This window comes from Kitasatospora sp. NPDC041988 (genome assembly GCF_055588525.1).
The window spans coordinates 1-57671 of sequence record NZ_JBVJCO010000038.1 but is presented as its reverse complement, the minus strand read 5'-3'; the positions used below and the strand labels follow the sequence as shown (position 1 = coordinate 57671).

Annotated in this window: 35 protein-coding genes (1 of these 35 running past the window's edge); 21 read left to right on the top strand and 14 right to left on the bottom strand. The window is 74.6% G+C overall.

Annotated features, from left to right (window positions below; genetic code table 11):
• The 8 genes from ACZ6NC_RS30730 to ACZ6NC_RS30695 form a co-directional block, all read left to right on the top strand.
• A protein-coding gene (locus ACZ6NC_RS30730; RefSeq protein WP_465737117.1) for a carbon-nitrogen hydrolase family protein crosses the window boundary here: on the top strand, positions 1 to 828 show its 3' portion. 156 nt of this gene lie to the left of the window's left edge; only the last 828 of its 984 coding nucleotides appear in the window; its start codon lies off the left edge, out of view; its stop codon occupies positions 826 to 828.
• On the top strand, positions 825 to 1937 hold the full coding sequence (locus ACZ6NC_RS30725) for a cupin domain-containing protein (RefSeq protein ID WP_465737116.1): 1113 nt from the start codon (positions 825 to 827) through the stop codon (positions 1935 to 1937). The genes ACZ6NC_RS30730 and ACZ6NC_RS30725 overlap by 4 nt, the downstream gene beginning before the upstream one ends.
• A gap of 10 nt (positions 1938 to 1947) precedes the next feature.
• Positions 1948 to 2883: a fumarylacetoacetate hydrolase family protein gene (locus ACZ6NC_RS30720; protein ID WP_465737115.1), complete on the top strand. Its 936-nt coding sequence runs from the start codon at positions 1948 to 1950 to the stop codon at positions 2881 to 2883.
• On the top strand, positions 2880 to 3746 hold the full coding sequence (locus tag ACZ6NC_RS30715; RefSeq protein WP_465737114.1) for a maleate cis-trans isomerase family protein: 867 nt from the start codon (positions 2880 to 2882) through the stop codon (positions 3744 to 3746). Before ACZ6NC_RS30720 ends, ACZ6NC_RS30715 begins: the two co-directional genes overlap by 4 nt.
• Positions 3747 to 3794: 48 nt before the next feature.
• Positions 3795 to 4652, top strand: coding sequence for a PaaX family transcriptional regulator (locus ACZ6NC_RS30710; RefSeq protein WP_465737113.1), 858 nt, complete (start codon positions 3795 to 3797; stop codon positions 4650 to 4652).
• A gap of 16 nt (positions 4653 to 4668) precedes the next feature.
• A complete protein-coding gene (locus ACZ6NC_RS30705) occupies positions 4669 to 6282 on the top strand; it encodes an amidohydrolase (RefSeq protein WP_465737112.1) in 1614 nt (537 codons plus the stop codon).
• A gap of 268 nt (positions 6283 to 6550) precedes the next feature.
• Positions 6551 to 10438 (top strand): non-ribosomal peptide synthetase family protein, encoded by a 3888-nt coding sequence (locus tag ACZ6NC_RS30700; RefSeq protein WP_465737111.1) that lies wholly within the window; start codon positions 6551 to 6553, stop codon positions 10436 to 10438.
• 228 nt (positions 10439 to 10666) lie between these two features.
• A complete protein-coding gene (locus ACZ6NC_RS30695) occupies positions 10667 to 12010 on the top strand; it encodes a serine hydrolase domain-containing protein (RefSeq protein WP_465737110.1) in 1344 nt (447 codons plus the stop codon).
• A 122-nt stretch (positions 12011 to 12132) separates the two neighbouring features.
• On the opposite strand, the gene ACZ6NC_RS30690 is transcribed toward ACZ6NC_RS30695, so the two are convergent.
• A complete protein-coding gene (locus ACZ6NC_RS30690; RefSeq protein WP_465737109.1) occupies positions 12133 to 12810 on the bottom strand; it encodes a macro domain-containing protein in 678 nt (225 codons plus the stop codon).
• Positions 12811 to 13100: 290 nt separating this feature from the next.
• Here ACZ6NC_RS30690 and ACZ6NC_RS30685 point away from each other — a divergent pair, with 290 nt between their 5' ends.
• Positions 13101 to 14717 (top strand): ADP-ribosyltransferase domain-containing protein, encoded by a 1617-nt coding sequence (locus ACZ6NC_RS30685; RefSeq protein ID WP_465737107.1) that lies wholly within the window; start codon positions 13101 to 13103, stop codon positions 14715 to 14717.
• Here ACZ6NC_RS30685 and ACZ6NC_RS30680 read toward each other — a convergent pair.
• Both ACZ6NC_RS30680 and ACZ6NC_RS30675 read right to left on the bottom strand, forming a co-directional pair.
• Positions 14699 to 15943: an RNA polymerase sigma factor gene (locus tag ACZ6NC_RS30680; RefSeq protein WP_465737106.1), complete on the bottom strand. Its 1245-nt coding sequence runs from the start codon at positions 15941 to 15943 to the stop codon at positions 14699 to 14701. The genes ACZ6NC_RS30685 and ACZ6NC_RS30680 overlap by 19 nt on opposite strands.
• Positions 15940 to 16311 carry a YciI family protein gene (locus ACZ6NC_RS30675; RefSeq protein WP_465737105.1) on the bottom strand — a complete coding sequence of 124 codons (372 nt, stop codon included), beginning with the start codon at positions 16309 to 16311 and terminating at the stop codon, positions 15940 to 15942. Before ACZ6NC_RS30675 ends, ACZ6NC_RS30680 begins: the two co-directional genes overlap by 4 nt.
• 198 nt (positions 16312 to 16509) lie before the next feature.
• On the opposite strand from ACZ6NC_RS30675, the gene ACZ6NC_RS30670 reads away from it, so the two are divergent.
• Positions 16510 to 18003: an MFS transporter gene (locus ACZ6NC_RS30670; RefSeq protein WP_465737104.1), complete on the top strand. Its 1494-nt coding sequence runs from the start codon at positions 16510 to 16512 to the stop codon at positions 18001 to 18003.
• A gap of 96 nt (positions 18004 to 18099) precedes the next feature.
• Here ACZ6NC_RS30670 and ACZ6NC_RS30665 read toward each other — a convergent pair whose 3' ends face one another.
• Together ACZ6NC_RS30665 and ACZ6NC_RS30660 are read right to left on the bottom strand one after the other, a co-directional pair.
• On the bottom strand, positions 18100 to 20586 hold the full coding sequence (locus tag ACZ6NC_RS30665) for an ATP-binding protein (protein ID WP_465737103.1): 2487 nt from the start codon (positions 20584 to 20586) through the stop codon (positions 18100 to 18102).
• Between the two features lie 311 nt (positions 20587 to 20897).
• Positions 20898 to 23675, bottom strand: coding sequence for an AfsR/SARP family transcriptional regulator (locus ACZ6NC_RS30660; RefSeq protein WP_465737102.1), 2778 nt, complete (start codon positions 23673 to 23675; stop codon positions 20898 to 20900).
• Positions 23676 to 24009: 334 nt separating this feature from the next.
• Here ACZ6NC_RS30660 and ACZ6NC_RS30655 point away from each other — a divergent pair, with 334 nt between their 5' ends.
• Positions 24010 to 26922, top strand: coding sequence for an AfsR/SARP family transcriptional regulator (locus ACZ6NC_RS30655; RefSeq protein ID WP_465737101.1), 2913 nt, complete (start codon positions 24010 to 24012; stop codon positions 26920 to 26922).
• Positions 26923 to 26947: 25 nt separating this feature from the next.
• Here the strand turns inward: ACZ6NC_RS30655 and ACZ6NC_RS30650 are convergent, their stop codons facing one another.
• From ACZ6NC_RS30650 to ACZ6NC_RS30640, 3 genes are all read right to left on the bottom strand, one after another.
• A complete protein-coding gene (locus ACZ6NC_RS30650) occupies positions 26948 to 27739 on the bottom strand; it encodes a sigma-70 family RNA polymerase sigma factor (RefSeq protein ID WP_465737100.1) in 792 nt (263 codons plus the stop codon).
• A 148-nt stretch (positions 27740 to 27887) separates the two neighbouring features.
• The gene (locus ACZ6NC_RS30645) at positions 27888 to 28238 is read right to left on the bottom strand and encodes a hypothetical protein (protein ID WP_465737099.1); all 351 of its coding nucleotides are present in this window, start codon (positions 28236 to 28238) and stop codon (positions 27888 to 27890) included.
• 213 nt (positions 28239 to 28451) lie between these two features.
• The gene (locus ACZ6NC_RS30640; protein ID WP_465550596.1) at positions 28452 to 28856 is read right to left on the bottom strand and encodes a hypothetical protein; all 405 of its coding nucleotides are present in this window, start codon (positions 28854 to 28856) and stop codon (positions 28452 to 28454) included.
• Positions 28857 to 29061: 205 nt separating this feature from the next.
• On the opposite strand from ACZ6NC_RS30640, the gene ACZ6NC_RS30635 reads away from it, so the two are divergent.
• Entirely contained in the window at positions 29062 to 30270 is a 1209-nt protein-coding gene (locus ACZ6NC_RS30635) for a hypothetical protein (protein ID WP_465737098.1), read from the top strand.
• A gap of 81 nt (positions 30271 to 30351) precedes the next feature.
• On the opposite strand, the gene ACZ6NC_RS30630 is transcribed toward ACZ6NC_RS30635, so the two are convergent.
• From ACZ6NC_RS30630 to eccCa, 6 genes are all read right to left on the bottom strand, one after another.
• Entirely contained in the window at positions 30352 to 31695 is a 1344-nt protein-coding gene (locus ACZ6NC_RS30630; RefSeq protein WP_465737097.1) for a S8 family serine peptidase, read from the bottom strand.
• A 5-nt stretch (positions 31696 to 31700) separates the two neighbouring features.
• Entirely contained in the window at positions 31701 to 35075 is a 3375-nt protein-coding gene (locus ACZ6NC_RS30625) for a right-handed parallel beta-helix repeat-containing protein (protein WP_465737096.1), read from the bottom strand.
• 99 nt (positions 35076 to 35174) lie between these two features.
• Complete coding sequence (locus ACZ6NC_RS30620; protein ID WP_465737095.1) at positions 35175 to 36569, bottom strand: carbohydrate-binding protein; 1395 nt, start codon at positions 36567 to 36569, stop codon at positions 35175 to 35177.
• 127 nt (positions 36570 to 36696) lie between these two features.
• Positions 36697 to 37140: a hypothetical protein gene (locus tag ACZ6NC_RS30615; protein WP_465737094.1), complete on the bottom strand. Its 444-nt coding sequence runs from the start codon at positions 37138 to 37140 to the stop codon at positions 36697 to 36699.
• Between the two features lie 11 nt (positions 37141 to 37151).
• Positions 37152 to 39830 carry a hypothetical protein gene (locus tag ACZ6NC_RS30610; RefSeq protein ID WP_465737092.1) on the bottom strand — a complete coding sequence of 893 codons (2679 nt, stop codon included), beginning with the start codon at positions 39828 to 39830 and terminating at the stop codon, positions 37152 to 37154.
• Between the two features lie 133 nt (positions 39831 to 39963).
• Positions 39964 to 43947 carry a type VII secretion protein EccCa gene (gene eccCa, locus ACZ6NC_RS30605; RefSeq protein WP_465737091.1) on the bottom strand — a complete coding sequence of 1328 codons (3984 nt, stop codon included), beginning with the start codon at positions 43945 to 43947 and terminating at the stop codon, positions 39964 to 39966.
• Positions 43948 to 44096: 149 nt separating this feature from the next.
• On the opposite strand from eccCa, the gene eccD reads away from it, so the two are divergent.
• The 9 genes from eccD to ACZ6NC_RS30560 form a co-directional block, all read left to right on the top strand.
• A complete protein-coding gene (eccD, locus tag ACZ6NC_RS30600; protein ID WP_465737090.1) occupies positions 44097 to 45482 on the top strand; it encodes a type VII secretion integral membrane protein EccD in 1386 nt (461 codons plus the stop codon).
• Positions 45483 to 45529: 47 nt separating this feature from the next.
• Positions 45530 to 46981 carry a type VII secretion protein EccB gene (eccB, locus tag ACZ6NC_RS30595; protein ID WP_465737089.1) on the top strand — a complete coding sequence of 484 codons (1452 nt, stop codon included), beginning with the start codon at positions 45530 to 45532 and terminating at the stop codon, positions 46979 to 46981.
• Between the two features lie 55 nt (positions 46982 to 47036).
• Entirely contained in the window at positions 47037 to 47384 is a 348-nt protein-coding gene (locus tag ACZ6NC_RS30590) for a hypothetical protein (protein ID WP_465737088.1), read from the top strand.
• Positions 47385 to 47415: 31 nt separating this feature from the next.
• Positions 47416 to 47706: a WXG100 family type VII secretion target gene (locus tag ACZ6NC_RS30585; protein WP_465550576.1), complete on the top strand. Its 291-nt coding sequence runs from the start codon at positions 47416 to 47418 to the stop codon at positions 47704 to 47706.
• 11 nt (positions 47707 to 47717) lie between these two features.
• Positions 47718 to 48185 (top strand): hypothetical protein, encoded by a 468-nt coding sequence (locus tag ACZ6NC_RS30580; protein WP_465737087.1) that lies wholly within the window; start codon positions 47718 to 47720, stop codon positions 48183 to 48185.
• Between the two features lie 79 nt (positions 48186 to 48264).
• Positions 48265 to 50412, top strand: coding sequence for a hypothetical protein (locus tag ACZ6NC_RS30575; RefSeq protein ID WP_465737086.1), 2148 nt, complete (start codon positions 48265 to 48267; stop codon positions 50410 to 50412).
• A 130-nt stretch (positions 50413 to 50542) separates the two neighbouring features.
• Positions 50543 to 50980, top strand: a complete 438-nt coding sequence (locus tag ACZ6NC_RS30570; protein WP_465550570.1) for a YbaB/EbfC family nucleoid-associated protein — start codon at positions 50543 to 50545, stop codon at positions 50978 to 50980.
• Positions 50973 to 51269, top strand: coding sequence for a hypothetical protein (locus tag ACZ6NC_RS30565; RefSeq protein ID WP_465737084.1), 297 nt, complete (start codon positions 50973 to 50975; stop codon positions 51267 to 51269). The genes ACZ6NC_RS30570 and ACZ6NC_RS30565 overlap by 8 nt, the downstream gene beginning before the upstream one ends.
• Before the next feature lie 112 nt (positions 51270 to 51381).
• Positions 51382 to 57671, top strand: a 6290-nt coding sequence (locus ACZ6NC_RS30560; protein ID WP_465737083.1) for a WXG100-like domain-containing protein, incomplete at its 3' end; no start/stop codon positions are given.

Below are 57671 nucleotides of genomic sequence, written 5' to 3'. Positions count from 1 at the left end.
TACCCGTACTGGAACTGGACGATGAACCCGCTCCAGGGCTCCCCCTGGTTCGAACGCCTCTACCACGCCTCGGTCGACGTCCCCGGCCCCCAGGTGGAGGCGCTGTGCGCCGCCGCCCGGCGGGCCGGCGTGGTGCTGGTGATCGGCGTCAACGAGCGCGGCCGGCACGGCGTCGGCACGCTCTACAACACGCTGCTCACCATCGGAGCGGACGGCCGGCTGCTCGGCGTGCACCGCAAGCTCGTGCCGACCTGGGCCGAGAAGCTGACCTGGGCCCAGGGTGACGGCAGCTCACTGGTGGTGCACCGGACGCCGGTCGGCCCGCTCGGCGTGCTCGCCTGCGGCGAGAACACCAACCCGCTGGCCCGCTTCACCCTGCTCGCCCAGGGCGAACTGGTGCACGCCGCGAGCTACATCGCGCTGCCGGTCGCGCCCGAGGACTACGACATGGCGGAGGCCATCGCGCTGCGCGCGGCCGCGCACTGCTTCGAGGGCAAGGTGTTCACCGTGGTGTCCTGCTCGACGATCTCGCCCGAGATCGTCGACCTGGTGGCCGGCGAGGACCAGCAGGTGCGCAAACAGCTCGCCCGCCCGCGCGCCGCGCTCTCCGGCGTCTTCGGCCCGGACGGGCGCCCGGTCACCGAGCCGCTGGTCGACGAGGAGGGCATCGTCTACGCCGAGATCGACCTCGCCAGGTGCGTCCAGCCCAAGCAGATGCACGACATCGTCGGCCACTACAACCGGTTCGACGTCTTCCGGTTGCACGTCGACAACCGCCCGCACCGGCCGGTGACGTTCCCCGGCGCTCCCGAGGAGGAGGAATCGTGAACGACTACGACGACACCCGGCTCGGCCGGGCCAGGGTCGGGGACAGCCCCGAACTCGCCGCCTACTACGAGGAGCTGGCCAAGCAGGAGGCGGGCGCGCTCTGGACGGTGGCCAACGAGATCGAGCCCTGGTACCCGCAGCCCAGGTCCGTCCCGGTGCTCTGGCGCTACGCGGACCTCGCGCCGCTGGTCCGCAAGGCGCTGCCGCTGGTCCGGGCGGACGATGCCGGGCGGCGGGTGGTGATGCTGGTCAACCCCGGCCGGCGCGAGCTGAGCGCGGCCGTCGGCCTGCTCTACACCGGCCTGCAGATCATGGGCCCGGGCGAGGCGATGACCGCGCACCGCCACCAGGCCGCCGCACTGCGCTTCGTGCACGAGGGCATCGGCGCCTGGACGATCGTGGACGGCCAGAAACTCAAGGTCGGACCGCGCGACTTCGCGATCACGCCGAACAACACCTGGCACGAGCACGGCAACGAGGACTCGGACGAGCCGGTGATCTGGCAGGACGGGCTGGACATCCCGCTGGTCAACGCGCTCGACGCGGGCTTCTACGAGGTCCACCCCGAGCTCTACCAGCAGCCCGGCGAGGTCGTGAACTCCTCGCTGCTCAGCTACGCCGGCACCCTGCTGCCGTACGGCGTCGAGAAGTGGAGCCGCCCGTACTCCCCCCTGCTCGGCTGGCCCTGGGAGCCCAGCTACGAGGCCCTGTGCCGGCTGGCCCGGGCCGGCGAAGGGTCCCCGTACGACGGCGTGATCATGGAGTACGCCAACCCGGTCACCGGCGGTTCGGTGATGCCGACCATGAGCGCCCACCTGCAACTGCTGCGGCCGGGCCAGGCCACCCTCGCGCACCGGCACACCGGCTCGGTCGTCTACACGGCGGCCAAGGGCCGCGGCGTCTCGGTGATCGCCGGGCGGCGCTTCGAGTGGCAGCAGGGCGACATCTTCGTGGTCCCCTCCTGGGCCTGGCACGAGCACGCGAACGCCGACCCGGGCGAGGACGCCTGCCTCTTCTCGTTCAACGACTTCCCGGTGATGCGCTCGCTCGGCATGTACCGCGAGGAGGCGCACCCGGACAACGGCGGCCACCAGCCCGTCCTTTCGTAAGGAGCTTTCGATGCACCTGCTCAGCTACCGCACCGGCGGCAGCGACACCCCGCGCCTCGGCGCGCGGACCGGCGACCGGGTGGCCGACCTGGCAGCGCTCGCCACCGCCGCCGGCGCCGACCTGCCCGGCGGCCTGGCCGCGCTGATCCGGGCCGGCGAGCCCGCCCTGGCCACCGCCCGCGCGCTGCTGGCCGCCGTGCCGGCCGACGCGTGGCTGCCGCTCGCCGAGGTCACGCTCTGTGCGCCGCTGCGCCCCGGCAAGGTCGTCGGCGTCGGCCTCAACTACGTCGAGCACGTCGAGGAGTCGCACCGCTCGCTCGACACCGAACGCGAACTGCCCGACCGTCCGGTGCTGTTCGGCAAGCCGGCCACCGCCGTCACCGGCCCCGGGCAGCCGATCCTGCACAACGCCGACCTGACCAAGCAGCTCGACTGGGAGTGCGAACTGGCCGTGGTGATCGGCCGCACCGCCCGCCGGGTCACCGAGGCCGATGCGCTGCGGCACGTCTTCGGCTACAGCATCGTCAACGACGTCAGCGCGCGCGACCAGCGCCGCTCCGGGCAGTGGTTCTTCTCCAAGGGGCAGGACTCCTACTGCCCGTTCGGGCCGGTCGTGGTCACCGCCGACGAGATCCCCGACCCGCAGGACCTCGACCTCTCGCTCAAGGTCAACGGCGTGACCAAGCAGGACTCCAACACCCGCCACATGCTCTTCGGCGTCGCCCGGCTGATCGCCGACATCTCCTCGGGCATGACCCTGGAGCCCGGCGACGTGATCGCCACCGGCTCGCCGTCCGGCGTCGGCGCCGGCCTGGTGCCGCCTCAGTTCCTGCAGCCCGGCGACCTGGTGGAGGCCACCGTCGAGCGGATCGGCACGCTGGCCAACCCGGTCGTCGACGCCCGCGGTGACGCCATCGCCCGCTACGAGGAGGGGCCGCGGGCATGAGGACGTACCGGATCGGCCAGATCGTCCCGAGCTCCAACGTCACCATGGAGACCGAGGTCCCGGCCCTGCTGCGGGCCCGGGAGACGGTCGCCCCCGAACGCTTCACCTTCCACTCCAGCCGGATGCGGATGACCAAGGTCACCCCCGAGCAACTGCGCGCGATGGACGCCGACTCGGACCGCTGTGCGCTCGAACTCTCCGACGCCCGCGTCGACGTGCTCGGCTACGCCTGCCTGGTGGCCGTCATGAGCACCGGGCCCGGCTACCACCGGGAGTCCGAGCAGCGGCTGCACCGGCGCACCGTCGAGAACGGCGCGCCGGCGCCGGTGGTGACCAGCGCCGGCGCCCTGGTGGCCGGGCTGCACGTGCTCGGGGCGAAGAAGGTCGCGCTGGTCGCGCCCTACCTCCGCCCGCTCGCCCGGACGGTGGTGGACTACCTGGCGCACGAGGGCATCACGGTGCTCGACCACGCGGCCCTGGAGATCCCCGACAACCTCGCGGTCGCCGCCCACGACCCGGCCCGGCTGCCCGGGATCGCCGCGCGCCTCGCGCACGCCGAGGCGGACGCCGTGGTGCTCTCCGCCTGTGTGCAGATGCCCTCGCTGACGGCCGTCGAGGAGGCCGAGCAGCAACTCGGCAAGCCGGTGGTCTCGGCGGCGATCTGCACCGTCCACCAGCTGCTGCGCGCGCTCGGGCTGCCCGCCTTCGCACCGGGGGCGGGGGCGCTGCTCTCCGGCGCCTACGCCGAGAGCGCGGCACCGGCCCGAGGGGGTTCCGCGCCGGTGTCCCGGCCACCGGCATCCGTCCCTCGGCCGCCCGCCGCGCCGCCGTCCGGACCACTCGGCTGCGCTCCGACAGTATGATCACGCCGGACGATCGGCGGGAGAGGCCGACACGGGAGGAGGGCCGCCATGCCGGAGAACACGTCACGCCCCAGCTCCCTGATCCACACGATCTACGGCGAGTTCGTCCGCCGGCTCGGCGGCTGGATCTCGATAGCCGACCTGATCGCCCTGATGGCGGAGCTGGACGTCGACGCTCCGGCCGTCCGGTCGGCGATCTCGCGGCTGAAGAAGGCCGGCACGCTGCTGCAGGAGCGGCGCGAGGGCACCGGCTACCGGCTGAGCCCGGCGATGGGCCCGGTCTTCGACGAGGGCGACCGCCGGATCTTCCACAGCCTGGGGCCCGCCGAACTCGCCGACGGCTGGGTGGTCGCGGTCTTCTCGGTGCCCGAGTCCGAGCGGGCCAGCCGCCACCAGCTGCGGTCCCGGCTGAGCTGGCTCGGCTTCGGCAACGCCGCCCCCGGGGTGTGGCTGGCGCCCGCCCGGGTGCTGCCGGACGCCCGGCGGCTGCTGGAGCGGCTCGGGCTGAGCGCGTACGTCCACCTCTTCCTCTCCGAGTACGCCGGGTTCGCCGAACTGCGCTCGGCGGTCGGCTCCTGGTGGGACTTCCCGGCGATCGAGGCGCAGTACGCCGAGTTCACCGAGGCCTGGGGCCAGGTGGCCGCCGACCTTCGCCCGCACCCGCGGATCGAGGCGGTCGAGGCGTTCCGCGCGTACGTCCCGATGCTCACCCAGTGGCGCCGGCTGCCGTACCTCGACCCGGGGCTGCCGGAGCCGCTGCTGCCGGCGGAGTGGAACGCCGTCGCGGCCCGCGCCCTCTTCACCGAACTGCACGGCCTGCTCGCCGGCCCCGGCCTGCGGCACGTCGAGAAGCTCACCGGGCTGTCGCAGCCCGAACCGCACCCGCACCCCAGTCGACCGCTGTAACGCCGGAGGAACCGCCGTGACCGACCACGCCCCCGCCGACCTGCTGATCCGGTCCGGCGCCGTGCACACGCTCGTCCCCGGCGAGGCGCCGCATCGGGCCTTGGCCGTGACCGGCGAACGGATCACAGCGCTGTCCCCCGCGGCCGACGGCCTGGACCACCTGATCGGCCCGGGGACGGACGTGCTGGACCTGCCCGGCACGACCGTGCTGCCCGCCTTCGACGACACCCACACCCATCTGATCCTCGCCGCGCACAGCGTCCATGACGTCCCGGTGCACCGGGCCCGCGACCTCGACGAGTTCCTCGGCCTGATCCGTGAGCGAGCGGCGGGCACGCCCCCCGGCCAGTGGATCCGCACCGCGATCAACTGGCAGGAGGTCAACCTCGCCGAACAGCGCCTGCCGCGCACCGAGGAGCTGGACGCGGCCACCGACGAGCACCCGGTGCTGGTGCGTCGCGGCGCCTACAACATGGTGCTCAACACGCCGGCGCTGCGGCTGGCCGGCATCACCGCCGACACCGAGGCCCCGCCCGGCGGCGTGATCGAGCGGGACGAGCAGGGCCGGCTGACCGGCCGACTGGTCGACAAGGCGGTCGCGCTGGCCGAACGGGTGCTGCCGCGCCCCGCACTCGCCGACCGGATCGAGGGGCTGCGGGCCGCGTCCGCCGACTACGCCGCGACCGGGATCGGCACGGTCCGCGACTGTCTCGTCCCGGTGGAGGACCTCGAAGTGCTGCGGGCGGCCCGGCAGGCCGGTGCCCTGAGCGTGCGGGTGCGGGCGCTGGTCTCCGGCTTCGGCGCCCGCACGCCCGGGCAGGTGGACGAGCTGCTCGACACGATGGAGCCCTGGCGTGCCGAGGGCGACGCGTGGCTGAGCGTCTGGGGCGTCAAGTTCGGCATCGACGGCGGCATCGAGGCGGGTGCGCTGGACGAGCCGTACGAAGGCCGCCCGTGCTACCACGGCACACTGCTCTGGGAGCCGCAGGAGCTGGCCGCGGCGGTCGAGCGGGTGGTCGCGCGCGGCTGGCGGGTCGGCGTCCACGCCTGGGGTGACCGCGGGCTGCGCACGCTGCTGGACGTGTTCGAGCAGGTGATCAAGGATCACCCCGGCCTGGCCCCGGGCACCCTGGTGGTCGAGCACGGCGGGCTGGCCCGCCCCGACCAGCGCGCGCGTGCGATCGCGCTCGGCATCCCGGTCACGGTCCAGCACCCGCTGCTGCACGATGCGGCGACCGCCCAGATCCGGGCCTGGGGCGGCGAGCGGGTGCGTGGCATCTTCCCGCTGCGCGAGTGGCTGGACGAGGGCGCACTGCTCGCGGCCGGCTCCGACTTCCCGGTCGGGCCCTACGGTGCGATGGTCTCGGTCTGGGGCATGACCACCCGGCAGACCGTGGCCGGCGCGCAGGGTGTCGAGCACGCGATCACCCGGGCCGAGGCGGTCGCGCTGCACACGGTCGACGCGGCCCGGCTGCTGGGAGAGAGCGGGACGCGCGGCAGCCTGCGGCCCGGGGCCCTGGCCGACCTGACTCTCTGGCCCGCCGACCCGTTCGACTGCCCGCCGGACGAGCTGGCGGGGCTGCGGCCGGTCCGCACGGTGCTCGGGGGCCGGACGGTGCACCGGGTCTGACCGGTGCCCGGCCGGCCTGCCCCGTGGAGTGCCCGGGACGGGTGGCCCTGCCGCGCGGTGCGGCACCCCTGCCGTCCGGTGCCGCACCCGGGACTTCCGGCCGGCCCCCGGACCGGCCCCCGGGATCAGGCCCGACCGCGGCCGGGCCACGGCCGGGCGGGAAAGACGGCCCGTGCCCCAGGCGCCCGGGACGACGGGTGGCGCAGCGTGGACGTCACGCCCGCTCAGCCGGGCGACGTCACCCGCAGCCAGCCCTGGGGATTCCACCATGTCTGCACAGCCCGTGCTGTCCACCGTCCACGACACCCGCCGCGCCGTCTGCCTGCCCGACCTGCTCCGGCAGCAGGTGGCCGCCCGGCCGGACGCCCCGGCCGTGACCGGCGGCGGCGAACACCTCAGCTACCGGCGGCTCGGGGAGGCCGCCGACCGGCTGGGCGCCCACCTGCACCGCCTCGGCGCGGCGCCCGACGACTGCGTCGGGCTGTACGTCGAGCCCTCACCGGAGCTGCTGGTCGGAGCCTGGGGGATCCTCTGCGCGGGGGCCGCCTACCTGCCGCTCTCCCCGGAGTACCCCGAGGACCGGCTCCGCTACATGATCGAGGACAGCGGGACCGGGGTGATCGTCACCCAGGAGCACCTCCGGGCCCGCCTCACCGAGCTGGCCCCGCGGGGCACGCTCATCGTCACGCCGGGCGACGCCCGCGAGGCCCCGGACGCGCGGGGCGCCGGGGACGCGCGCCCGTTCCCGCACCAGAGCCAGGGCCCGGGCGGGCCGCCGCCCGGCCCACGGCCGGAGTCGCTGGCGTACGTCATCTACACCTCGGGCAGCACCGGCCGGCCCAAGGGCGTGATGATCGAGCACCGGAGCATCGTGTCCCAGCTGCGCTGGCTGATCGCCGCCGGGCATCTGGGCGCCGACGCCACCGTGCTGCAGAAGACGCCGATGAGCTTCGACGCCGCGCAGTGGGAGATCCTGGCGCCGGCCGCCGGCGCGCTGGTCGTCATGGGCGCGCCGGGGGTCTACCGCGACCCGGAGGCCCTGATCGCCACCGTCCGGGAGCACGGCGTGACCACGCTGCAGTGCGTACCGACCCTGCTCCAGGCGCTGCTGGACACCGAGCTGCTGGGCAGCTGCACCACGCTGCGGCGGGTGTACTCCGGCGGCGAGGTGCTGTCGCGCCGGCTCGCGCGGGCCCTCACCGAGGAGCTGCCCTGGGCGTCGCTGGTCAACCTGTACGGGCCGACCGAGTGCACGATCAACGCGACCGCCCACCGGGTGGACGCCGCCACCGTCGGCGAGGACACCGGGTCGGTGCCGATCGGCGTGCCGGTCGACCGCACCCGGTGCTTCGTCCTCGACGAGGAGCTGGCGCCGGTGGAACCCGGCGCGACCGGTGAGCTCTACATCGGCGGCGTCCAGCTCGCGCGCGGCTACCTGAACCGGCCCGACCTGACGGCGGAGCGGTTCGTCGCGTCCCCGCACCTGCCGGGCGAGCGCCTGTACCGCACCGGGGACCTCGCGCAGTGGAACCCGGACGGCACCCTCCAGTGCTCCGGCCGGGTGGACAACCAGGTCAAGCTGCGCGGCTACCGGGTCGAGCTGGACGAGATCGCGCTCGCCGTCGAGGAGCACACCTGGGTGCGGCGGGCCGCGGCCGTCGTCACCGACGACCCTCGCACGGGCCACCGGAACCTGGTGGCGTGCGTCGAGCTGAACCCCAAGGAGGCGGCCCTGATGGACCAGGGCAACCACGGCAGCCACCACCAGTCCAAGGCGAGCAAGCTCCAGGTGAAGGCCCAGCTGTCGAACCCGGGCGTGCGGGACGTCGAGGAGCTGGCCGGCCGGCCGGTGGTCGAGCTGCCCGGCCGGCGGGAGACCGGCCGGCAGCGGCGGGACACGTTCGCCCGCAAGACCTACCGCTCCTACGAGGGCGGCACGGTCACCCGCGACGACCTGCTGGAGCTGCTCGCCCCGAGGGCGGCCGGCGGCACGCCCGCGGCCGGCCGCCCGGCCCGGGTGCCGGCGGAGCCGGGCCTCGCCGGACTGGGCGCGATCCTGCGGTGGTTCGGCCAGTTCCACAGCGAGGAACGGCTGCTGCCGAAGTACGCGTACGCCTCGCCCGGCGCGCTCTACGCCACCCAGCTGTACCTGGAGACCGGCGGCGCCTGCGGGCTGGACGCCGGCGTCTACTACTACCACCCCGTCGAGCACACCCTGGTGCGGATCGGCGACGGCGCCGGGGGGCCGGGCCTCCTCGTCCACTTCCTCGGCAAGCGGCGCGCGATCGCACCGGTGTACCGCAACAACATCCAGGAGGTGCTGGAGTTCGAGGCCGGCCACATGGTCGGCGTCTTCGAGGAGGTGCTGCCCGCACACGGGCTGGCCATCAGGCCGGCCGGCCACGACCCGTCCGTCCGGGACAGGCTGGACGTGGCCGAGGAGGACGGCTACCTGGGCACGTTCGAGATCCACCCCGGCGGCGGCCTCCCGCGGACCGACCGCACCGAGCTCTACGTCCAGGCCCACGCCGGGGGCGTCGACGGCCTGGCCGCGGGCCAGTACCGGTACGCGGGTGGCGAGTTGGTCCGGATATCGGACGAGCTGGTGCAGGCCAGGCACGTGATCGCGATCAACCAGCAGGTGTACGAGCGGGCCGGCTTCGGCATCACCGCGATCAGCCGGGCCGACGAACCGTGGCTGGAGTACATCGGCCTCGGCACGACCCTGCACCGCCTGCAGCGCAACGGCGTCGCCCTCGGCCTCGGGTTCATGTCCTCCGGCTACAGCTCGAAGACCGGGCACCCGCTGCCGGCCGCCCGGCGGATCGACGACATCCTGGCCGCCTGCGGGATCCCGTCCGGCCCCTCGTACTTCTTCCTCGGCGGGAAGGTGAGCGAGGAACAGATCCGCAGCGAGGGCATGCGCGAGGACGCCGTCCACATGAAGGGTCCGGCCGAGATCATCAAGGACGAGCTGGCCACCTTCCTGCCCGACTACATGCTCCCCAACCGGGTGCTGGTCCTGGACGAACTGCCGCTGACCGCCAACGGAAAGGTCGATGTGTCGACCCTCACCGCCAGTCAGCAGGTCAGGAACGCGGAGACCGGCGGCCCGTTCGTCCCGCCGTCGACGCCGACCGAGCGCCGGCTCGCCGAGGCCTGGGGCCGGGCGCTGGCGTACGAGAACGTCTCCGTGACGGACGAGTTCTTCAGTGCCGGCGGGAACTCGCTGATCGCCGTGGCGCTGGTCAACCGGCTCAACCGGGAGTTCGGCACCCGCCTGCCGCTGCAGGTGCTCTTCGAGAGCCCCAGGCTGGCGGACCTGGCCGGCCGGATCGACGACGACACCGGCGCCGCCTCCCGGCTGGTACCGCTGCACCGCGAGGGCACCGGTGACCCGGTGTTCTGCTGGCCGGGGCTCGGCGGCTACCCGATGAACCTGCGGCTGCTCGCCGGCACCGCGGGCCGGCCGTTCTACGGCATCCAGGCCCACGGCATCAACCCCGGTGAGACGCCGTACCCGACGGTCCAGGAGACGGCCGCCGCCGACGTGGCCGAGATCCGCCGGGTGCAGCCCGAGGGCCCCTACACCCTGTGGGGGTACTCCTTCGGCGCCCGCGTCGCCTTCGAGGCGGCCTGGCGGCTGGAACAGGCCGGCGAACGGGTGACGGACCTGCTGCTGATCTGCCCCGGCAACCCCGAGGTCCGCCGGGCCGACGGCGAGCTGTACGGGCGCGAGGCCTCGTACCGCAACCCGGGCTACGTGACCATCCTCTACTCGGTCTTCGCGGGCTCGATCGGCGGACCGGGGCTGGCGGCGTGCCTCGCCGAGGCCCGCGACGAGGACGGCTTCACCGCCTTCGTCCACCGCCTGCTGCCGGACCTGGACGAGGAGTCGATCCGCCGGATCACCCGGATCGTCGGGGAGACCTACGAATTCGAGTACAGCTTCCACGAGCTCGCGGAGCGCCGGCTGGACGCCCCGGTCACCGTCTTCAAGGCCGCCGGCGACGACTACTCCTTCATCGAAGGCCGGTCCGGCTACTCCGCCGCGCCGCCCACCGTCGTGGAGCTGGCGGGTGACCACTACGCCGTGCTGAAGGAGCCCGGCATCACCGAACTGGTCACCGCCATCCGCACCCGCCGGCTCGGCTGAGCAGCAGAGCCGGGGGGAGGAATCTACCCGCGTCAACCTCCGGCCCGGGGCCGCGGGCCGGGCACCGGAGCTCCGGGTCCGGCCCGTGGGCCGCCCGGCGGGGCGGCCCACGAGCATCCGATGCCTTGTCACCCGGACAGCTCGTCAGGCTCGTCGTGATGGGTGTTCGGCGTTGACGATCTCACCAAGAGCTCGACACGACGCAACCCTGGAACGAGGACATTCGAGATGACCCGATCGTTTCCCCACCGACGAAAGACGACGGCCTACCGCGGCTTGGCAGTGGCTGCGATAGCCGTCGCCGGGCTCCTCCCGGTGGGGGCGACACCCGCGAACGCGGCTGCGCCCGACAAGGTGGCCGCGCACGACCACGACCACCGCCACGGCCACGGCCACAGGCATGGGCACGGCCACAGACACGGACACGGGCACGAATACGGCGCCCGCGGCGACGGCCACCGTGACGATCACCGCCGGTACACCGACGTCAGCTCCGACGAGGACTGCGCGCCGGACGAGCTGAGCCCCGAACTCGCGGCCAAGCTCGACGCGGCCATCCAGCAGACGATGAGCCAGACGGGTGTTCCCGGTGTGTCCGTCGGGCTCTGGCTGCCGGGGAAGGGCCAGTACGTCCGCTCGTTCGGCGTCGCCGACAAGAAGACCGGCGCCCCCATGACCGACGACCTCTTCACGCGGATCGGCAGCGTGACCAAGACCTTCACCGCCACCGCGGTGCTCGAACTGGTCGACGACGGACTGGTCGGGCTGGACGACCCCATCTCGACCTACGTGAGCGGCGTCCCGGACGGCGACCGGATCACCATCCGCGACCTTGCCGAGATGCGCAGCGGCCTGTTCCCGTACTCCGCGGACCCGGGCTTCATCACCGCGCTGGAGTCGGACCCCACCAAACCCTTCACTCCCCACGAGCTGCTCGCGTACGGCTACAAGCACCCCAACGTCGCCGCGCCGGGCACGCAGTTCCTGTACAACAACAGCAACTACATCCTGCTCGGCCTGGTCGTCGAGAAGGTCAGCGGCATCCCGCTGGCCGACTTCATCCACGACCGGGTGACGGAGCCGAGCGGCCTTCGCCACACCGTGTTCCCCGAAGGGGCCGAGTTCCCGTCGCCGCACGCGCACGGCTACACCAACCAGACCCCCAACGGCGCGACGGTGGACGCCACGGACTGGAACCCCAGCTGGGGCTGGGCCGCCGGTGCGATGATCTCCGACCTGGAGGACCTCAAGCACTGGGCCAAGGACCTCGCGACCGGCACGCTGCTCTCACCCGAGACCCAGGCGCAGCGCACCAAGTACCTGCCCGCCGGCCTCCCCGGCGCGGGCTACGGGCTCGGCCTCTTCGACGTCCAGGGGTGGGTGGGCCACAACGGCTCGCTGCCCGGGTACGAGAGCCTCACCCTCTACCTGCCCGAGCTGGACGCGACCCTCGTGGTGGTGCTCAACACCGACATCCTCTACCAGGGCATCGAGCCGAGCACGCTCCTCGGACAGGCCATCACCAAGATCGTGACGCCGGACCACGTCTACTTCATCCCCCCGACGAGGTAGACCTCCGCCGAGGACTGCGACGCACGGCGGCACCTGTGACCGGACCGCGCCCGATCGGCGGTCCGGTCACCGTGCGTTCCGGCTCGCCCGCGCGGCGGGCACCTCGATGCCGGCGGCCCGGCTCAGCGGCGGGAGGCGGGCCGCTTGGGCGGGGCAATGCGTATCCGCCGCTCGACGGGTGCGCTCTCGATGCCGTCGAGCTGCGCGGTGATCGTGCTGCGCAGGTCGTCGTCGTCCTCGAAGCTGAAGTCGTTGAACAGCGTGTAGCCCGTCCACATCAGGTTGGCGCACACCCGTGCCGGGACCCGGCCCGTCCGGGCGCCCATGCCCACCAGCGCCACCGACGTGATGCTGCCCGGGGTCTCCCCGTTCTGCCGGTGGACGGCCTGGAACGCGGCGGCGCACGCCAGGGCCACGTTCAGTGTCTCGCTCACGTTCTGCGAGGAACTCTCCATCGTCGGCGTCGAGATCAGGAACCTCGGGTTGACCGCACCGGACGGGACGCACACCGCGCTCCCCACCGGGAGGCTCCCCGCGAACCGGCTGCGGATGGCCCGCTGCACGCGCAGTTGGATGCCGGCTCCGAGGTGGCGCTTGATGACCGCGTCGACGCCGCCGTCCATCCGGCCGAGGGAGTTGGTGGGGCTGACCCAGGCGTCGACGTCCTCGTCGAGGATCGACCCGGTACGGATCTCGATGCCGGGGGTGTCGGCGAACGCCGCCCGCCACGCCTCCACCACCGCCGTGTTGGTGTCCGTCAGCACCACTCGCAGCGGCGGCTGTACGCGGTTCACGGTCATGGTCCACTCCGTTCGAAGCACTGCCCTTCACTGATCACGACGCTATCGGGCCCCACTGACACTGCGGCCGGGCGGCACCGGCTCCGGAGGCTCCGTCGGCTCCCCGTGCCGAGGGCGCTGTCGGTGGGCTGACCTATCCTCATGGTCGATCGAGGTCGGCCGACGGGAGGCCGCGGCCACCGGCCCCGCGTCCCGATTTTCCGCGCGCCAATCCAGGGCTGCCACACGGAAATCGGCCACCTCGCCGACCATCCCCATCAGCACGGTTCGACAGTTCGGAGCCCTCCGCCATGAGCGATGCCACCAACCCCGCCACGCCCGACCCGAACGACCCGCTGGCCCTCGCGGAGCTCTTCAAGGGCGGCGGTGAGCCCTGGCTCCCGCTGCTGCAGCCGGTCATCGAGGCCCAGCCGGACGCGGCCACGTTCATCGGCCCGGGCCGCGGCCCGGAGGTCGTCCCCGTCCGCGAACTGACCTTCCAGGCGCTCAAGCCCAACGCGCCGCACAAGTGGAAGGTCGTGATCTTCGGTCAGAACCCGTACCCGCGGCCGGAGAGCGCCACCGGGATCGCGATGTTCGACAACACCTTCCACGACTGGAAGGACAGTCAGTTCGGCAGGGTCGTCAGCATCCGGTGCATCATCAAGGCGGCGGCGATGTGGAAGTACGGCATCCCCAAGAAGACCCCGATCGCCGACATACGGGCACTCCTGAAGAAGGAGGACACCGTCCAGCCGCCGGAGTGGTTCCAGGCGATGCTCACGCAGGGCGTGCTGCTACTGAACGCGGCACTCACCGCCAGCGCCGACGGGGCGATCGGGACCGACCGGCACACCGCGTTCTGGCGGCCGGTCGCCGAGGGGATCGTCGAGGAGATCCTCAGGGCCAAGCAGAACGCCGACGAGGAGGACCGTGGCGTCGTCTTCGCGTGGTGGGGGGCGCACGCGCGCAGTCTGAAGAAGGTCGTCCTCCGGCTCCAGAAGAAGTACCCCGACGTCGAGGTCCGGCACATCGACCACCCCAACCCCGCGGCACAGGGCGACATCTTCTGCGACGACGACCACTTCGCCATGGTGAACGCGGCCCTCGCCTCACTGGGCACCGACGAGATCGACTGGCTTCCGAGCACGGGGTGGAACAGGACCGGGGCGGAGACCGGCGGGACGGACAGTGACACCGCCGACCGCATGGGCGCGTTCATCGCGTCCACCATGGAGCTGCACCAGCTCTATCTCGACCGGCTCGCGAGCGTCAAGGACGAGGGGCTCGTCCTCCCCGCCATCACCGGTGTGTTCGACACGCCGCTCATGGACTTCCGCGAGGCCGTGGGCCCGGTCGCCGAGCTGCTGTCCGGGCTCGACCGGCACGTCGTGCGGTCGGACGAGTTCGGCAGGCGGCGGGCGGACGAAGCGGCCGGCGGCCTGTCCGCCGACGCGATCGCCGCCCTCTACCTCTACACCTGCGAGTCCGCGTTCTACCGGGAGATCAACGCCATCCTGCGTTCCCCGGACCGGACCAGGATCGTCCCCTACCTCCCGTATCTGCGGCTGCTGTTCTCGGCGGTGTCGCAACTGCCCGCCCGCACGGCGCCGTTGTGGCGCGGGGTGTCGCTGGACCTCCGTGCGCAGTACCCGCTCGGGCGGACCGTGACGTGGTGGGGCGTGTCCTCGTGCACGTCCGAGCTCGGCGTGGCCCGGGGGTTCCTCGGCAGCCGCGGCAAGCGGACGCTCTTCGAGGTGCAGCCCGCCCGGGCGGTGGGCATCCGCAGCTTCTCCGCGTTCACCGGCGAGGAGGAGTTCATCCTCCTGCCGGGCACACAGCTCAAGGTGACGGACGTCAGGACCGAGCGCGGCGGCCTGTGCACCGTGAAGCTGACGGAGCTGGAGGATCAGACCCTCGTGTCCTGACCACGCTCCGCCGGGCTCCCACCGGCTCGCACGGCCCGGGACTCGAGGTGGCGTTGCTCGGCGATGCTGGCGGTGGCCCTGGCGGCGCGCCGGTAGTGCTCGTACGCCCCGGCCGTGTCACCGGTCCGCTCCAGCAGATGCGCCCGTACGGACAGCAGCCGGTGATGCCCGGCCATCCGTTCGTCGCCGTCCAGGGTGGACAGCAGGGCCAGCCCGGCCTGCGGGCCCTCGGTCTCGGCGAGCGCGATCGCCCGGTTGAGGGTGACCATCGGATTGGGTGCGATCCGCTCCAGGATCAGGTAGAGGGCGTGCACCTGCGGCCAGTTGGTCTCCTCGGCGGTGGCCGCGGCGGCGTGCGTGGCGGCGATGGCGGCCTGGAGCTGGTAGGGCCCCAGCGCCGGGCCGGCCAGCGACGCCTTGACCAGCTCGACGCCCTCGTCGATCAGTGCGCCGTCCCACTGCTTGCGGTCCTGCTCGTCCAGCGGCACCAGGTCGCCGGCCACCGTGGTACGCGTCTCCCGGCGGGCGTGGGTCAGCAGCATCAGCGCGAGCAGCCCGGTCACCTCGCCGTCCTCGGGCAGCTGTGCGTGCACCGTCCGGGCCAGCCGGATCGCCTCGTGCGCGAGGTCGGCGCGGTGCAGCTCGCTGCCCGAGGAGGCGGTGTAGCCCTCGTTGAAGATCAGGTAGAGCACGTGCAGGACGACCCGTAGCCGTTCCTCGCGCTCCGCGCCGGCCGGCAGGCCGAACGAGCTGCCGGCGGCCTTGATGCGCTGCTTGGCCCGGCTGATCCTGGCCGCCATCGTGCCCTCCGGCACCAGGAACGCGCGGGCGATCTCGGCCGTGGTCAGGCCGCCGACCGCCCGCAGCGTCAGGGCGGTCTGGGAGGCCGCGGTCAGCGTCGGATGGCAGCACAGGAACAGCAGGACGAGCGTGTCGTCGGTGTCCGGGACGGACGCGGGCACCACCTCGGCGGCCGTCGCCGACTCCCGCTCGCGGCGCGCGTGGTCGCTGCGCATCTGGTCGATGAGCCGCCGGGACGCGACCGTCACCAGCCAGCCGCGCGGGTTGCCCGGCACTCCCTCGGCCGGCCACTGCACGGTGGCGGCGAGGACGGCCTCCTGCACGGCGTCCTCGCACCCTTCGAACTGGCCGTGCCGGCGTACCAAGGTGCCGAGGACCTGCGGCGTGAGCTCACGCAGCAGGTCCTCGAAGTCCGGTGCTGTCATGCCTCCAATTGTCCGTCGGCGAACATGACCTGCCGCACCTCGACACCCAGACCCTCGATCGCGGTGTCCGGGATCTGCGCCGCCAGCGCGATCGCCCGCTCCTTGTCCTCGCAGTCGACCAGGTAGAAGCCGCCCAGGTACTCCTTGGACTCCAGGAAAGGTCCGTCGGTCACCACCGGCTGGCCGTTGCGTACGGACACCACGACGGCCTGCGACGGGTGGACCAGCGCCTGCGTGGTGATCAGCTCGCCGGACGCCTTCAGCGCCTCGATGAAGCTGCCGTGACCGGCGCCGATCGCCGCCTTCTCCTGGTCGGTCAGCGCGTCCAGCACGGCCGGGTTGATGTGCATGCTGATCAGGAACTGCATCTCGTACCCCTCATGGTTCGCGAGCCCCGGGCGGGCCCTTCGACCGGTTGGTCGGAGCCGACGCCGCCGTCTTGACACCCACCGCCGGAACTTTCGCACGAGTTCCCACGCGGGAGTTCTCCGCCGGTACGGATGTCAAGAAGCTCCCGGCCGCTCCGACCAACCGGCGAAACGTCGAGAGAACAGGGAGTTTCGGATATGCGGGTCAACCGGGCGTGGCTGGGACTGGCCGTCCTCATGCTGCCGACACTGCTCGTCGCGATGGACACGACGGCGTTGCTCCTCGCGCTCCCACAGCTGAGCGCCAATCTGGGTGCCACCAACGTCCAGCAGCTGTGGATCAGTGACGGCTACGGGCTCATGGTGGCCGGCCTGGTCATCACCATGGGTACGCTCGGCGACCGGATCGGCCGCCGACGGCTGCTGATGACCGGCGGAGCGGCGTTCGCGGTGCTGTCGGTCGTGGCCGCCTTCGCGACCGGCCCGCTGATGCTGATCGTGGCGCGTGTGCTGCTGGGCGTCGCCGGCGCGACCCTGGCACCGTCCACCCTTGCCTTGATCATCAACATGTTCCGCGACGAAGGGCAGCGCGGGCGGGCCATCGCGACCTGGGCGACCTGCCAGTTCACCGGCGGCGCGCTCGGACCGGTCCTCGCCGGAGTCCTGCTCCAGCACTTCTGGTGGGGATCGGTGTTCCTGGCCGCCGTGCCGGCGATGGCGTTGCTGCTGCTCGCCGGGCCGCTCCTGCTGCCCGAGTTCCGCGGCGACCGGGCGGGGCGGCTGGACCCGGTCAGCGTCGGGCTGTCGCTCGTGGCGGTGCTCCTGACGGTCCACGGCATCAAGCAGCTGACCGTCGAGAGCGTGCCGGTCGTGCCGGCGGCGGCCCTCGTCGCCGGCGCGGCCATCGGATTCCTGTTCGTCCGCCGGCAACTGCGGCTGGCGACGCCGCTGCTGGACCTGCGGCTGTTCCGCAACCGCCCATTCACGGCCGTACTCGTCGCACTGGTCTTCGCCGGCATGGCCATGGCAGGTACCGGCCTGCTGGTGACCCAGTACCTGCAGAGCGTGCTGGGCTTCTCGCCGGTCGCGTCCGCGCTGCTGTTCGCACCGATGGGCCTGGGTGTGGCGGCCGGCACGACGGCCGCGCCGGCGCTGGCCCGGCGGATGGGGCCGACGACCGCGATCGCCGGCGGCCTGGCGGGATCGGCGCTGGGCAGCCTGCTGTTGGTCTGCGTCGGCGGTGCGGGCGCCCTGCCGCTGGTGATGACCGGTATCGCCGTCCTGGCACTGGGCACCGGCCCGCTGTTCGCGCTGGGCACCGGGCTGGTGGTCGGGTCCGTGCCGCCGGAGCGCGCCGGCTCGGCGGCGTCGATGTCGGAGACCGGCAACTACTTCGGCGGTTCACTCGGTTTCGCGCTGCTCGGCGCGATGGCCGCGGTGGTCTACCGCAGCCGGATGGACGGCACGTCCGACTCGCTGGCCGGCGCGGTCGCCGCCGGCCGGAACCTTCCCGCCGGCCAGGGCGCGGAACTGCTGCACACCGCGCGGGAGGCGTTCACCGCCGGCCTGCACGTCACCGGCGTCGTCGCCGCGGTCGTCTTCGCCGGGCTGGCCGTCCTGACCCTGGCCATGCGCCCGGCAGCCCCGACCGCCCCGGCCGCACTCCCCGACCACGAGGCGACCCGTTGTTAGGGCTTGGCCGACGTTGTGGCCGTCGTACCGGAACGTCGGCAGGAACCTTCGCCGCGAGCGCGCCGGTGTGGCGACACCCGGCAGCCCCGGCCCGGGCTACGGGGTCGTCGTGGCGCCCGGGCGGGTGGTGTGGCGGCCGTGCGGCCGGGCACTGTCGGAGCTGAGGTCGGTCAGCGCCTCGGTGAGGATCTCGCGGGCCTCGTCCGCGCGGCCCTGCTCGATCAGCGCGGTGCCCAGCTCGGTGAGGGTCTTGGTCATCGAGTCGGGGCGCCCGACCGCCTCGAAGTGCGTCAGCGCCTGCCGGTACGCCTTCTCGGCGGCCGGCCAGCGCTTCAACGCCGCACGGTCGAGGCCGAGTTCGTGGGCCGCGAAGGCGGCCATGAGGTGCGGCAGCGGCGAGGACCAGAGCTCCACCAGCTCCAGGGCCCCGGCCAGGGCGAGCCGGCGGGACTCCACCGCCTCCTCGACCCGGCCGGACTCGCGCAGGCAGTTGGCCGCGCCGCGCAGGGTGACCAGCCGGCCCAGCCGGGCGGACCGGCTGGGCACGGTGGCGAAGACGTCGGCGGCCTGGCGGTACGTGTCGAGGGCCTCCTGGTGCCGGACCAGGAACCGCAACGATGCGGCGAGGTAGATCAGCGCCCAGCCCTCCTGCTCCCGGTCGCCGATCTGCCGGGCCGACTCCAGTGCCTCGCCGGCGAGTTCGGCCCCCCGCCGGTACTGGTGGAGGCAGGTGCAGTAGGTCCAGGCCAGGTAGTTCAGGTGGACGGTCTCGGCGAGCCGGTCACCGCACGCCCGGGCGGCGTCGACGGAGAGCTGGAAGACCTCGGCCCAGATGTCCCAGCTGATGAGCCGGTCCGAGAACCAGTGCATCGCCTCGGCGGTGTCGATGACCTCGCGGTAGCGGCCTGCGGCGAAGGCGTGACGCAGTGCGGCCAGCCACTCCGGGCTCTCCTCCTCCAGCCAGCGCGCGGCCTCGCCGAGGGCCTCCGTGGCAGCGGGGTCCGGCGCCGGGAAGCCGCCGGCGCCGGAGTCGTCGTCGGACCCGCCCTCGGCGAGCTCCGGGTCGAAGAGCCGGCCGGCCTCGGCGGCGCGGTGCAGCAGCCAGGTGCCCGCCCGGCCGCGGACGGCTTCGAGCTCGTCCGGGGTCTCCTCGGCGGTCAGCAGCTCGCCCGCGTAGAGGCGGACGAGGTCGTGCAGACGGTAGCGCTCCGGGGTGGAGAGCTGGACCAGCCCGGCGTCGGTGAGCTGCTCCAGGTGGCGCTCGGTACGCGGGACGGGCAGGTCGGCGTAGGCGGCGACCACGGCGGCGGTGACGTCGTACCCGGCGGTCAGCGCGCAGCGGCGCAGGACCAGCCGGGTCTCGGCGGGCAGCCTGCGGTAGGAGAGGGCGAAGGCCGGACGGACCGCCAGATCGCCGGTCTCCAGCACGTCCAACCGGTGCTCCTCGGCGGCGAGCTGGCGCACGAGGTGGCCGACGGTCTGCTGCGGGCGGGCGACCAGGCGCTGGCCGGCGATCCGCAGGGCGAGCGGCAGGTACCCGCAGAGGCGGGCGAGTTCGGCGGTGGCCTCGGGCTCGGCGGCGATCCGGTCGGGGCCGGCGATGCGGCCCAGCAGGACCGCGGCCTCGGCCGGGGTGAGGGCGTCGAGCCGCAGGCGGTGGACCGACTCTAGGCCGGGCAGGGTGTGCCGGCTGGTGACGACGGTCAGGGCCGGCCCGGAGCCGGGCAGCAGCGGCCGTACCTGGCTCTCGTCGGCGGCGTTGTCCAGGACCAGGACGAGCCGCCGCTCGCGGACCAGGGCGCGGTAGAGGCCGGCCCGCTCCTCCGTGCCGGCGGGCACCGCGCCGTCGGCGACACCGAGGGCGCGCAGGATCTGGCCGAGGGCGTCGCGGGCGCCGAGGGGCTCGGGGGCCATGCCGCGCAGGTCGAGGGAGAGCTGGCCGTCGGGGAAGAGGTGGGCCAGGGTGTGGGCGATGTGCAGGGCGAAGGCGGTCTTGCCGAGGCCGGGCTGACCACTGATCAGGACGACGCGGGGGTGGGCGGGCCGGTCCTCCGAGTCCGGTTCGCCGATGCGGGCCATTGCCGCGATCAGGGCGAGGGCGTCCTCGCGGGCGGTGAAGTCGGCGATGTCGCGGGGCAGGGCCAGCGCGTACGTCCCGGCGGCCTGGGCGACGCCGGTGCCCTCCTCGGCGGCGGTGGCGGTGGCGGGCGCGGCGTCCGTGGCCGGTGCGGCGACGGCGGGCGCGGCGGTAAAGGCGGGTGCGGCGACGACGGCGGGTGCGGCGGCGGGAGTTGCCGCGCCGGCGGCCCGGGTGCCCCGGGGGCGGCCGGCCCGGGCTGCCTGTTCGAGCGCGGCGGCCCGGCGCTGGTCCAGTCGCAGCGCCTCGGCCAGGGCCCGCACGGTACGCCGCTGCGGCCCCCGGGTGCGGCCGCGTTCCATGTCCCCCACCGCGCGCAGGCTGATCCCGCTCACCGCCGCGAGCTCCTCCTGCGTCAGCCCCGCCCGCATCCGGTACCGGGCCAGCAGCAGGCAGAACTCGTCGGCCTCGCCGGTGTCCGCCACCGTGCTGCCCGGATCAGCCATGTTCCGCCCCCGCTACTGCCACTACTACTGCCCCCACTCGCGCCGCATCGGCCGTGTGAGGCAGAAGTATGCCCGGTCCACCCCGGTCCTCCGCCATCGGCCCAGCTCAGCGCGGCTTCCCCCGCCTCGGCGAAGCGGCCGGCCGGGGCCGCGGGGCGGCAGTTGCGCAGTCTGGATCTGCCGGTAGTTCTGCCTACGGCGGCACTTTGGGGGAGCGTCCTGCGGACCAGGGCGGACCGGGCCAGGGCGGACCGGGCCAGGGCGCCCGGACCTCCCGGGAGTGGACTCCCGGGAGTGGCCCGGCCGGGCGGTCAGCGGTCTCCGGTGAGGAGCGCCTCGGCCTGCCGCCGCTCCGCCGTGGCCTCGGCGGTGCGGCCGACCGCCTGGAGGAGGTCGGCGAGCAGGGTGTGGGAACGGTGCTGGACGGAGGCGTCGCCGACCGTGCGCCCGAGCGCGACGGCCAGTTGGGCGGAGGCCAGGGCGAGGCCAGGGCGGCCGAGCGCGTCCAGGGCCCGGGCGCGGCTCTGCGTGGCCAGCACGACGTCCACGCCGCCGGGGCGGCCGGTGGCGGCCTGCAGTGCCTCGTCGGCGTGGGCGAGGGCCGGGCCGGGCGTGCCCGCCAGCACCAGGGCGTCGGCGAGGCCGGTGAGGGCCCGGGCCAGCAGGTGGCCGGCGTCCGGCAGCCGGGCGCCGGCCACCAGGGCGGTCAGCAGCGGTAGGGCCTGCTCGTACCGGCCGGCCCGGACCAGGGCGTCGGCGACCCGGGCCCGGCAGCGGTGGCGCAGCAGCGGGTCGCCGGCCCGGTCGGCGGCGGCGACCGCCCGGTCCAGGTGTTCGGCGGCGCCGCGGAACACCCGCCGGTCGACCAGCAGGACGGCGAGGTCGGTGCAGAGCCGGGCCTCGGCGTCCGGGTCGGCACAGGCGCGGGCGGCGCGCAGGCCGGCCTCGACGGTGGTCCGCCAGTGGGAGCGGTCGAAGTCGGTGCGCTCGTAGAGGCGCCCGGCCCGGTGGGCGAGGCGCCAGGCCTCGGCGTTGCGGCCGTGCTCCTCGGCGCAGAGCACCACCGCGCGCACGGCGCCCTCCTCCCGGTGGAACCAGGCCTCGGCCTGCCCCGCGCCGGCCGGGCCGGGTGCGTCGGCCGTGGTCTCCGCCAGGTAGTGGCCGATCAGCCGGTCCAGGGCGGCGAGCCGCTCGTCGCAGGTGAGGTCGGCGGCCAGCCGGGTGGCGTAGCGGCGGACCAGCTCGCGCCGGGTGTAGCGGCCGGGTGTGGTCTCCTCCAGGAGATGGGTCGCGTCGAGCCGGGCCAGCAGCGTCCGGGCGGCGGCCGGTGGCACGTCGGCGAGCGCGGCGGCGGTGCCGGTCCCGACCACCCGGCCGGGGTGCAGGCCGAGCAGGGTGAACAGCCGGGCCGCGGCGGGCGTCAGCGTTCGGTACGTCAGGTCGAGGGCGGCGGTGATGCCGAGCGGCCCGCCCGTCCCGGCGAGCGCGGCGTGCCCGGCCTCGTCGTCGGAGAGTTCAGCGGCGAGGTCGCCGAGGCTCCAGCCGGGGCGGGCGGACAGCCGGGCGGCCGCCAGGCGCAGGGCCAGCGGCAGGCGGTCGCAGCGTTCGGCGAGTTCGACGGCGGCCTGCGGCTCGGCGGCCACCCGGGCCGCGCCCAGGGTCCGGGCGAGCAGGTCGACCGCCTCGGTGGGGGTCAGCGCGTCCAGCGGCACGGGAACGCCGCCCTCCCGGACCAGGACGTGGCGCAGCCGGCTGCGGCTGGTGACGATCGTGACGGGCCCGACGGGTGCGGTGGGCCCGGCCGGTGCGGCTCCGTCGGCGGCCTGGCGGGCGGGGTCGGGCGGCGGGTCCGGCAGCAGCGGGGCGAGCTGCTCGTACGAGCGCGCATCGTCCAGCACCAGCAGCAGCCGGCGGCCCGTCAGCAGCTCCCGGTAGCGGCGGGATCGGTCGTCGGGCGAGTCGGGCAGCTCGTCCTCGGGGACGCCGAGGGCGGTCAGCAGGACGCCCAGCACCTCGACGGGATCGCGGGGTCCGTCCTCGGCGAAGCCGCGCAGGTCGACGTGGAGCCGGCCGTCGGGGAAGCGGTCGGCGGACCGGTGTGCCCAGTACTGGACCAGGCCGGTCTTGCCGACCCCGGCCGGACCGGTGACCAGGATCGGCCGGCCCGCGGGGCCGGTGGCGACCGCCTCGTCCAGCCGGTCGAGTTCGGCCGTCCGGCCGACGAAGCGCCGGTCGGCGGGCGGCGGCGCGGCCGGTGCCGGCCCCGCGGGTACCGCCGGGCCGGGCCGGGGCGCGGGGGCCGCGGACTGCGGTCCGGCCACCGCCCGCCGGCCGAGCAACTCGCCGGCCAGGCGCAGCTCGGGGCCCGGTGCGCCAGGCAGCGCGGCCACCGCCCGGTCGTACCGGGCCGAGGCCTCGTCGTGGCGGCCGGCCTGGCCGAGGCAGGTGATCAGCCGGGCGGCCAGCCCCTGCCGGGAGGGGTGGGCCGCCGCGGCTTCGGTGAGTTCGGCGACGAGTTCGCCGCCTCGGCCCGCCCGGCAGAGGCCCTCGGCGAGCCGGTCGAGGGCGCGCAGCCGCAGGTCGGCGAGGTGCGGGGCGGTCCGTTCCCGGAGCAGGGCGGAGCCGCAGTCGGTGAGCGCGGGGCCGTGCCAGAGGTCGACGGCGGCGCGCAGGAGCGGGAGCGCCGGGTCGTCGTCCGGGCGCGCGCCGGGGCGGGCGGGGCCGGATCCGACCGGGTCCGGGCGGCCGGGCAGGTGCAGGCCGGCCCGGTCGCAGAGCCGCTGGAAGCGCAGCGCGTCGACGCGGTCGGGGTCGCCGGTGAGGACGTAGCCGGTGCCGCGGGTGCCGAGGGTGAGTGAGTCGTCGTCAAGTACCCGGCGCAGGGCGGCGATGTGCCCTTGGAGGGCGGCGCGGGCGGTGGGCGGCGCGATGGCGTCCCAGACCAGTTCGATCAGTTCGTCGGTGGCCACGAGCTGGTCGAAGCGGACGGCGAGCGCGCTGAGCAGTGCGCGGCGCTTGGGGGCCGAGGGTGTGACCGCCGCCCCGTCGTCACGCCGGACGGCGACCGGTCCGAGCAGGTCGATCCGCATGCGGCCGCTTCCCCTCCCGCGCCGGGCGGGCACTCCGCCTGGCGGCGCTTCTCCGAGCCGTCCGAGACCGCTCGATTCGCCTGATGATCCGGTCGGTCCGGTCGGTCCGGCCGGCATCGGCCGGGCGGGCCCGGGGTGACGACGAGGGCGTCCGATCCGTCCGATCCGTCCGAAGGATAGGCCCGGGCCGGCCACGGGCACGCGCCGGGTCCGCCGCCCCCGGTCTCCCCCGGCCCGTCGCCGTCCGTGTCCCGGGAGACACCTGCGGGCACTACACTGCACCACCCGGGACGATCCCGGGCCTGGTCGGGGTGGTCGGAGGGTGGGGGTACGGGTGCGGATTCGGCTCCTCGGCCCGGTGGAACTACGCGCCGGAGAAGCCGACTTCACGGCCCTTCCGGGGGCGCAGCGGCGGGCGGTCCTGGCGTTGCTGGCCCTGCGGCTGGGGCGGGTGGTCGAGGTCGACACCTTCTGCGAACTGCTCTGGGGCGAGTGGCCGCCGGCCAGCGCCCGGGCGGCGCTCCAGGGGCACGTGGCCGCGTTGCGCAAGGCGCTCGCCGGGACGCCGTTCGTGCTGCACACCCGGGCGCCCGGCTACCTGCTCACCGGGCCGGCCGACGAGGTGGACGCGCTGCGGTTCGAGGCGCTGGCCGGCCGGGCCGGCCGGCACGCCGGCCGCCACGACGGCGGCGCGGGATCCAACGGCTCCGACGACCCCGACGGCTGCGAAGGCTCCGACGGCTCCGACGGCTGCGCCGCGGACGGCGCGGCGATCGCGCTGCTGGAGCAGGCGTTGCGGCTCTGGCGCGGCGGCGCACTGGCCGACCTGCCCGACACCGCGCCACGCCGCGCCCTGGTGGAACAGCTGGACCAGGCCCGCACCCGGGCCCTGATCGCCTGGGCCGGGCTGCGCCTGCGCCAGGGCAGTGGCGCGGCGGCCGTGCCGGTCCTGGAACAGAGTGTCCGGGCCGACGGACTGCGCGAGGAGGTGGTGGCGCTGCTGGTCCGGTGCCTGCACCAGAGCGGGCGGCAGGCGGACGCGCTCACCGCGTACCACCGCGCCCGCGTACGGCTCGACGGCGAGCTCGGCATCCGGCCCGGCCCGGCCCTCCAGGCGGCCCTGGCCGAGGTGCTGGCCGGGGGCGGGGGTGCGCCGTCTTCGCCACCGGCCCGTCCGGCCGACCCCGCGCCGGACGCACCGACCCCGGCCCGGCCGGCTGCGGCCGCCCACCCGGCGCCTCACCAGCTCCCGCGCCGGCCGGCGGACTTCGTCGGCCGGGAGGCCGAACGGCAGTGGCTGGACCGGATGTGCGGGCCGGACCGCGGCGACGACGGGCCGGCGCTGGTGGTCGGCCCGGCCGGGGTCGGGAAGAGCGCCACCGTCCTCGCCTGGGCGCACAGCGCGGCCGAGGACTTCCCGGACGGCCTGCTCTTCGCCGACCTGCGCGGCTTCGACCCGGACGGCCCGGCGGACCCGGCCGAGCTGCTGGGCCGGTTCCTGCTCGCGCTCGGCGTTCCGGCGTCCGAGATCCCTGCGGACGGGGCCGGGCGCGCGGCCCGATACCGCGACCGGACCCGCGGGCGGCGGCTGCTGGTGGTCCTGGACAACGCCCTCGACGCCGAGCAGGTCGCCGAGTTGCTGCCCGGCGGGGCGGGCTGCGCGGCCGTGGTCACCAGCCGGGGATCACTGGAGGGCCTGCTGGTCGCCGAAGGGGCCACCCTGCTGCGGCTGGCCCCGCTGCCCGAGGCCGACGCCCTGCGGCTGCTGGAGCACGGCCTGACGCCCGCACGGGTGCGGGCCGAGCCGGCGGCCGCCGCGCGGCTGGCCGGGCTCTGCGACCGGCTGCCGCTGGCCCTGCGGACCGCTATCGCCCGGCTGGCCGCCCGGCCGGACTGGACGATCGCCGAGCTGGCCGACGAGCTCGCCGACGAGCGCACCCGCCTGGGCGCACTGGAGGCCGACGGGGTGGCCGGCGTCGCCGAGGCGCTGGAACTGACCTACCGTCATCTCTCGCTCGACGCCACGCTGTTGTTCACCCTCCTGGCGACCCACCCGGGCCGGGAGGCGGACACCCAGGCGAGCGCGGCGCTGCTCGGCGGGGATCCCGCCACCGCCCGCGACGCCCTGGGCGAACTGGTCGCGCACCATGTGCTCGCCGAGACCGCGCCCGGACGCTACAGCCGCCCCGATCTGGTCCGCCTGTTCGGCGTCCAGCTGCTCGCCGAGCACCCGGAAGGGTTCCGACGCATCGGCACCGAGCGCCTGCTCGACTACTACCTGGAGGCCGCCTGGCACTGCGGCGAGCAGCTGGAGCCGGGGCAGGACGACCACGGTGAGCGCGCCCACCCGCCGGCCGCGCTGCCGCCGGTGACCGGCACCCGCGGCGCGCTGGACTGGTTCGCGGCCGAGGAGCCGGCGATCCGGGCCCTGGTCACCGCGGCCGCCGGCACCGACCCCGGGCGGGCCTGGCGGCTGGCCGCGGCCGCCTGCCCGCTCTACTACGGCTCCAGCCGCTTCACCGACTGGCTGGACTGCCTGCGCGCGGGCGAACGGGCCGCCGAGGCCTGCGGCGACCGGGCCGGCCTCGGCCTGCTGCGCGGCGCCCTGGCCAACGCCCTGCTCGGCCTGGAGCGCCGCCAGGAGGCGGTGGAGGCCGCCCGCACGGCCGTGGCCGGCACCTCCCCCGCGGACGGCGCCGCACACCTCCGGGCACTCGCCACCCTGGCCCTGGCCACCGCACTGCGGGGGGACACCGCCGAGGCCACCCGGCTGGCCGCCACGGCGGCCGCGCTCGCCGGGGAGGGCGGCGACCCCCGGCGCCTCTCCTACGCCCTCGGCTACCAGGCCGGGGTCAGCCTGCTGGCGGGCGACCGGGAGGGGGCGCTGCGCCAGGCCCGCGAGGCCAGGGGTCTGCTGCCCGGCCGCCCGGCCTCCTCCGTCCAGCTCTGGTCGATGCTGACGGAGGCGCAGGCACTGCAGGCGCTCGGCCGGCACGAGGCCGGCGAGCTGGCCTGGCACCGGCTGCTGGCCACCTGCGAGGAGGCGGGCATGCTGCACCTGCAGGCCCTCGCCGAGCAGTCCTACGCCGCCTTCCTGGCGGCCCGGGGCCGCGATCCGGAGGCGGTCGGACGGATGCGCTCGGCCCTCGGCCGGTTCCGCTCCTGCGGCCACCTGGCCGGCGCGACCAGCGAACGGGCCAGCGCCATCGAGGAGGCGCTGAACGCGCGGACCGACCGGATGATCTGACGGATCGTCACGCCGAGGTCGGCCGTCACGCGCCCACCCCGCGACGCACGGGAGCCACCGGCGCGGTGCGGGCCTCCTTCGGGCCGTACCCGTGCTCCGCCGCCAGGACCGGGCGCAGCGCGCGGATCGCGTAGAAGTTGCGGGACTTGACCGTGCCCGGCGGCACGCCGAGCCGGTTGGCGGTGTCCGCCACCGACCGGTCGTTCAGGTGCAGCTCGACCAGCACGTCGCGGTGGTGCTCCTGGAGCCGCCGGAGCGCCGAGTCGACGTCCCGGGCGACGACCACCTGTTCGTACGGGTCGTCGGTGACCGGGCGGTCCGTCGACTCCTCGCCGAGCACCTCGCGGGCGCGGGCGGCGGCCATCCGGTAGTGGTCGATGGCGATCCGCCGGGCGACGGTGAACAGCCAGGGCCGGCTCTGCTCGGGCCCGGCCGCCAGCGCCTCGGGGTGCTGCCAGGCACGCAGCAGGGTCTCCTGGAGGATGTCCTCGGCCTTGCCGCGATCGCCGCCGGTCACCCGCAGCAGCGCCCGCAGCAGGTAGCCGCCGTGCAGGCGGTGGATCTCGGCCAGGGTGTCCGGGTCGAGGGTCGGACGGGCCTTGCGCGCCGCGGCGGCGGCGGACTTGGCGGCGGACTTGGCGGCGGCGGCGGCCTTGGCGTCCGCAGCGGCCGGCGGCTCGGCGGCGGACCGCAGGGTGCCGGACTGGGCGGGGGGGCCCGGCTGTGACGGGATGAGCGGCTGCGGCTGGGTGACCGGCAGTGACTGGGTGACGGGCTGCGGCTGGGTGACCGGCTGTGACGGGGTGACGGACGGCATGGGGAAGCGCTACCTCTCGGGTCGGGCAAGGGCAGGGCAGGGACCGACCGGATTCCCCCCGGCGGCCAGACAACAGGCTGCCGGGGGCCGCCAAGAGTGCGCCAACATTCCGCCAACGCGCATTCCGCCAACACGCGACCGCGCCCGCTCAGCCCCTGGTGAGCGCGCCGACCAGCTCCTGGACCCCGTCCTCACCCCGGTGCTCGATCAGCACGGCCACCCACTCGGCGAGCCGTTCCCGGTCGGCCACCGACCAGGCCGCCGCGGACGGGTGCTCGTCGACGACCAGCACCGTCGCGAGCCGCAGCAGCGCGGGCAAGGGAGCCAGACGCGGCCGCGCCGCCGGCAGCGCGCGCAGGGCGATCCGCCGGGCGACGGCGATCACCTCGTGCGCCGGCGCCTCGGGTACCGCCAACGCGGGCGGCCCGGGCAGGCTCTCCACCCGCTCGCGCACCAGGGCCGCGACGAGGTCGCCCGGTCTCCGTCCGTCCGCCGCCATCGTTCTCCCTCCCCCGCCCCGAACCGGGACGCATGCCGACTCTCCTCGGTGGTGCCGGCCACTGGCCGTACACCCCGGGGAAACGGTATCGATTGGCCGCCGGATCCAGCAGCGGATTTCCGGCGGCCGGCCGCACAGCCGGCAACCTCACAGCGGCCGAACGGACGGGCGCTCGCCGCCCTGCCGCCCGCCCGGCCTGCTTCCGGGGCCGTCCTAGAACGTCGTCCAGTCGTCGTTGTCGGGGGTGTTGAGGGTCTTGATGCGCTCGCCGTCGGGGAGGTCGAAGCTGTCGGTGCCGATCTTGAACTTGCTGCCGTCGGCCTTGCGGCCGTAGATCACGACCGTCTCACTACCCCGGCCGCTCAGCGACACACCGACGCAGCGCCCTGACTCGGCGACCGCGGTGGACATGTTGCCCCGCTTCGGGAACACCGCGTAGGAGGCGTAGTTGCCGTACGAACACAGCACGAAGTTCTTCCCGGCGGGGATGGCCGGCTGCTTCGGCTCCGTCGGATCCAGGTCCCCGGCGTGCGCGGAGGTGGCGCCGGTGAGACCGATCAGACCGGTGGCCATGAGCAGGCCGACCGTACGGACGGCGCGGGTCGTGGTGGTACGCATCTGGTCCTCCAAGCGCTACGGGAGCGCCGCATGCGCCCGATCCGCTCAACGGGCCCGCCGTCTGAAGCGGTTCACCGCGTCCCGCGGCGTCCGGCTGCGGCGGAAGGGCGCCGTCGGCAGGGCCGCCGGGTGAACCGGGACGGGCCGACAGCCGTATTCCTGACTGGACGGGCCGACACGGTGGGCACCCCAGGAGGGACACGGCATGACGTTCACGGACGACAGCCCTGGCCAGGCGCGACGCCCGGGCCCGGACGCCCATCCGGACTACACGCCGGCCGACTGGCCCGTCCCCGTACCGGTGGTCGCCCGGCGGCCGCTCGACACGCTGGGAACCCAGCTGATCCCGCCCGCCGAACGGTCGTTGTTCGCCCGTGCCGCGGCCGCCGGGGAACCGCCCGCTCCGGCGGACCCGCCCCCGACCGGCCCAGCCCCGGCCGCGAGCCCCGTAGCAGCCCCGGTCCCGGTCCCGGCCGGACCTGCGTCGCCGCCCGCACCGCACACCGCGTTCGCCGGATTCGCGCCCGCGGCGGGACCGTTGCCGCCGGCACCGCAGCGGCCGCGCATGCTGCGGCTGCCCTTCGCGGGCGGCGCGGAGGCGCGACGGCTTCTGGTCGACCGGATCCGCACCCCGCTGCTCGGCTGCCACCGGATCGCCGTCCTCGGCCGGCCGGTCGAGGACCGCTGGACCGGTGCCCCGGTGACACTGGCTGCCCTGCTCTCCCGTCACCGCTCGGACCGGGTGGTCGTCCTCGGCCTGGAGGACCGGGGCCCCCGCCGGACCGCCGCCGGTCCACAGCAGGACGTACCCGCGGGCGCGTTGACCGTGGGCGAGTTGTTCGCGGCGGTGCCCGGGCCGGACGGCCTCGCCCGTCCGGCCGACCGGCTCGAAGTACTGACGACACGTCCCGAACCGACGGCCCCCGCCCTCGACGCTGACCGCTACCGGCATGCGGCGGGACTGCTGAGCGGGCACTACCCGCTGATCCTCAGTGACACCACGGCTGCGGCGGACGACGTCCGGCAGGCCGCCGTCGAACTCGCCGACCAGCTGGTGATCTGCGCGAGCACCTCGGCGGCCGACGCGACGGCCGTGTCCACCCTGCTGGAGCGCCTGGTCGCGCAGGGGCACGGCGCACTCGTCCGCGGCGGCACCGTCGTCTTCACACCGTGCCCGCCCTCGGCGGCGGGGGCCGATCGCCCGGTACCGGCCCGCGAGCTGGTCGCACACTTCGGCACCCGCTGCCGGGGCGTCGTCGTTCCCCCCGACCGCAGGCCCGCGTCGGCCGGGACGGCGATGCTGGAACTGGCCGCTCTGGTCGGCGACGCGCTGGCCGCGACCGTCCCGTGGGCGGCTGCCAGGCCGTACGCCGCCGCGGCCACCACCGCGGGCCTGCCGGTGGCCGGGCACTGACCCGCCGCTCCACCCGCTCCGCCGGCTCCTCGCGACACACGCCCCGCAAGCCCGCGCGTTCGGAGCACCGCTCCGCACGCCCTACCCGGTCCCGGCTCCCTGCTCGGGCCTCGGTGGCTGCCAGCCGCGGGCCCGGCCGCGCGGGCCGACGACCGCGCCCACCGCGACCAGGCCGATCACACCCATGGCGCCCAGCGCCACGACGACCGCCTGGTGGGGGGCGGCGGAGTCCGGCCGGCCGGGCGGCATGGCCACGGCGGCCGGACCGGCGGTGACGGCGGCGGCGGCGGGAGGCGACGGCTGTTCCTGCGGGAGGAGGGCGGTGACGGCCGCGACCGGGTCGACCGTGCCGTGGCCGACCTGCGGGTCGGGCGCCGGGCCGGCCGTCCGGTAGGCGGTCGCCTTCAGTCGCTGTGCCAGCTGGTCCGCGGTCAGGCCGGGGCGGTAGCCGAGCACCAGGGCTGCGGTGCCCGCCACGAACGCCGTCGCGTAGCTGGACCCGGTGCCCGTGTAGTAGCCGCCCGGGTTCGGGCCGACGCTCATCACCGCGTCGCCGGGGGCCGCCAGATCCACCCGGCCGCCGACCACTGCCGCGTCGCCCTCCGGGAGCGCACCGCCGGGTGCGAGGTCGCGGACGGCCAGCACCTCGGGATAGGCGGCCGGGTAGACCGGTTGCGGCTTCGCCGCGTCCCCCTGATTGGGGGGCGACGCGTCCGGGGCCACCGGGGCGAGGACCAGCGCGCCCCGGCTCCGGGCCTGCCTCACCGCCGCCGCGAGCGCGTCACTGCCCGCCGGGACGGTCACGCCCACGTCGATGACGCGCGCGCCCCGCTCGACCGCGGCCGTGATCCCCTGGGCGAGGAGATCGGCGGTGGTGGCTCCGGTGTCGTCGGTGACGGCCACCGCGAGAATCCGGGCGTGCGGGGCCAGGCCGGCGAATCCGGTGCCGTCGCGCCGGGCCGCGGCGATCAGGCCGGTCAGGAAGGTCCCGTGCCCGACGCAGTCGGCGGCCGGGTCGCCGGCCCCGGGCAGCTTGGCCGCGTAGCCGATCCGCCCGGCGAGCGTGCCGGCCCCGTCGGACACCCCGGAACCGAGCACCGCGACGGTGACGCCGTCGCCCTGGCTCAGTGGCCAGACCCGGTCGGGCCGCAGGAAGGTCTGCGGCCAGGGGGTGAGCTGGGTGCCCTTGGCCGAGGCCGGCAGGCAGCCGGCCGGGCGCCCGGACGGGTCGCGGCGCAGCTGGCCGACGCCCGGTAGCGCGTCGGCCGGTGCGCCCGCCGCTGTCGGTGCGCCCGCCGCCGGCGCACCCGACGCCCCGGGTGACCCCGGTGCCGCCGACGGTCCGTGGGTGTCGGCCAGGGCCGTACCCGCCGCCAGCAGGCCGCAGGCCGGCAGCAGCAGGGCCCCGGCCAGCACTGCGGCCACCGGCCTCACAGGAAGCTGCCGATCCGCTCGGCCGGGATGTCCTGCGGCAGCAGCAGGCTCAGTTCGGCCAGGTCGGCGATGTCCAGCCGGGCCAGTCGGCCGGCCTGGCGGGTGATCATCGACTCCAGGACCTGCCGGGCGAAGCGTCCGTTCCCGAAGCTCCGGTCGCGCGGGACGGACGCGAACCGGACGCCGAGCGCCGCCAGGGTCTCCGGGGTGCAGCGGTAGCCGCCGGCCTCGGCCTGGAGCCGCACGATGGTGAGCAGTTCCTCGTCGCTGTAGTGGTCGAAGGTGATCTCCCGGGAGAAGCGCGACGCCAGACCGGGGTTGGAGGCCAGGAAGCCCTGCATCTCCTCCTGGTAGCCGGCCACGATCACGACGACCTCGTCGCGGTGGTCCTCCATCAGCTTCATCAGGGTGTCCACCGCCTCCTGGCCGAAGTCCCCGCCGGCGCCGTGGCGCGGCGTCAGGGTGTAGGCCTCGTCGATGAAGAGCACGCCGCCGCGGGCGCGTTCGAAGGCGTCCCGGGTCAACTGCGCGGTGTGGCCGATGTAGCGGCCGACCAGGTCGGCGCGGGCGGTCTCGATCAGCTGGCCGCTCGGCAGCACGCCGAGTTCGGCGAGCAGTTCGCCGTAGAGCCGGGCGACCGTGGTCTTTCCGGTGCCGGGCGGGCCGGAGAAGACCAGGTGGTGGCTGATGACGGCGGCCGGAAGCCCGGCCTCGACCCGGCGGCGGGTCTGCTTGGTGAGGTTGACGAGGTCCTCGACCTGCTCCTTGGCCGCGCCGAGGCCGACCATGGCGCGCAGCCGGTCGAGCAGGCCGGGCTCCTCGGGCTGCTGGGTGCCCGCGGTGGCGCGGGCGGCCGCGGCGGCGGCGTGCTCGTCGACGTCGGACGGGACGAGCAGGGCGAGGTCGGCGTTGTTGATGCTCTCCAGTTCGGCGAGCCGGGAGGCCTGGCGGTCGACCATCTCCTCGAACACCTTGCGGGCCGCCCGGCCGTTGCCGAAGTCGGCGCCCCTGGGCATCCGTTCGAAGTTCTGGGCGAGGGCCTCGCGGGTGCCGTCGGCGAGTTCGTAGCCGTGGCCGGCCGCCGCGCGTTCGACGATGGTGGTGAGTTCGTCGACGCTGTAGTTCGCGAACTCGACGGTCCGGCTGAACCGGGAGGCGAGGCCCGGGTTGGAGGCGAGGAAGGCGCGGATCTCGGCCTCGTAGCCCGCCACGATCACCACCAGGTCGTCGCGGTGGTCCTCCATCAGTTTGACCAGGGTGTCGATCGCCTCGCGGCCGAAGTCGGGGCCCGTCCCGCCGGAGCCCGCCGACAGGGTGTAGGCCTCGTCGATGAAGAGCACCCCGCCGAGGGCCTCCTTCACCACCTCGGTGGTCTTGAGCGCCGTACCGCCGATGATCGAGGCGACCAGGTCGGCCCGGGCCACCTCGACCAGGTGGCCGCTGCGCAGCACGCCGAGCTCCGCCAGGATGGCCCCGTAGAGCCGGGCCACGGTGGTCTTGCCGGTGCCGGGCGGGCCGGCGAACACCAGGTGCCGGCTCATCGGCAGGGCTGGCAGCCCGGCCTGTTCGCGGCGTTTGGCCAGCTTGTTCAGGTTGACCAGGGTGGCGACCTGCTCCTTGACGCCCTCCAGGCCGACCAGCGTCCGCAGGACGGCCTGCGGGCCCTGCGGGCCGGCGTCCGGCCTGGCCGGGGCCGCGCCCCCGGAGGCCTCGCCCTCGCCTTCGGGGGTGTCGGCCGTACCGGCCGCTCCCACCGCGGCGGTGGCGGTGCCGTGGGCGTCCGCCGTGCGGTTGTCGCGGCTGTCCAGGTTCTCGACCGACAGCCGCTCGCTGGACTCGCTCTGGCGCAGGCCGGCGCCCTGGTTCTCGGCGACCACGCAGTCGGTGAGCCGGACCGGCTCGGTGGTCTCCGAGCGGATGCCGTCCACCGTGTTGCCGGTCAGCCGGCACCCCGTCAGGGTGGCCCGGGAGCCCGGCAGCAGGTGGAGGCCGTGCCGGCGGTTGGCCCGCAGCCGTGACCTGGTCGCGGTCAGCTCGCCGCCGCGCTCGACGCTCACGCCGTCGTACTCGTTGTCGGCCGTCTCGACCTCGCGCAGGGTGGCGATGCCGTCGGCGCCGACCGAGATCCCGCTCGCCCGGCTGCCGCGCACGGCGCCGCCGCCGAGGTAGGTGTTGGCGCCGTCGGCGATCCGGACGCCGGACTTGCCCGCGTCGAGCACGGTCGCCTCCTCCAGCCGGCCGCGCCCGTCCCGCACCACCTCGACGCCGTGTCCGGACGCGCCGGAGACGATGATCCGGCGCAGCAGCGGGTTGGCTCCCTCGCGGACGACGACGCCGTTGCCGGCGGCGTCGCGCACCTCCAGGCGGTCGAACTCGGCGGCGCTCTCCCCGCTCAGCTCCACGCCGTCGGCCTCGCCGTCGCGCACCACGGCCCGTACCAGGGTGGGTCCGGAGGACTCCCCGACGAAGATGCCCGCCTGGGCGGCGGAGGTGACCTCGAAGTCCTCGAAGGTGCCCCGGGAGCGGCCGGCGACGTGCAGGCCGTGGCCCTGGGTGCGGACCGCCCGGCAGCGGCGCAGCAGCGGGTCGGTGCCGTTGGCGAGGACGAACCCGTGACCGCGCACGGCGGTGACGGTGCACTCCTCCAGCACCACCCGGGCGGTGGAGCCGAGGTAGACGCCCTGCGCGCTGTCCCGGACCTCCGTCCGCACCAGCCGCGTGGTGCTCTGCTCCTCCAGTGCCACGGCGGGCTTGTCGGTGGCGGAGATCTCGCAGTCCTCGATCACCCCGCGGGCTTCGCCGTTGGCGCAGACGCCGTTGCCGCGGGCGTCGCGCAGCACGCAGCGCCGCACGACGGGGTTGGACCGCTCGCCGATCACCAGGGCGGAGGTGCCCAGGTGCTCGATCACGCTGTCCTCGACGACGCTGGTGCCGTCGGAGGTCTCCACCAGGCCGGCCCCGGCCGGGTTGGTCACCCGGCAGCCGCGCATCGCCAGCGAGCCCTGCCGGCGGGTGAGCACGGCCGTCCAGGAGTTGCCGATCACCTCGCAGTCCTGGAGGGCGAGCTGGCCCTGCGGCACGTCCACGGCGGGCAGGTCGTCGTCCTGCCCCTGGATCACCAGGCCGGTCAGCTGGACCGCCTCGGCGAGGACCTGGACCACCGAGCCGCGCCGCGGGCTGATCCGCACACTCCCCCGGACGTCCTCGGCCGCGATGGTCACCATCTTGGTGACCACCAGGTTCTCGTCGTAGCGGCCGGGGCGCACCGAGATCACCGCCCCGCTTCGGGCGACCTGGAGGGCTTCACCGATCGTGCGGTAGGAGCCGGCCTCCCGCTGCTCCGCGCAGACCGTCAGCACCGGGCGCGACATGCCAGGGGTTCCCTTCGTCGGGGTGGGTTCACCGGCTGGGTCCGCCGAAGCGGGGCACCGGGATGGGTGGGTGCGGCAGACCGGGTGGCCGGCGCCGGCTCAGGAGGTGCAGGTGGCCTTGACCGCGGAGGCCGCGTGGTGGGCGTTGTTCTTGGTGGGGCCGACGAAGTCCTCGCCGCGGGTGTGCAGCGTGACGGTGAGCGAGCCCTGGTAGGCGTACGCCGTCTGGTCCACCCAACGGCCGCGGTTGGCCGTCTGGTTGATGACGAAGGAGCCGGACGTGCTGCCGCTCTTCACGGTGTAGAGCGTCGCCTTGCCGCCGACCTTCTTCAGGTCGCTGTCGGCCGGGATGTAGACGGACAGGGTGCAGCTCTTGACGTTGCCGAGGTTGAACGTCCACACCACGGAGTTGCTGTCGTCCTTGTTGGCGTCGCCGGACATCGGCACCGACACGTACGTCCCGTTGCAGCCGTCGCTGCTCCAGCCGCCGGAGTACTTCTTCCAGCCGACGTCGCCCTGGTCCCACCAGCCGATCGGGGTGTAGTTGGTGCCGCTGGCGCTGCAGTACGGGCCGGCCACCGCGACCACGGGGGCGGGAGCGGGGGCCTTGGAGGCGGCTGGCGGAGGGGCCGGCTGCTGCGCGGCGGGCGGCGGGGCCGCCCCCTGGGCGGGCGGCGGCGGCGGGGCGCCGCCCGCGCTGCCGCCCGAAGCGCTGCCTCCGGACGCGCTGCCCCCGGACGCACTGCCACCGCCGCCAGCGCTGCCGCCGGCGGCCGGGGGCGGTGCCGCAGCACCGCTGGGGGCCACGGTCCCCCCGGAGCGGGGCGAGGCCTTGCCGGGGGCCGGGGAGCCACCGCCGGCGGCGGGGCCGGGCCCGGGCGCCGACTGGCCGGCGGCCGGGTCGGGTGCGGGCGGGCCGGTCTCCCCTGCGGGCGCGGGCGTGCCGGGGGTGGTCTCGGACGGGGCCGGGGTGTTGGTGACGGCACCGTGCTGGTCGAATCCGGGGACGAAGCCGCTGCCGCCGTCGCCGTTCTCCGGGCCGTAGCCGGGCGGGGCGTCCGCCCGGGCCGGCCCGTGGTTCGGCTCTGACCCGCCGAGCCGGGTGGCCACCACCGACCCACCGACCAGCACCAGTCCCACGGCGACGGCGGCCGCGATCATCGGCCGGGAGACCCGGCCCGGCTTCGGGCCGGCCGCTTCGGCCTCCCCCGGCTGATCGGGGTCGGCGGGGGAGGCGACGGCGATCGCCGCAGCGGCGCCGCCGGCGGGCGGCGCGGCCACGGAGGCGGCCCCGGAGGCGCCCGCGCCGGGCACCGGGGGAAGGGGCGCGGTGGCACCGAGCGTGGTGCTGTTGCCGGCGCCGGTGGCGGTGCTGCTGGTGCCGCCGGCGGCGGTGCTGCTGGTGGCGCCCGGGCCGGACGGGGCGGCGGCCGGCTTCTCCCCGTCCGGCGTGGGGGTCTCCTCCTCGGCCTCGGCCGCCACGGCCCAGTTCACCGCGGGGAGCTGAAACCCGGGCGTCGCCCGCTCCCCTGCACCGCGATTCTGCTCGCCCACCGTCATCCCCTGCGCTCGGCTCGACAACACTCCTGTGGGGAGGTACGGGCGGCGTGGCCGTGGAGGTTCAGCCCTGCTGCCCGACGGTCCACACGGCGGCGTCCGCCGGCTCCGGCGGGGTCAGCAGGAACGCCACCGCCCGCTCCAGCACCTCCGGCAGCGGAATGGCCGGCGGCTCGTCGACCCGGGACAGGACGTGCCGCAGAAGGCCCGGTTCGGGCGCCAGACCGTACTCGTCGAGGTAGTACGTCACCGTGTCGGTCCAGATCCACTGCCCGTCGGTGCGGTAGCCCATCGGCACCACGCCCCGGCGCTCCTGGTCCACCACGTCGTCCATCAGCATCGGGGTCAGCAGCACGGGCGTCCCCGCGCTCAGGTAGCGGGCGACGGCCTCACGCTCGGCGCCCGCCGCGAGCCGGGGGCGCCCCGGCTCGAAGCCCGGGCCCGTCACCGGATCCACGTGGTCGAACACCGCCGCGAGCTCGAAGCCCGCCCGCACCGTCTCGGACATCCCTGCACTCCTCACGACTCGCCGGTCCTCCCTTCCTCCGACGGCCCGCCGGTGGCCGGAGGTTCACCGGCCGGCCCGCCGACGCCGCCCAGGTCGATGCGGAAGCGGTCGGGGGCGGCCGGGCGGATCCGGTCGGCGGGCGCGACGGCGTCCCGCCGGCCGAGCCACGTGCGCAGGCGGTCCGGGGCAGGGCGGATGGCACCGACCTCGTGGAGCAGCACCCGCGCGGGGCGCCCCGCGTCGGCGTCCGGCGGCTCGACGGCCACCACCTCGAAGCTGCTCCCCGGCGCGAACACCACGGTCGGCTGGTCGCCCGGATCGCCGAAGGCCGAGGTACGGCGTCCGCCGACGGACCAGATGGCGAACTCGATCCCGACGTCCGCGCCGAGATCGGCACCCGCGGTGGTGATCCCGCTGACCGGGGCCGGCTCGGTGAGGACCGTGCCGGGGACGTAGGCGGCCAGGTCGGTGCAGCCGGCCGGGGCGGAGGCCAGCACGCCGCCGTAGTGGCTGGGCAGCCGGCGCAGGCCGGCGGCCAGGCAGCGCAGGTACGCGGCGGGCGGGCCCGGCGTCCCCGCCCGCGCCGCCGCGGTGAGTTCGGCCCGGCCGGCCGGCACGCCCGCGTCGGTGTGGTGCAGCAGGACGGCGACCAGCTCGGGCCGGGAGTCGTCGTCGTCCGTGACCGAGCGCAGCCCGGGCAGCCTGGTCGTCGCGTCGTCGGCGCGGCTGGCCCAGCGCTGGTAGGCGGGCCCGAGAGCGGCGACCAGCGCCGCCCGGTCCTCGGCCGGGGTCGCGGGCCCGGTCTCGTCGGGCAGGGGCGTGGTGGGCTCGGGGAGGAGCGCGGCCGCCACGGTCGCGCCGGGCTCGGGTGCCCCGGCGGCCTCTGCCGCCGACTGCGGGTCGGGGGCGGGCTGCGGGACGGGCTCGGGAGCGGGCTGCGGGTCGGGGGTCGGTTCGGGCTCGGGGAGGGTCTCGTGAGCGGCCCCCGGCACCGGCGCGGCACCCGCGGTGGGGCCGTCGGCGCCCGGCTCCGACGGTCCCGCGGCCGTTGGCGCGGCGGCGGTCGTCGTTGCAGCTCCGGACGTCGTGGCAGGGGCCGTCGTAGCAGCTCCGGACGTCGTGGCCACGGCGACCGGCCCGGGCGGGACGGCGGGCACACCAGGCGCGGCGGGCGGCTGCACCGGCTCCGGCCGGAGCGGCAGGACGGCGGTCGCCTCCTCGGCCCCGGCCGGCGGCTCGGACACCCGCCCGGTCACCGGACCCGGCACGAACGGCGGCGCGGCCGGCGCCGAAGGCCCGGCGGGCACAGCGGGGACAGCGGGCGCAACGGGCCCGGGGACGGGGACGGACACCGGCGCCACCGGCCCGACCGCGCCCTCCGGGCCAAGCCAGTCGAGTCCGTGGATCCGCGCGCAGAACCGCCCGACCGCGTCCGAGGCGACGTCCGGCATGCCCGCCACCGCGAGCGCGAGCCGGGGCGGCCCGTCGGGTGCCGGGCCCGGCGGCACCTCCCCGAACGGAGTCGCACCGAACGCCGTACCGGCCGGTGCCACGGCGAATGCCGCACCGAGCGGGGGAAGCCCGGCGAGCACGCCGCCGAGGTGCGCCCAGGCGTCCTCGGTCACCGGCCGGCCGGCGTCGCCGATGAGCAGGACGGGCTGCCGGGGGTCGGGGCGGCGCAGCCGGGGGCCGCGGTCCACCGTCCCCTCCGGGTGCAGCCAGAGGCCGGCCGCGACGGGCTCCAGCTCCCAGCCGGGGAAGGCCGGATAGCGCACCGGGCCGTCGTCCTGGGGGGCGCCCGGCCGGGTGCGCCGGCCGACGGCGGTCACCGTCCGGCCGACCGGGCAGGCGGACAGTTCGGTGAGGTACGGCTCCCAGCCCGGCGTGCCGTCGGCGGCCAGGTGCACGGTGCGGTGGCCGGCGGCGTCGGCGATCGGGAGGCCGACGGCCGCCCGCACCTCGCGGCCGAGCGAGGAGGCCAGCACCGCGGCGAGTTCGATCAGGTCGACCGGCGCTGCCCAGGGGAGGCTGAGCAGAGGCCGGTCCGCGCCGACGGTGTCGAGCAGGAGGGCGGTGGCGTTCGCCAGTTGGACGGCGGTGGGCAGTCGCCCGTCGGGCTCGCCGACCACGAGCAGGAGGGTGGCGCCCGGGGCGGCAGCCCGGTCGAGTACGGCCGGGCGGGTGTCCGGGGCGGCGGCGGTCACCCAGAAGCCACCGCCGGGCAGCGGAGTGATCGTCGCGGCGGCCGGCCAGCGTTCGCCGAGTGCCTCGGCCGGCCCGCCGCCGGGCCGGCACCGCCACCAGCAGCCGCCCGGGGCGGCGAGGGTGCCGTCCTCCTCGACGGAGACCACGGCGTCCGGCGCGACGACCGTCAGCCCGGTGCGCCGGGCGAGCTGTTCGGCGGGGCGGCGGCCGTCGGGCCCGGTCGCGGCGAGGCCGGAGGCGGCCAGCACCAGGGTGTCGGCGCCGCGGCCGGCCGCCGTCCGGGCCAACTCGTCCAGCGAGCCGAGCAGGACGGGGGCGGCGTCGGCCGCCGCGGCGAGCAGCAGCAGGGTGCCGGGCTCGGCCCGTACCGGGTCCAGGGCCGCCGCCAGTCCGGCCGCCTCGGCGCCGGGCGGGGCAATGACGAGGTGCGGGCCCACCGCGCGGAGCGTGGACCGCTCGGCGGTGCCGGATGCCGGCGGGTTCATGGGCCGGCCTCCCTTCTGGTGGTTGCGGCCGGCCGGCTGCTTGCGGCCGGTCGGTACGGGGCGGCGGGAGCTGCCCCGGCGGCCCGGTCGTGGAGGACTGGGCCGGGCCGCCGGACCGGCGCGCCTGCCGGGACTACGGCCCGGACGGGTCCAGCGGTTCACCCTCCGCCGCGGCCAGCCGGCCGGTCTGCACCTGCACGGTGCGCCGGCGGGTGATGTAGAGGCCGCGGCCGGCGGGGAACTGGCGGGGCTTGAGGTTCCCGAACAGGTAGCCCTCGGACGGCGGGCAGGAGAGCAGCAGCGAGGGCGAGTTGACCTCCTGGAGCTTGCGCAGCAGCGGGTCGCCGAGGGCGCGTCCGATGCCGTTGGCGCCGCGGGCGACCACCAGGTGCAGGCCGATCTCCGAGCCCTGGGCGAGGTCGTCGAGCAACGCCGCGAACGGGTGGGCGCCCGATCCGGTGCCGACCAGGTCGTAGTCGTCGACCAGGATGAACAGCTCCGGCCCCTCCCACCAGTCGCGCAGCTTCAGCCGCGCGGGCGTGATGTCGGCGGAGGGGATGCGGTTCTTCATCGCCCGGGAGGCGCCGTCGACGATCTGGCGGAGCATGTCCACCGCGACGGCGTAGCCCAGCCGGTACTCCTCCGGCACGCTGTCGTACAGCTCGCGCCGGTAGTCGATCAGCATGATCCGCGCCTCGGAGGGCGTGTACGCGGTGGTGATGGCGTTGATCATGAGCCTGAGCAGGTTGGTCTTGCCCGACTCGCTGTCGCCGACCACCAGCAGGTGCGGGCTCTCCTCGAAGTCGTGCCAGAGCGGCGCGAGCTCGGTGTCCTCCAGGCCGATCGGCACCCGCAGCCGGCCCGTGGGGGCAGGCAGCAGGCCGGCGTCGAGGGTGAGCGGCAGCATCCGCACCTCGGGGGCGCGCGGGCCGGTCCAGTGCGCGGCGACAGCGTCCACCAGGTCGGCGACGCCCTCGCCGAGGTCGTCGGCGCGGCCGGCGCCGTCGATCCGGGGCAGCGCGGTGAGGAAGTGCAGCTGCTCGTCGGTGAGGCCGCGGCCGGGCACCTTGGGGACCTTCGCCGCCGCCCGCATGTTGATGACCGAGTCGACGGAATCGCCCAGCCGCAGTTCGAACCTGGTCTGCAGCTGGTCGCGCAGGCCGCCGGCGATCTCGCCCCAGCGAGTGGTCGCCACCACCAGGTGGACGCCGTAGTTGATGCCGCGCTGGGAGATCAGGGTGAGCGGCTGGACGAGGTCGTTGAACTCCTGACGCAGCGTGTTCCAGCCGTCGACCACCAGGAAGACGTCCCCGTGCGGGTCGTCGGGCAGCTCCCCGGCGGCCTTGCGGCGGCGGAAGGACGCGACCGAGTCGATGCCGAGCTCGGCGAAGTACTTCTCCCGCCGGGTGATGATGCTGTTGATCTCGGCGACGGTGCGCAGCACCCGCTCGCCGTCGTGCCGGCCGGTGACCCCGCCGACGTGCGGCAGGCCACGCAGGGCGGAGAGCGTGCCACCGCCGAAGTCCAGGCAGTAGAACTGCGCCTCGCGCGGGGTGTGGGTGAGCGCGAGACCGGTGATCAGGGTCCGCAGCAGGGTGCTCTTTCCGCTCTGCGGGGCACCGGCGATGCCGACGTGGCCGCCGGCACCGGCGAGGTCGGCGGTGAGCAGGTCGCGCAGCTGCTGGAACGGGCGGTCGATGACGCCGACCGGGATGCCGAGCGCGCCGTGGCTCCGCGCGTCGGCGGTGGTCAGGCCGCGCTCGGGGTGCGGGACGAGCGGCGGGAGCAGCTCGTCCAGGGTGGGCGGCGCGCCCAGCGGCGGCAGCCAGACCCGGTGGGCGGGCGGGCCGGCGTCGCGCAGCCGGTCGGCCGCGATCTCCAGCAGCGTGCCGGCGGCCTCCTCCTGCACCGGCTCCTCGACGGCCTGCGGCCGTTGGCGCGGCGTCAGGTACTCGGTCCCGTACGCGACCACCTGGCCGGCCAGGGCGGCCTGCTGGGCGGCGCGGCGCTTGGGCCGGTAGGGGCCGGAGACGTACGCGGCCTTGAACCGGGTCAGGGTGGAGATGTCGCTGCGCAGGAAGCCGTTGCCGGGCTGGGGCGGGAGCTGGTAGGCGTCGGGCACACCGAGGACGCCCCGGCTCTCCATCGCGGAGAAGGTGCGCAGGCCGATCCGGTAGGACAGGTGAGACTCCAGCGCGCTCATCCGGCCCTCGTCCAGCCGCTGCGAGGCCAGCAGCAGGTGCACGCCGAGTGAGCGGCCGAGCCGCCCGATCATCACGAACAGCTCCATGAAGTCCCGGTGGGCGGCGAGCAGTTCACTGAACTCGTCGACCACCAGGAAGAGCGTGGGCAGCGGCCGGAGCGGCATCCCTGCGGCTCGCGCGGTCTCGTACTCCAGCAGCGAGGCATGACCGGACTCCCGCAGCACCTCCTGGCGGCGGACGAGTTCGCCGTGCAGGGCGTCGCGCATCCGGTCCACCAGGGCCGCCTCGTCGGCGAGGTTGGTGATCACCGCAGAGGTGTGCGGCAGGGTGTCCAGGCCGAGGAAGGTCGCGCCGCCCTTGAAGTCCACCAGGACGAAGTTGAGCACCTCGGAGGAGTGCGTCATCGCCAGGGCCACCACCAGGGTGCGGAGCAGCTCGGACTTGCCGGAGCCGGTGGCACCGATCAGCATGCCGTGCGGGCCCATGCCGCCCTGTGCGGACTCCTTGAGGTCGAGGTCCACCGGGCGGCCGTCCGGGCCCAGCCCGAGCGGCACCCGCAGCCGCTTGGGGATGCCGCGCTGCGCCCAGAGCGCGTCCACGTCCAAGGCGTGCAGGTCGGGGATGCCGAGCAGGGCGGTCAGGTCGAAGTCGGTGGCCAGCGGCTCGGAGACGTCCACGGTGTCGGCGATCCGGTAGCGCGCCAGCAGCGCGGCGAGCCTCGTCGCGGCGGGCAGGCCGAGCGCGTCGGGGCGGCCGAGGTCGGTGTCGACATCCTTGCGGTTGCGGTCCGCGCCGACCATGGCCAGCCGGCCGCCTTCGATCCGCAGCCGCAGCGTGGTCCGGGCCGCCCGCCATTCCAGGTCGCCGGTGAGGTCGATCAGCACGGTGTTGCGGTAGCCGGCGAGCGCGGCACGGCTGCCGGAGTGGGCGCCCGGGCCGTCGAGCACCAGGACGGTGAACGGCTCGTCGCGGTTCGGCACGGCGTCCGGCTCCCAGCCGGGTCGGCCGGTGAACTCCTCGCCGAGCAACTGCTCCAGCTCGACCAGGCTGCCGGCCACCAGCCGGACCGGGCCGGAGCCGTCGCTGTCGGTCGGGTGCAGCGCGTGCGGCAGCCACTTGGCCCACTCCCACTCCGTGCGGCTCCCCGGCCCGGCGACGACCGCCGTCCGCAGCTCGTCCGGCCCGTGCACCACGGCGAGTTGGGCGAGCACCGCGCGGACCAGGGCGCGCCCGGCGTCGGGGTCGTCGGCCTGCAGCAGCAGCCGGGCGAAGCCGCGCAGGTGGATCGCCATCGGCTGCTCGGCGACCGTCCCGTAGGCGTGGATGAAGCGGCGCAGCGCGTGCGCGCAGAGCGGTTCCAGGTCCTCCACGGGCTTGGTCGACAGCGGGGCCAGCGGCGTCGCCAGGCGCTGGGAGCCGAGGCCGATCCGGACGTCGCTGAAGTCGGGGTGGGTGGAACGCCGCTCCCAGAGCCGGGTGGTGCCCACCAGCGACCAGAGCTCGTCCGGTGCCGGGTGCCGCCAGGCCAGTGCCCGGCGCTGACCGTCGATCGAGCGCCGCACCTGGCGGCGGATCTGGGACAGATAGCGCAGGTAGTCGCGCCGTTCGGCGCGCAGCAGCTGCTTGCGGTCGCTGGAGCCGCGGATCAGCTGGGTGACCAGCATGCCGACCGCGGAAAGCCCCATCATGCCGACGGCCACGTAGCCGAGCACTCCGCCGCCCTCGCTGCCGCCTGGGTGCAGGAACATGAAGACCATCGACAGCGAGCCGAGCGCCATCGGCATCATGCTGATCACGCTCGCCATGCCGCTCTGCTTCTCCGGCAGACTCGGCGGCTCCTGCAACTGCACCTCGCCTTCGGGCATCTCGGGCCCCGGACGCCGGGGCGTCCGCTTGACCAGAACCACACTCACCTCGGGGCTCCTCACTGCCGCTGCCGTCCCTCCTGGCTGACGGACCGCGGACCGCCACGGGTTCAGCAGGCCTCTGAACGCTCGGGGCCGCACCACCCGTTCGACAGGACGAGAGTCATCGCGAACGGACCGCGGACCTGAGGAGTGGCGTGAGCAGCAGTGTGGTGGCAGGACTGTGCCGATTGAGGTTCCACGTGCCGGGGGCAGTCCTCGATCTCGCCGTTCCGGCCGACGTGCCGCTCGCCGACCTGATGCCGGCCGTCCTCGGCCACGCGGGCCCCGACCTGGCCGAGGAGGGTCTGGACCACGGCGGCTGGGTGCTCCAGCGGCTCGGCGAGGAGCCGCTGGACGAGGAGCAGAGCGCCGAATCCCTCCACCTGCGCGACGGTGACGCACTCCATCTGCGGCCCCGTCACGACGCGCTGCCGCCAGTGCACTTCGACGACCTGGTCGACGGCGTGGCCACCGGGATGAACGAGCGCGGCGACGGCTGGCGCCCCGACCTCACCCGGCGGCTGGCCCTGGCCGTGGCGCTGCTGGCGCTGGCCGGCGGCTGGGTGCTGCTTGCCCTGCCCGGTCCGGGCGGGCCGCGGATGGCCGCGTCCGCCGCCACTGCGCTCCTGCTGCTGCTCGGCGCGGGCAGCGCCTCCCGGGCAATGGCCGACGCGGGCGCGGGCGCCGCGCTGGGGGCGGCCGCAGTACCGTACCTGGCGCTGGCGGCGCTGCTACTGCCCGGCGGCCCGGGCGGGCATGACCTGCTCGGCGCCCGGATCCTGGCCGCGTCCTCGGCAGCGGCCGGCGCGGCGGTGCTGGCGCTGGCCGCGGTCGGCGGCGCCGCGCCGCTGTTCCTGGGGCTGATGCTGGTCGGCGGGTTCGGCGTGTCGGCCGGCGTGCTGGTCCTGGCCGGCCTGACGCCCGAGCAGCTCGCTGCAGTGCTCGCGGTGGTGGCGGTCCTGGTCGGCTCGTTCGTCCCGTCCCTGGCCTTCCGGCTGTCCGGCCTGCGGCTGCCGATGCTGCCGCGCAACGCGGAGGAGCTGCAGGAGAACATCGAGCCCTTCCCGGCCGCCGCCATCCTGCCGCGCAGCCTGGTCGCCGACGACTACCTGATGGCCCTCCACTCCGCGTTCGGGGTGCTCTGCGCCGTCTGCCTGACCTCGCTCGCCCTCACCCCGGGCTGGGCCGCCCCCACCCAGGCCGCCGTACTCAGCCTGCTCCTGCTGCTGCACGGCCGGGCGATCGGCAGCATCCGCCAGCGCCTGGCCGTCCTGCTTCCCGGCGTGTACGGCGCCGCCGTCCTGCTCGCCCGGCAGGCCGCCGACGTCTCGCCGACCGCCCGCCTGGGCGCCCTGCTGGGCACCCTGTTGGCCCTCTCGGCCGCCCTGCTGGTCGTCGCCTGGACCGTCCCGGGCCGTCGCCTCCTCCCTTACTGGGGCCGACTGGCGGACGTCCTGCACACCCTCACGGCGCTGGCCCTGCTGCCGCTCGCGCTGATCGCGTCCGGCGCCTACCACGCGGTGCGGGCCATGAGCGGCTGAGCTCCACCCGTACACGTACCGGGTCCGAGAACCTAAGGAGAGTACCCATGCAGTCCCGACGCGACCAGGTACAGGCCCACATGTTCGTCATGAGCAGGCTGGCGTCCGGCATGCTCCGGGCCGAGCCCGACGCTCCCGACACGCCCACCGGCCGCACCACCCGGGGAGCCCTCGGCGGCCTCGTGATCGGCGTCCTGCTCGGGTTGGGGGTCGCCGTCTACGGCGCGGTGAAACCGGGCGGGGACGGCACGTGGGCCAAGCCCGGGACGCTCGTCGTGGTCCGGGAGAGCGGCGCGCGCTACCTCTACCTGGAGGGCGCGCTGCACCCCGTCACCAACCAGGCGAGTGCCAGGCTCCTGGCCGGGGAGCAACTGACGGTCCGGGAGGTCCCCGAGGCCGCGGTGCGCAGCGCCGAACGCGGCTCGGCCGTGGGTCTGACCGGTGCACCGGACGCGCTGCCCGGGCCGGACCGGCTGGCCCGGGACGGCTGGCTGGCCTGCGGCACCCGGCAGGCCGCCGTCCCGCCGGCCACCGCCGCCACGCCCCAGCTGGTCCTCACCGTGGCCCCGGCCCGGCAGGGCACCGCCCTGGGCGCCGACCAGGCCGTCCTGGTCAGCACCCCCGACGGCGCCGTGCACCTGCTCTGGCAGGGCCGCCGGCTCCGGGTGGACCGGCAGAACGGGGCCCTGCAGTCCCTCACCCGGACCACCGCCACCGCCACCCCCTACCCGGTGACCGAGGCGCTGCTCGGCACCCTCCCGGCCGGACCGGACCTCGCCGCTCCGGACATCCCCGGGCGGGGCGGACCCGGACCCGCCCTGTCCGCGCGGCCCACCCGGGTCGGGCAGCTCTTCACCGACCCCTCCGGCGGCCACCACGTCCTGACGGCGGCGGGCCTCACCCCGCTGACCCCGCTCCAGTACGACCTGCTCCGCGCCGACCGGCGGACCCAGCGCGAGGCCTATGCCAGCGAGGCCGATGCGCCGGCCTCGATCGGCGCCGACGACCTCGCGGCCCACACCGCCCCCGGGCCCGGCCTGCCCGGCGGGCTGCCCACCGAGCGGCCGGTGCTGGTGGAACCGGGCCGCGGCCAGGCGGTCTGCGCGGTCGTCCGCCCGGGCACCGGCGTCTCCCCGGTCACCGACGTCTCCCTGCTGGACGCCGGGTCCCTCGGCGGCCGGCTGCCGGAGAGCCAGCCCGGGGTCGCCCCGGGCTGCGCGGCCGCCGACCGGATCGCGGTACGACCCGGTTCCGGTGCGCTGGTCCGGGCGCTTTCCGGCGCCGACACCGGCTCGTCGGAATACCTGGTGACGGACAACGGCGTGAAGTACCCACTGCCGGCCGCCGGCCGCCAGCAGCTCGGATACGGCGGAGCACCGGCCCAACCCCTCCCGCAGTCCCTTCTGGCGCTGTTGCCCACCGGGCCGGTTCTGGACCCGGCCGCGCTGACCCGACAGGTCGTCGGACCGCAGCCCGGAACGAGCGGCTGCCCGGGCTGAACCGAGGCACTTCGCAGGCCCGTTGACACAGATAACCCGCTAGAGAGGAACTCCGATGAGCACTCCCGCGCCCGGCACACTCAGTGTGCAGGACCAGGCGATCATGACCGCGCTGCAAAGTCTGGAGGGACAGATCTCCGCGATGATCACCTCGGGCCAGACGGTCGAGCGGATCAACATGGAGATCGCCGCCAACTACGTCTCCGGCGCCAGCACGAAGTTCCAGGCGAACATCAACGACTGGGTCGACCGCTACAAGAAGGTCATGCAGGCCTTCGACCACCTCACCTCGAACCTGGGTCGGGCCCGGGAGGTCCTGAACAAGGCCGAGGAGGACGCCCACGTGACGGGCGGCAACTGGGGCGCCTCCGACGGCGTCTACAACGCCCTCAACCAGCACTGACCGGTTCAAGACCCGTAGAGAGGAAGAGTTCATGCCCGGCCCCTCCGACATCCAGCTCAGGCACGAGTCCATCGACGAGGCGTTCCAGGAGCTGCTGAACGCCGCCAAGACCATGCAGGACAACCTGGGGAACCTCGTCTCCCAGCTCAGGGTTCTGGACACCACCTCCGGTCAGTACCACGAGGCCTTCAGGACGTTCTTCGACGTGGTGGACGCCAATTCCCAGCAGATGCACGACGACATCCACAAGGGCGCGATGGCCCTCGAAGAGATGAACCAGACCATGCGGTATGCCGACCGGGCCGCCGCCGCGGGCTTCTGAGCGGAGTACTCATGGCCAAGGAGTTCCGGACCGACGACGACAGCATCACCACGCTCGAGGGACAGGTCCGCGACTGGTCGGCCTGGGTCAACGGCAGCGCGTCGCCGTTCCCGCCACCGCCCAAGGACTGGCCGCACCAGAACCTGATCAAGATGCTCCAGAACTTCGCCGCCGGTGGCGAGGGAGCCGGGATCGACGGCGGCGCCGACGGATACATCAAACTGCTGGGTGCGGCCGGCCTTTCGGCCAACACCGACATGCAGAAGGGCTTCCAGGCCTACACCGCGGCGATCAACGCGCAGCTGCAGGCCATCGGCACCTCGCTGGACAACATCGTGGTCGGCCTGGAGATGGCCAAGGTGAAGTTCCACGACGCCGGGGAGCACACGCTCACCGTCGCCGAGATGTTCGCGATCCTCAGCCCGCCGCAGCCGCCCGGGCCGCCGCAGGTGGCCCCGCCCGGGCCGAAGCCCGCATGAGGCCGCCCGGGGCCCGGCCCACCGCCGGGCCCCGGGTCGTACCGAGTTCTGTCCATCGTCCCGTGGGAGTGTGAGTCGAGTGTCCGAGCAAGCCACCCCGAGTCATCCGTGGGAGGACGCGCTCAAGTCGTTCGGGGACACGCTCGGCGTGACCCGGGACAGCGTCGCGGACCTCGCCGTCGCCGACGACTGGATCAAGGGCGACATCTACTGCAGCACGGATTCGCCGTCGAGCGCCCATGACGTCAACCTCAGTCTCATGCCCCCGGACAACTCGTACGTCGTCTACGTGGCCTTCAACGCGAACTGGAAGGGCAACGGCGACGGCAAGCCCGGGTTCGACGATCCCAGCAACAAGTGGGACCAGTTCTGCGGTCGGGCCGACCTCGTGCTGAAGCCGCTCGTGGCCGGCGGCCAGAACGCCGCCACCAGCGTCGGCAGTATCGAGGCGGGGCTCTACCTGGCCACCAACCTGGACGCGTTCATCACCGAGATGCGGAGCAGCGTCCACAAGTGGGCGGACACCCTGGACGTTCCGGACAGCGACTTCCAGGGGAGCGCCGCTGGGCAGCTGAAGTCCTATCTGACCAGCATCGAGGAGGCCCTGCTCCGTCTCGAAGTGTCGATGACGGTGCACGGCCAGCCGTCCGTCCCGCTCGTGAAGGCCATGCTCGCCCTGAAGAAGGGGTACCAGGACCTCCTCACCGCCCGCCAGACCTGGGGCAACCACAAGATATACCCCTTCGGACCCGTGGCGTCGCCCGTGAGCTGCCTCAAGGGCGGCCTCCTGAAGCTCGCAAACCCCACCATCGCGACGGTCTCGGGCGACAAGAAGAACTTCCAGGTCATGGCCAGCGGGCTCGACGTCAAATCGGAGGCCTTCCGGCACGCCGTGGAACAGACCGCCAAGCAGATCTGGATCTCGTGGGTGGAGAAGGATCTCGACGTACCGGCGGCCGCCGTCACGAGGGCGCTGACCGATGCCTTCCACGACGTCGCCACGGCCGTGAACGTCAAGATCACCACGCAGACGCCCTCCCCGGGCGCCATGACCCCACCTCCGGGAACGGGCGGCGGCGACGGATCCGGGGGGAAGGACGGCGGGGACGGCGGCAAGGACGGCGGGGACGGGGGCGGTGACAAGAAGCAGGACCTCACCGCCCCGCCGCCGCCGAACCACACCAGCACCCCGCCCCCGCCGCCGCCGAAGAACGTGCCGCTCACCCCGACCCCCGTCCCCGGCGGCACCGCTGGAACGAAGCTCCCGCTACTCGACTCCAACGGCAAACAGTTGCTCGGCCCCGACGGCAAACCGCTGACCGCTCCCCCCGGCTCGACGATCAACAGCAAGGGCCAGGTGATCGGCCCGGACGGCAAACCGGTACTCGGCCCGGACGGCAAACCGCTCGTCGTCCCCAAGGGCACCGTTTTCGGCCCGCCCCCGATCACCGTCCCCGCCGGCAACGGCCCCTTCACGGTGCCGAAGGGGTCCACGATCAACGGCGACGGCATGGTCATCGGCCCGGACGGCAAGCCCGTCCGGGACGCCCGGGGCAATCCGGTGTACGCCGGGAACAAGTCCTCGATCGACAAGGACGGCCGGATCGTCGACGCCAACGGCACGCCGATCAGCAGTCAGGACCAGCTGCTCGCCGACGAGGAGCACGTCCTGAACCAGATCCTCTCGCCGGGCGGGACGGGCGGCGGGACCGGCCTCATCCCAGGACCGTCGGTGGGCGGTATCCGCTGGCCCGATCCCGTCGGCACCGGGCTCACCGACGACTGGCCTGGCACGGTCGGCGTCAGGACCGGGTCCGGTGGGCTCCCCGGCCTGTCGTCGGTGTCGAAGGACGGCGCCACCAGCGTGCCGCTGACGGTGTCCGGCAGCTACTACAACGGCAACGCCCTGACCCACGGCGGCATGGTCAACTCCCCCAAGGACCAAGCCGCCCTGATGGCCGCCGAGAAGGCTGCCCTCGCACAGCGCACCGTGGCCGGTCAACGGACCGCCACGGCGGCCCTCGCCGAGGAGGAGGCCCAGCTGATGGGCCGGTCCATCTCGACCACCGGCGGAACCGGCATGCCGCCGATGATGCCGCCAGGAGGTGGGACGGGCGCCGGCGGACCGCAGAACGGCCAGGAGCGGCAGCGCACCACCTGGCTGGCCGAGGAGGAGGAGGTCTGGGGCACCGAGAGCGGTGCCGTCGACGGGGTGATCGGACGCTGAACGCGCCCCGGTGCCCCGGCCGTTCCTCCCCAGGGAAACCCTGAATCCCACGGAAGTCCTGAAACGACGCGCGCCCGGCCCGACCCGCGGGACCGGGCACGCGTGCCCCACGTGACCGAGAGGTGTGTCGATGGCGGTCTCCCCGTTCGCCGAACAGATCGAGCAGGCCATGGCGACGCTGCGCGAGCAGCAGGCCGAGCTGGCCGAAACCACGAAGGAGCTCCAGGAAACCACCGTCTCGGTGACCTCGAAGGACCGGCTGGTCACCGCGGTCCTCGGGGCGCAGGGCCAGGTCGTGTCGCTCACGTTCCACACGACCGCCTACCGCTCGATGGCCCCGGCCCAGCTGGCCGACGTCCTGACCGACGTGCTGAACCGGGCCCGGGCCGACATGGGCGCCAAGGTACTGGAGTCGATGCGCTCCTTCGAGGGCCTCGGCGAGATGCTGCGCACCTCGATGACCGGCGGCACCGAGCTCGACGAGCTGCTGGCACCGCTCCAGGCCATGCGCCCGGGCCTCCCGACGGATCCGCACCGCCACACCCGCCAGGAGGAGTTCCGTGGCTGAGTTCACCGCGCTCGCGGACTTGAAGACGGCCTTCGACAAGTTCGGCTCGATGACGGCGCTGCTCGGCACGCTGGAGGTCCACGTCGACCAGATCAGCAAGTACAACAGGGAGTCGGGCGGCCACGACGAGATCGGCAACCACTACCACGCGACCGTCGACGGGCCGACCAAGAACCTCACCGACCTGCTCGCCCAGGTCCGCGCGGCCGTGAAGAAGGTCACCACCTCCGGCACGGAGAGCAGCGACCTGTTCACCAAAACCGACGACGACCTGACCGGGATCGCCTGACGCCGGTCCCCGGACCCCGGCGGGCCCGGCAAGGGCCCGCCCGACGAGCCCCGGCCGCCCCCCGGGGCCGCTCCCCCCGATCCGCCACCCGCCACCAGGAGCACGTCCCGCCATGTCGATCATCATCCCGGAAGGCCTCGCCAGACTCTTCCACGGCCTGACCGGCATGGCGTGGCCGGAGGCCGACGAGGACAACCTGCGCGCGGCCGGCGACGACTACCTGGCCGTGGCCCGGGACATGCCGCAACTGGCGGACTACGTGCGGCTGATGGTCGGCGTCTGCGACCAGAAGTTCTCCGGCGAGGCGGCCGACGCGTTCAAGCAGACGACCGGGCAGCTGGTCGGCTACGGCGGCGGCGACAACTACCTCGAACTGGCCGGCAAGCAGGCTGCTGACCTCGGCAAGACGGCACACGAAACGGCCAATCAGGTCGAGTACGCCAAGTGGATGACCATCGCCCAGCTGGTCCAGCTGGCGGCCGAGATCGCCTGGGCGATCGCCGCGTCGCCGTTCACCGGCGGTGCCTCGCTCGGCACGATCGTGGCGGCGCGGCTCGTCGCGGAGGGGGCCATCCGCAAGATCCTCGCCTGGCTGCTGGACCGGATCGCGATGCACACCTTCATCAGCATCATGGGTGGCATCGTGATGGACGGGATCATCCAGAGGATCCAGATCAACAAGGGCCACAAGGACACGTGGGACAACGAGGCCACCCTCCAGGCAGTGAGGTTCGGCGCGCTCAACGGCCTGATCGGCGGGCCGCTCGCCCTGCTCGGCAGCGGGCTGGGCCGGCTCTTCCGGAACACGGTCGGAAAGAGCCTCGGCAAGTCGGGCGGCCGGGAGCTCGGCAACGGCCTCGCGCACGTCTCGAACGGGTTGGCCAAGGACGGTCTCGCGATCGCCCGCAAGGACGGCCTCAACGCCCTGGGGCGGGACGCCGCACGGACCGCCGGGAACAGCGCGACGCGCACCGCGGAGGCGGCCGCCGGGAACGCCGCCCGGGCGGCCGAGCACGCGGCCGCGAACGAGGCCGCCCGCGGGGCGGGCGGTGCCGCCGGCCGCGCCGCGGGAAGCGGCGCGGAGCACGCCGCCCGCGAGGTGTCGTCCGCGCTGGAGAGCGCGGCTTCGCACGGGGCCGGCGCCGGCGAGAAGTGGCTCGGCAAGGACGCGGCGAGGGCGTTCGGCGACGAACTGGGCCGGACCATCGGCAAGTACGCCGACGAGTTCGGCAACGGCTTCGCAGGTGGCCTGCGCGAACTCCGCGCGGACGCCGTCGGCCGGTTCTCCCGTGACATGGGCGCGGTGTTCGAGAAACACCTCGGTGGCCTGCTCGGCAAGGAGGAGGCCAGGGCACTCGGCCGGGACTTCGGCCGCGCCATGGCGGAGGGCGGCGGCCAGGGCGCGGCCGGGCACGAGGCCCTGGGCAAGGCGCTGGGGGAGGCGCTCGGATCCTCCGGGCTGCACGGCGGAGCCGTCAACGAACTCGTCCGGCAGGTGCCCGGTCTGATGGGCCGCGCAGGCGGGGACACGATGGTGTTCAAGCTGGGCTACGCCCTCGGCGGCTACCTGCACGGCGGTACGCAGAACCTGCTCACCGAGGGCTTCTACAACCTCAGCTTCGGCCCCGACCACACCTTCTCGGTGACCTGGGAGACCTTCGCCTCCGGAGTCGGCATGGGCTTCCTCGGCCACATGGGACGCCTGGCAGGCCAACCGCTGGGCGAGCGGTACAAGACCTGGGTGCACGAACGGCTCGCCGACCCGGCCGGTATGAACGCCGACAGCAAGCACTACGGGCCGCTCCACCCCCTGACCCTGGCCTCCGTGGCGGCCAACCTCACCGGTATCTCCTCGCCGCTCCCGGTGCCGCGGCCGCAGCACACGCCCGCAGAGGCGCCCTCGGCCCACCCGCACGGCGAGGGGACCGGCCGGCCCGCCACCGTCGGCGGCGACAAACCGTCCGGGGCTCCCCGGGCCGACTCCCGGTCCGCCCCCGGCGCGGCCCCGGCGGCGAACTCGGTGCGCACCACCGGAGGCACCGACCCGCAGGAACGGTCCTCCACAACCCCTCCGTCGGACGCATCGTCGCACGCCTCCTCGTCGTCGTCGCCGAAACCGGGCGACCACGGAGCCCCTGAGGCGCCCCGCAAGGTGTCGACGGTCGCCTCCGAGCGGCAACCGCAGCAGCCCGCGGCGCCCGGGAACCAGACCACCCTCGGGCGGGACACCACCGCCCCGACGGTCACCGCAGCGGGCACCACCATGTCAACGGCCGAGCACCGGCCGTCCACGACCCCGGCCCAGCCGCACGGGCCGGCCACCCGCCCCGACAACCCGGCCGGCGCGCCGGTCCCGACGGCACACGGCCCGGCGGACGGCGCCGGGGAGGTCCCGGCCCCGGCGACCGTACCGACCTCCGATTCGAGGACCGGTCACGATCCCGGTGCTCCCGCCGAGCAACCCGGCGTCCCGACGGCCGACGACGCGGCGCCGAGCGGCCACCAGGACCAGCCGGGCCATCAGCCCGCGCCGACGCAGCCCCACGCGTCCGATCCACCCACCGGTGCGCCGGACGACCCGCAACCCCCGCTGCCCGCGCACACGCCGACGCCCACGCACACCGCGTCCGGCCACGCCTACCACTACACCCCTGCACCCGAGCACGGTGGTGCCCGTCCGGACGATCCGCGCCACGACGAGTGGCGGCAGGCCCAGCGCGACCTCCAGAACGCCTACGACGCGAAGCTGGCCGACGCGGCCGAGAACCCACCGCCGGACCCGGCCACCGGCCACCCCCGGGACCAGCAGGCCGAGGAACTCCTGCGCCGCACCTTCGCCGAAGGATCCCTCCACTTCCCCGAGGCGGCCGGCCCCGGCCTGCCCGTCGCCGTCCAGCAGCGTGCCCGCAACCTGATGTACGAGCAGCTGGCCGCCCGCCCGGCGTCCCGCGAACAGATCGTCGCCGACCTCGACGGGGTAGCGCGGGTCGCCGCCGTCCGCGAGGCGGCGGTGCGGGTGGCGATGCAGCGCTTCGAGCGGACGGTGACGGAATGGAGCGCCCCGCCACACGCGCTGGAGGACGGCGTCGCCCGTGAACCCGGGACCGGGCCCGCCGACCTGCCGCCCGCCACCCTGCACCTCATCCGCACCGAGATGTCCGGTCGGTTCCGCGCACGGGCCGAGGAAGCCGTTGCCCAGCTCTACACCAGGACCGAGGACCTCACCGATGCCCGCAATGCCCAGGCCCAGCAGGCCCTGGACCGGCTGACCGGCCGGCTCGGCGCCGACCTGGACCTGCGTGCCGACTACGAGCGCGCCCTCGACCGGGCCGCCCACCTGACGACCGAGGCGGAGGCCTCCTGGTTCGACCGGGCCGATCCCGCCGAGCGCGAGCTGCTGGCGTCCCTCGGTGCGACCGGGCAACCCGAGCTCTCCGCCGAGAGCCTCACCCTGATCGGGGACTCGCTGCGCGACCGGCTGTCCGAGGACTTCGAGGACTTCGCCGGTTCGACGCACTCCGCCACGGCCGCGATCCGCGAGCGGCGCGAGGCCGTGGACCTCTTCGAGCAGGCGCTGACCGACCACGCCGCGCGCCTGCCCCGCGAGTTCGCGATCCAGGCGGCCCGCGAGGCGGCGATCCGCCAGGGTGTGGACGCCGCGCTGAACGCCGTCTCGACCTGGCCCGAGGGCGGTGGCCGCGCCCGGTTGGACACCGGACTGGCCGAAGCCCTCGGTGTCACCGAGCAGCACGTCCAGCAGGCGCGCGGTGCCGTCACCCGTGACCTGGCGGCCGCACTGGACCGGCGGGTCACCGAGCACTTCGACCTGTCCCGCCGCACGGTCGACCTCAGCGACCTGACCGACACCGCGCGGCTGCACGACCGGCTCTCCTACGAGGCCGCCCGCGCCGCGGTGCTCAAGGACGCGGCCGGCGCGGCCCGGCAGGCCACCTGGCGCAACGGCACCCTGTCCGACCACGGGGCCGACCGGGTCCGGGAGGGCCACGCCGACCGCGTCACGAAGGCCTTCGACGAGGTCTTCACCGGGCCCGCCGACCTGACCGGTCCCGGAGCGGCCGGGAAGGCCGACCGGTGGCGCGAGGAACAGCGACTCCTCACGGAGGAGTTGGACGAGCGGGTGGCCTTCGAGGCGGACATCCTGCCCGCCCTGCGCGATGCCGCCGACGGCTACGAGGACCTCGCGGCCGCGCACCCGCTCGGCGAGGAGCTGATCGCCTCCTTCAAGCGCGAGTACGGGGCCGATTTCTTCGACAGGTACCGGGAACTGTGGGGCCCGAGGAACCTGGACCCGGCCCACTGGCGCGCCCACGAGCGGGCCCACGAGGACACCTTCGCGCACGAGGAGCGCGGGCCCGGACGAGCCGACGCCACCGAACGGGACACCGTCACGGAGCCGACCGGAAGCACGGAGCACACCGACCACAGCGCGCTCACCCGGCCGACGCCCGACGAGACCCCCGCCGGCGCCACCGGCCTCGTCTCCTCGATCGAATCCGTTCTCGGCGGTCCCGCCCCCGCCGCTCGCACCCCCGGGCACCCCGATCTGTGGATGCCGCACCCCAACATGCCGCGGGAGGCCCGTCTCCGGGTCGAGGAGTCACTCGCCCATTTCCCGGCCGACGAGGACCACTTCGTCGTCGCCATGGAGATCGGCCCCGCCGGACCGCCGCACACGGCGTCTGAGCTCGCCGAGCGGCTGTACCGGGAGCACCGGGCCGACCGCTGGGACGGCGTCACGCCGATCCGCTTCGTCGCCTGTCGGCTCGCCACCGACCACGCGACGTACGTCCAGGAGGTCGTCGACATCCTGGCCACCAAGTACGGCCTGTCCACCGACGCCCTCGCCGCCACCAGCAAGGTCGTGTTCGCCCCGAACGGCGCCACGCACCGCGGCGCTCTCATCGTGGCCGATCAGGTCGGCGTCGACGCTTCCGGCCGGATCAGGGTGGTCGCCGGCCCCGGCCACTGGCAGGAGTTCAGCTCCCACCTGCCGTCGACGGACAAGCAGCCCGCGCCGCTTGCGGCCGACTACCAGGTGGTGTCCGCCGACCAGGTCCACGCGCCGATCGACGGCGCGGTGAGCTTCGGTGAGAACGAGAACCACGCCGCACGCACCCGAGCGGTCTCGCACGGCCTCCGACCGGAGACCGTGAAGTTCCTGTTCGACGACGGTGCGCAACCGCACGCCCTGGACCACGAGCTCGGTCGGGTCCCCGACTGGGTCGACCGACGCGAACTCGGCAAGTGGCTGGTCGGCTTCGAGTACCCGAAGCGCGCCCGCATGCTGCTGCAACTCAACCGCATGGTCCACGACGGCACCGGAGCCAACGGCGAAACCCTGCTCTATCTGGGCGGAGACGCCGACATCGAGACGCCGTTGTTCACCACCGGCGCCAACGATCTCACCTTCGTCTCCCTCAATCCGGAGGCGCTCAACGGCGACCTTCAGCACGACGAGAAGATCCGGACGACCAACCTCGAAACCCTAGAGAAGGACATGCGCCGCGCTCTCGGGCCGTACGTCGGCGACGGCCACAGCATCGACGGCCCACAGCGGGACGGGAACCGGGGCAGTGTGTTCACCGTCCGCTCCGCGGACGACGAGGTAAAACTGACGGTCACCATCCGATCCGAGACCTACGACGAATTCGTCCAGGCCGTACCGGACCGCCGGTTCGCCGTCGTCATGGACAAGGACTCCTGGCTGCCGGGCTGGAAGAACGGCGACCGCAGAGCCGTCGCAGCAGCCGTTGCGAGCCTGCTCACCCCGGACGGCCACTGGCTCGGCGGGACGCACGGGCCGGGGTTGGACGCCACCACGCCCGTGCCGGGAGGTGCCTTCCGCGACCAGGCACTCTTCGCCGATCCGGGCGATTCGATGACGGTCGGTGACTGGAGCGGCTCGCAGTTCGCCCACCTCCGCCGGCTCGGACCGCCGGAGGCCGGTCTGGCCGAGCCGCAGAACGCACCGGACCAGGCGTTCGAGGAGCTCTGGGACAGCACCCGGGCGCTCACCGACGAACACCTCTCCGGCCAGTCGCCCATCGACCTCGGACGCTACCGGGGCATGATCGAGGTCCTGGAGCTCACGCTCCCGTACCACTCCACCGTCACGGAGATCGACGGTCAGGGACCGGAGGCCGTCGGGCGGCTCGTTGACGGCCTGACCGAGCGGCTCGTCGACCCGATCACAGGCGCCGGCGACGGGAAGATCGGCGCCGCCGACCTGCGCCACGACCTGTGGAAGGTCCTCAGCGGGGACGAAGAGCTGCCATTCAGCTGGGATCTGCCGCAGGCCCGTCCGTTGTCGGAGTTCGGGAGCGGGCAGCCGGGTGTGTGGATCCGGGATCCCTCGGTCGACGGGGACGCGCAGTCGCGGAT

Coding starts and splice junctions, on each gene's coding strand:
- ACZ6NC_RS30665 (WP_465737103.1), bottom strand. CDS start 20,586: ATGGCTGATCCGGGCAGCACGGTGGCGGACACCGGCGAGGCCGACGAG.
- ACZ6NC_RS30680 (WP_465737106.1), bottom strand. CDS start 15,943: ATGACAGCACCGGACTTCGAGGACCTGCTGCGTGAGCTCACGCCGCAG.
- ACZ6NC_RS30640 (WP_465550596.1), bottom strand. CDS start 28,856: ATGCGTACCACCACGACCCGCGCCGTCCGTACGGTCGGCCTGCTCATG.
- ACZ6NC_RS30685 (WP_465737107.1), top strand. CDS start 13,101: ATGAGCGATGCCACCAACCCCGCCACGCCCGACCCGAACGACCCGCTG.
- ACZ6NC_RS30660 (WP_465737102.1), bottom strand. CDS start 23,675: ATGCGGATCGACCTGCTCGGACCGGTCGCCGTCCGGCGTGACGACGGG.
- ACZ6NC_RS30615 (WP_465737094.1), bottom strand. CDS start 37,140: ATGTCCGAGACGGTGCGGGCGGGCTTCGAGCTCGCGGCGGTGTTCGAC.
- ACZ6NC_RS30720 (WP_465737115.1), top strand. CDS start 1,948: ATGCACCTGCTCAGCTACCGCACCGGCGGCAGCGACACCCCGCGCCTC.
- ACZ6NC_RS30645 (WP_465737099.1), bottom strand. CDS start 28,238: ATGGCGGCGGACGGACGGAGACCGGGCGACCTCGTCGCGGCCCTGGTG.
- ACZ6NC_RS30675 (WP_465737105.1), bottom strand. CDS start 16,311: ATGCAGTTCCTGATCAGCATGCACATCAACCCGGCCGTGCTGGACGCG.
- ACZ6NC_RS30625 (WP_465737096.1), bottom strand. CDS start 35,075: ATGTCGCGCCCGGTGCTGACGGTCTGCGCGGAGCAGCGGGAGGCCGGC.
- ACZ6NC_RS30715 (WP_465737114.1), top strand. CDS start 2,880: ATGAGGACGTACCGGATCGGCCAGATCGTCCCGAGCTCCAACGTCACC.
- ACZ6NC_RS30690 (WP_465737109.1), bottom strand. CDS start 12,810: ATGACCGTGAACCGCGTACAGCCGCCGCTGCGAGTGGTGCTGACGGAC.
- ACZ6NC_RS30610 (WP_465737092.1), bottom strand. CDS start 39,830: ATGAACCCGCCGGCATCCGGCACCGCCGAGCGGTCCACGCTCCGCGCG.
- ACZ6NC_RS30585 (WP_465550576.1), top strand. CDS start 47,416: ATGCCCGGCCCCTCCGACATCCAGCTCAGGCACGAGTCCATCGACGAG.
- ACZ6NC_RS30695 (WP_465737110.1), top strand. CDS start 10,667: ATGACCCGATCGTTTCCCCACCGACGAAAGACGACGGCCTACCGCGGC.
- ACZ6NC_RS30710 (WP_465737113.1), top strand. CDS start 3,795: ATGCCGGAGAACACGTCACGCCCCAGCTCCCTGATCCACACGATCTAC.
- ACZ6NC_RS30650 (WP_465737100.1), bottom strand. CDS start 27,739: ATGCCGTCCGTCACCCCGTCACAGCCGGTCACCCAGCCGCAGCCCGTC.
- ACZ6NC_RS30670 (WP_465737104.1), top strand. CDS start 16,510: ATGCGGGTCAACCGGGCGTGGCTGGGACTGGCCGTCCTCATGCTGCCG.
- ACZ6NC_RS30590 (WP_465737088.1), top strand. CDS start 47,037: ATGAGCACTCCCGCGCCCGGCACACTCAGTGTGCAGGACCAGGCGATC.
- ACZ6NC_RS30635 (WP_465737098.1), top strand. CDS start 29,062: ATGACGTTCACGGACGACAGCCCTGGCCAGGCGCGACGCCCGGGCCCG.
- ACZ6NC_RS30580 (WP_465737087.1), top strand. CDS start 47,718: ATGGCCAAGGAGTTCCGGACCGACGACGACAGCATCACCACGCTCGAG.
- ACZ6NC_RS30570 (WP_465550570.1), top strand. CDS start 50,543: ATGGCGGTCTCCCCGTTCGCCGAACAGATCGAGCAGGCCATGGCGACG.
- eccB (WP_465737089.1), top strand. CDS start 45,530: ATGCAGTCCCGACGCGACCAGGTACAGGCCCACATGTTCGTCATGAGC.
- ACZ6NC_RS30700 (WP_465737111.1), top strand. CDS start 6,551: ATGTCTGCACAGCCCGTGCTGTCCACCGTCCACGACACCCGCCGCGCC.